This is a genomic window from Paracoccus rhizosphaerae, from assembly GCF_026162645.1.
GTDB lineage: Bacteria > Pseudomonadota > Alphaproteobacteria > Rhodobacterales > Rhodobacteraceae > Paracoccus > Paracoccus rhizosphaerae.
The window spans coordinates 1-55,023 of the sequence record NZ_JAOTBE010000002.1 but is presented as its reverse complement, the minus strand read 5'-3'; the positions used below and the strand labels follow the sequence as shown (position 1 = coordinate 55,023).

Genomic DNA, 55,023 nt, shown 5'->3' with positions numbered 1-55,023 from the left:
TTGAAGAGGCTGGCCGTCGTCGCCAGGGGCGAAAAAGCACTGTCGCGGCCCGCCCAGTATCCCGGCCAGTCGGCGCCGGCCTGGATGGTGCCCGATTCGACGGCGCCGAAGACCTCGCCCGCGGGGACCAGGGCGCCGCCCTCGTAGAATTCGATGGTCAGCTTGTCGTCGTCGACCAGCTTGTTGGCCAGATCGACCCAATGCTTGTCGATCTCGATCAGCTCCAGGCTGGATGGCCAGGTGGTGGTCATCGTCCAGTTTTCGGACAGGGCCGGGGTGGCGGCGGCCATAGCCAGCGTGGCAGCGGTCATCAAATGTTTCATCAAGGTCTCCTCCGTTGGTGAAAGCGGCTTGGGTCAGCCATAGAGCGTGATGGGCAGCCAGGTGACCAGCGCCGGGAACAGGATCATCAGCACGCACATCAGAAGCACCAGCCCGATGAAGGGCAGAACGCCGACGATGATGTCGCTCGTGGTGACGTCGGGGGGTGCGATCGCCCGCATGTAGAAGAGCGCATATCCGAAGGGCGGCGACAGGAAGCTGGTCTGCAGCACCACCGCCATCAGGACGACGAACCACAAGGGGTCGATCCCCATCTCTCCGACCAGTGGCAGGAAGATCGGGAAGGACAGCAGCACGATGCCGGTCCAGTCGAGGAACATCCCCAAGATGAACACGACCAGCAGCATGACGGCGATCAGCGTATAGGGATCGTCGGCCAGCCCCCGGATCAGGTCTTGGCTGGCGCGCAGCCCGCCGGTGATGTTGAAGACGCCGGTAAAGGCGGTGGCGCCGACGACGATGAAGAGGATCATCGCGCTGGTGCGCCCGGTTTCGAGCAGCGCCGAATAGAAGGTCGCCCACTGGAAGCGGCCGCGCGCGATGACGATCAGCAGGGCCAGCACCGCACCGATGGCGCTGGCTTCGGTCGCGGTGGCCACGCCGGCCAGCAGCGTGCCTAGGATGCCCAGGATCAGGATCAGCGGCGGCACGGCCTCGACAATCAGCATCCGCCACAGGGCGCCGCGGCTGATCTTTTCTTCCTCGGCGACCTTGGGCGCCCAGTCCGGCTTCAGCCAGGCGATGGCGGTGACATAGAGCGCATACATGACCCCCAGCAGCAGTCCGGGGATCATCGCTCCTGCAAACAACTGGCCCACCGACAGACCCGGCGCATAGGACGCCATCAGGATCAGCATGATCGAGGGCGGGATCAGGATGCCAAGGCAGCCCGATGCGCCGATCAACCCCGTGGCCAGTCTCTTGTCATAGCCGTATTGCAGCATCGGGCGCAGGGCCATCATGCCCATCACGGTGATCGACGCCCCGATGATGCCCGTCGTCGCCGCCAGCAGGATCGAGATGAAGACGACGGCCAGTCCCAGCCCGCCGGTGACGCGGGCCATCAGGTGGCGCAGCGCCTCGAACATGCGGTCGGTGACGCCGCTGTCCGACAGGAACCGCGCCATCAGCACGAACAGTGGGATGGCGATCAGGACATAATTGTCCAGCACGTCGCCGAAGATCCGGTTGATGACGATGCCCAGCACCATCGGCTTGCCGGCAATGAAGGCGCCCAGCACGGCCGTTCCGCCCAGGACGAATGCCAGCGGGTGACCCATGAACAGGCCCAGCACCAGAAGGCCCGACATGACGAGGGCAATCGTTTCACCCGACATCGCGCGGCTCCAGATGGTCGGCCCGGTTCAGGGCAAGTTTCAGCACCTCGCTGATCCCCTGGATCAGCAGCAGGCAGGCAGCGGCGAACATCGACATCTTCAGCGGATAGACCGGAAGCTGCACGGCGCCGTAGGTCAGCTCTCCCTGGTTCCACGAGGTCATCGCGAAATCCCAGCTGCGCCGCGCGAAGATCCAGGCGAAGGGAAAGAAGAAGATCAGGTATCCCGCGATCTCGACCCAACGGCGCAGGCCCGGCCCCATGCGGGCGGTCAGCAGGTCGACGCGCACATGCGACTGGTGGCGCAGCGCATAGCCGCCCAGCATCACGAAATAGAACCCGTAAAGCTGCTTGGTGACATCAAAGGCCCACCGCGTGGGTTGGCCCAGCACATAGCGCATGAATACGTCATAGATGATGATCGCGGCAAAGATGAGCGCGACGACGGACACAATGCGGCCGACGACCTCATTGATGCCGTCGATCAGACGGACGATCGGCAAGATTTCAGCCCTCCCAAGGCGGCAGGGGGCTGTCGCCGCGCCTGCATTGCCGGCAGTCTTTCCGCTGGCCGCGATGCTGTCAACCGGTCCGGAATTGCATTTCGGTCCAGCCGCGCCCATCTTGTTCAGATATATAGGAGAAGACGCATGGCCGGCGGATGGGCCCGCGACGACGCGGTAAATGAACAGATCGAGATCAGCACGGCCGAGGCCGTCGCCCGGGCACGCGAGGCTGCGGCCCGGCGTGCCGCACAGGGCGACAGCGCCACCCATTGCGCCGAATGCGATGAACCCATTCCCGAGGCGCGCCGGCTGGCGCAGCCGGGGGTCAAGCTGTGCGTGGATTGTCAGTCGGGGCACGACCGGACGCGGCGTCCCGCTGGCGGGATGAACCGCCGCGCCAGCAAGGATGCGCTGCTGAAGTGACGCCTACCAGCGCAGGACGACCGAACCCCAGCTGAGGCCGCCGCCGATCGCCTCGGTCACCAGAAGCTGGCCGGGCTGGAAGCGTCCGGCGGTATCGGCCACCGACAACGCCAGCGGGATCGACGCGGCCGAGGTGTTGCCGTGATCGGCGACGGTCAGAACGACCTTCTCCAGCGGCAGGCCCATCTTCTGGGCGGTCGCGGTGATGATCCGCATGTTGGCCTGGTGCGGCACCAGCCAGTCCACGTCCGCGCCCGTCAGCCCGGCCTTGTCCAGGGCGGTATGCGCGGTTTTGGCCAGCTTTTCCACTGCATGGCGGAAGACGAGGTTGCCCTGCATCCGCAGCTGGCCTGTCGTGCCGGTGGCCGACACGCCGCCATCAACATAGAGCAGTTCGCGATAGGTGCCGTCGCTGTTCAGGTCGCTGGAGAGGATGCCGCGGTCGTCTGACGTGCCGGCGCCGTTCTGCGCCTCGACCACCACGGCGCCGGCGCCGTCGCCGAACAGCACGCAGGTGCCGCGGTCCGTCCAGTCCATGATGCGAGAGAACGTCTCGGCCCCGATGACCAACACGCGATCCGCTTGGCCCGAGCGGATCATGCCGTCAGCATTGGCCAGTGCGAAGACGAAGCCGGCGCAGACCGCCTGCACGTCGAAGGCGAAGCCGCGCCGCATGCCCAGCCCCGCCTGAACCATCGTCGCGACGGCCGGGAAGGTGAAGTCCGGGGTCGAGGTCGCCAGCACGATCCCGTCGATGTCGTCGGCCGTCATGCCGGCGCGGTCGAGCGCCGCGCGGGCGGCGCGGATCGCCAGGTCGCTGGTGGTCTGGCCCTCAGCCGCGAAATGCCTGCGCTCGATCCCGGTGCGGGTCCGGATCCATTCGTCGGTCGTGTCCAGCCGGCCCTCGAACCAACTGTTCTCGACGACGCGTTCCGGCAGATAATGGCCGGTGCCGCGGATGACGGCACGGCGGGTCAAGACGATGCCTCGGTGCCGGTCGGGGCGGCGGCGCTTTGCGCCACGCGGGCGGCAAGGCGATCCTGGAAGCCCGACTTGGCCAAGGTGAAGGCCAGCTTGATCGCGGCCGAGACGCCGGTGGCGTCGGCCGAGCCGTGCGATTTCACCACGGTGCCGTTCAGCCCAAGGAAGATGCCGCCGTTCACGCGGCGCGGGTCGATACGCTTTTGCAGGCGCTTCAGCGAGGTCATGGCCAGGACGGCCGCAAATTTCGACATGATGGAGTTCGAGAAGGCGTCCTTGAGGAAATCTCCGACCAGCTTGGCCGTCCCCTCGCCGGTCTTCAAGGCCACGTTGCCGGTAAATCCGTCGGTGACGATCACATCGACGCGCGACGACGGCAGGTCGCCGCCCTCGACGAAGCCGACATAAGTGAAGCTGTCGGTGGCGGCGGCCTCGATCATATCGTGGGCCTGCCTCAGCTCGGCCCGGCCCTTGTGTTCCTCGGTCCCGACGTTCAGGAGACCGACGCGCGGCATCTTCACGCCCAGCCCGTTGCGGGCATAGGAGGCGCCCATCAACGCATATTGCAGCAGGTCATGCGCATCGGCGCGGATGTCCGCGCCCACGTCCAGCATGATGTTGAACCCTTGGGGGTTGCGCGAGGGCCACAGGCAGGCGATGGCGGGACGATTCACGCCCGGCAGCTTGCGCAGGCGCAGCATCGACAGCGCCATCAGCGCACCGGTGTTGCCGCAGGACACGGCGACCGATGCCTCACCCTGCTTGACCGATTCGATGGCCGACCACATCGAGCTTCCCTCGCCCTTGCGAACGACCTGGCTCGGCTTGTCGTGCATCGTTACGACACCTGCGGCATGGCGGATGTCGCAGCGGCCCTGCAGCACCTTGCGGCGCGCGATCAGCCCCGACAGCTCGGTCTCGTCGCCGTGGACGATGAAGCGGATCTCGGGGTTCTTCTCGGCGCTTTCGGCCATGCCGGCGACCACGACCGCGGGACCGCGATCGCCGCCCATGGCGTCAACCGATATCACCACGCTTCCCCCTGTTGCGGAGGCGCGCGGTGCCGGCATGGTCGCGGTATCGACGGTCATCAGGGGACGCTGCAAGCCTGGATCAGGCCGCGTCGTCGTCCAGGTCGATCTCGTTCGCCTGCGCGATCACTTCGCGGTCGGCATAGTGGCCGCAGGACGGGCAGACGTGGTGCGGACGCTTGAGTTCGCCGCAGTTCGAGCATTCATTCGGATTGCCGGCCACCAGCGAGTCATGCGCGCGACGCATGTTGCGCTTGGAGCGGGTTACGCGATTCTGAGGGACAGCCATGTCACCACCTCGGTTGTCAGGGTGCTGCGCCTTGACGCGAGGGCACCGGAGATTTGAATTCGTAAATGAACCGCGCAGATACGCGATGAACGCCGCGCCCGCAAGCCCCGAAGGCCAGGGGAGGTCGGGAAATTGCGCCGCGTTCCGCCCCCTGTCGCGCGTTTCGATATCAATTTCTCCCCCAGACGCGCGCCTTGGGCGCCATTCGGCGCGGCATGTGGCGGGGCGGCCACAGTCAGGATTCGTCCGACTTTCCCCCCAGCAGCTTGTCCAGACCCGCAAAGGGGCGGCGGGTGTCCCCGGCCTGATCATCGGGCTGGTCTGGGGACGCAAGCTCGGCCCCTGCGGCGCGCGGATATTCCGGCAGCGCCAGGCTGAGCGCCTCGACCATGATCGCGGTCAGGTCGATGAAGCTGCCAAGCGGCTCCAGCGTCTCGTCCGGCATCTCGACCTCGTCGCCCTCGGGCGCGGCGACATGGGGGGTGAATTGGATGCGCACGTCATCGCTGATGTCGCTGCGCACGGGCTTCAGCGTCACCACGCAGGGCTGCGTGACACGCGCGGCCAGCTTGCCGGTCAGCAACCAGCCGTCGTGGCCATGGGCGCGAAGTTCGCCCCGGAAATCCAGGCGCGACAGGGCGTCGATGCCCAGCTCCTCGGCCAGTGCGGCGCGGGTATCGGCGTCCGGCGCCAGATGGAACGGCGTTGGGGTGTTGGGATTCAGGTGCGCGACGCGCAGGCGCTGCGGATGCGATTCGGGTGCGGTCATGGCGGCTTTCGGGATCGTGTAGCGCGGGGCGCGGCCCGCAGATTGACATTCTTGAGCAGGGTGGCCGAGTTTGCTAGGCAGGGCGGGCCGCGTCAACCGCCCCAAGGAGATAACCCACATGGCCGCCATCAGAAGCCTGATGACACTGGCGTTTCTGGCCATCCTCGGGCTTGCCGCCTGCGCGCCGATCTATCGCAACCACGGCTATGTCCCGCCGGACGTCGAACTGGCGCAGGTCGTGCCGGGGCAGACGACGCGCGACGATCTGCCGGCGCTTGTGGGGCGGCCTTCGGCGCAGGGGCTCTTGACCGGGTCGGGGTGGTACTATGTCGGGTCGCGCTGGCGCCGCGTGGGTCCCGCCGCCCCCGAGGAGATCAACCGCGAGGTCGTCGCCATCTCGTTCGCGCCGGACGGCGTCGTCAGCAATGTCGAGCGTTTCGGGCTGGAGCAGGGCCGCGTCGTCACCCTGTCGCGCCGCGTGACCGAAGGCAGCGTGGTCGAGGTTTCGGTCATCGGCCAGCTTCTGGGCAACCTGGGCAACTTCCAGGCCGGAGACTTCATCGACTGACGCTCAGGCGGCGCGCAGGATGCTCTGCGCAAGCCGGTGCAGGTCGTCGCGATAGCCGGTGCGCGCCGACGGCTGGTCGGGGTCCGAGGTGATGGCGACGGCCAGCGCCGGCTGACCGCGCGCGGCCGGAAAGACATATATCATCTGCCCGCCATAGCCCCAGCCATAGCGGACGTCCCGCCCGTCCATCCGGCCCAGAAACCAGCCATAACCATAGCCCTGGCCGCTGAAGATGCTGGAGGTCCGGCGCTCCCAGCTGTCCTCGATCCAGTCCGGCGGCACGACCTGGCGCCCGTCCGCCTGTCCGTTCCGCGCATAGGTGGCGCCGAAAGCCAGAAGCGAACGCGTGCTCATCGCCATCTGGTTGCCGCCCAGATAGATGCCTTGGGGATCGCGGTCCCAACCGGTGATCCGGAAGCCCGGGATCGGCGCCAGCCAGTCGGCGGCGACCTCCCGCAGCGGGCGCCCGGTCACGCGCGTCAGGATCGCCGCGACAAGATGCGTCGAGGCGGTCGAATACTGCATCCGCCCGCCGGGGTCCTGCGTAAAGGGCGCGGCCAGCGCCGCCCTAACCCAGTTCGCGCTGCTGACCCAACGGCCATAGTTCGGGCCCGACTGCCTCTCCAGCCCCGCCTGCATCGACAGCAGGTTGCCGATCGTCACCTGCGCCAGCCGCGGGTCGGGATCGTCGGGCAGATCGTCCTGCAGCAGGGGGGCGATCGGCTGGCCGGTCCCCTCCAGCAGGCCGCGGTCGATGGCAATGCCCGCCAGCGCCGAGATGATCGACTTGGACGCCGACTTGATGTTCGTTGGGCTGTCGGGGGTGAAGCCGTGATACCCCTCGGCCGCGATCTCGGACCCGGTGCCGCCGTCGCCCCGCCAGACGGCGACGGCGCGCAAGGGATCAAGCCGGGCGGCCTGGGTCAGGACGGCCGGCAGGGCAGCGCGGGCCAGGCCGGGGGCGGCCAGCAGCGGTGCCGTGGCGGCGGTCAGGATCAGGGTGCGGCGGTTCATGACCGTAAATATGGCGGCAGGCGCGCCAATGCGGCAATCACGCTTGCGTGCGGGCGGGCGCGCGACTAGGGCAGGGGCGACCAAAGGAAAGGCCTTGCCCGTGACCGCGCTGGACGATCTTGCCCCGGTTCCCTTCCATGACGCCGACGCCTTGCAGCGGTCGCGGATGCTGTCCCGGCTGGCCGATACCGAGTTGGCTGTCGCGCTGGTGCGCGAACCCTCGGACGACCGGATCGAGCTGCGGATGTTCCCGCTGGAGGGGGCGCAGGTCGCGCTGGCCTGCGACACCGAGGATCGGCTGGCGGGCTTCTTCGGGCAGCCAGTGGCGTATGCGGCGATGCCGGGGCGGGTCCTTGCGGGGCTGCTGCGCGCCGAGGGGGCCGGGCTGCTGGTCAACCCGGGCCACCCGTCCGAGATGCTGCTGGACGCCGCGATGCTGGACTGGCTGACAGGCGCCCTGGCCGCCGCCCCCGAGGAGGCTGAGGCCCGGCTGCGCCTGACCGCCCCCGCGCCCGACGTGGCCCAGGCGCTGTCGGGCCCCTTGGGGCAGCGTCTGGCGGACATGCGCGGGCTGATCGCTGGCGCCGCGTTGGTCGGCGTCGCGGGCGGGCAGGGCCATCTGCTGCTGATCGCTGGCGCGCCCGCTGACCGTCACGCCGCCATCGCCAAGGCCCTGGCCGAGACGCTGGCTTTCCTGCCGCCGCAGCCGGGCGGCGTCGACATCAGCTTTTCGGAACCCTCGCCGCCGCCGGGTGCGTTGCTGTTCGACCTGACGCCGCCGCAGCCGGAACCCGAAACACCGAAACCCCCGCGCCCGCCGATCCTGCGCTGATCCGTCTGCCATATTCGGGCCTTGCGAGGTTGCGGACCGGGGGGCAACCTGCGACAAAAACGACATGCAGCTGAAATACAAAGCCCTTGCCGTCCACCTTCTGACCGCCACAGGCGCGGTCCTGTCGATGCTGGCCATGCTGGCCGCCGCCGACGAGGAATGGGCGCTGATGTTCCTGTGGCTGGTCGCGGCCTTCGCCGTTGACGGCATCGACGGCCCACTGGCGCGCCGCTACGACGTCAAGACCAACTGGGCGTCCTATGACGGCGTCCTGATGGACCTGATCATCGACTATCTGACCTATGTGTTCATCCCGGCCTTCGCGCTGTTCCAGTCTGATCTGCTGTCTGGCTGGACCGGCTGGTTCGCGATCATCGTGATCGTCTTCGCCAGCGTGGTCTATTTCGCGGACACCCGCATGAAGACGCGCGACAATTCCTTCGCGGGCTTTCCCGGCTGCTGGAACATGGTGGTGCTGGTCCTGTTCGCGGTCGAGCCGCACTGGACCGTCATCCTGGCGATCGTGGTGATCCTCAGCGTGGCGATGTTCACCAACATCAAGTTCATCCACCCCGTCCGGACCGAGCGCTGGCGCGTCGTGTCGCTGCCGGTGGCGATCCTGTGGGTGCTGTTCGCCTGCTGGGCGGCGGTGGTGGATTTCCACCCGGCCAGTTGGGCGAACTGGGGCCTGGTGCTGACGTCGGTCTGGCTGCTGCTGGCAGGCGCCGCGCAGCAGCTGATCCCCGCGCGGGGCTGAGACTCAGCGGCGCCTGCGCAGGTCGAAGACGCCGAAGGCCGCGACGACCAGGAAGCACAGCCCCGGCACCACGAAGGACAGCTGCGCCCCCTGCGCGTCCAGGATGGCGCCCTGGACCATCGGCATCAGCGCGCCGCCCAGGATCGCCATGACAAGACCCGCCGCGCCGAACTTGGTATCCTCGCCCAGCCCCTCCAGCGCGATGCCGTAGATGGTGGGGAACATCAGCGACAGGCAGGCCGACAGCGCGACCACCGCCCATACGCCGGCCATGCCCGGACCTCCGGCGGCAAACAGGCACAGACCGGTCCCGGCCAGCGCCATCCCCGCCAGCAGAAGGGCCGGGCGGACCACCCCCATCAGGCCGACCATCACGAAGCGCGAAACCAGGAACACGATCAGGCTGGCCTGCAGGTACCAGCCGGCCTGCGCCTCGGTCCCGCCAAGGGTCGCCATCGCGTACTGGATGGTGAAGGTCCAGATGCAGGTCTGAGCGGCGACGTTGAAGAACTGGGCGACGACGCCGAAGACGTAATGGCGGTTGCGCGACAGCCGCCGCAGCGTGGCGCCGAAATGGACGGCGCCGCCTTCGGCGGCCTCGCGGCGGGTCGGCATGCGGATCAGCGCGATCGCCACCCAGATTGCCAGCAGCACGAAGGCGAAGCCGACATAGGGGGTCATGACGGCCTGCAGCTCGGCCTGCTGGACGGCGCGCAACGCGCCGGCGGTCATGGCGGCGCGGTCGGCGGCGCTGGCCTGGTTCAGCTGCGGCAGGATCAGGGTCGCCGCCAGGAAGACGCCGATGTTGGTGCCGACCGGGTTGAACGCCTGCGCGAGGTTCAGGCGGCGGGTGGCGTTGGCCCCGGGGCCCATCGCCATCACGAAGGGATTGGCCGATGTCTCCAGGATCGACAGCCCGCCCGCCAGCAGGAACAGCGCCGCCAGGAAGAAGCCGAAGGTCATCGCCTGCGCGGCCGGATAGAACAGGAACGCCCCCAGGATCGCGCAGCCGAGGCCGGTCAGGATGCCCGTCTTGAACGACCAGCGGCGGTTGATGAAGGCCGCGGGCAGCGCCAGCAGGAAATAGGCGCCGTAATAGGCGAACTGCACCAGCGACGCCTGCAGCGTCGACATCGAGAAGATGCGCGAGAAGACCTGCACCAGCGGGTCGGTCATGTTGGCCGCGATGCCCCAGGCCGCGAAACAGGTCACCAGCAGCACGAAGGGCAGGCGCATGCCGGGGTGGACGAAGGGTGGGGTGGTCATCTGTTCCTCGTGGCGGCGGTCCGGGTGGTGCCCCTTGCCACAGCCTGCCGCCGGTGACCATCGTCAGGCAGCGCAAAAAGAACGGGCGGGTGCGCGCGGCATCCGCCCGTTGCCGTGCCGTCCGCCGTGGCGTCAGGCGAACTTGCGGATCTCGCCCGTCTTCAGGCGGTCCAGATAGCTGCGCGTCTCGGCCTTGACGATCGGCATCAGCAGATAGAGCGCGATGATGTTCGGGATCGCCATCGCGAAGATTGCCGCGTCCGAGAAGTCGATGATGGGCCCCAGGTTGGCCGACGCGCCGATGACCACGAACAGGCAGAAGATGATCTTGAAGATCAGCTCTTTCGTCTGCCCCTCGCCGAAGAGGAAGGTCCAGGCCTTGAGGCCGTAATAGCTCCACGAGATCATGGTCGAGAAGGCGAAGAGCACGACCGCCAGCACCAGGATATAGCGGAACCAGCCGAAGGCGCTGCTGAACGCGTCCGAGGTCAGCGCGACGCCGCTGTTGCCGGTCACCGTCTGGATCTGGTTGCCAGCCTCGTTCTGCAGGAAGAGGCCAGTAGCAGGATCGACGACAAGCTGCCCGGTGATGATGATCACCAGCGCGGTCATGGTGCAGATCACGACCGTGTCGATGAAGGGTTCCAGCAGCGACACGAAGCCCTCGGTCACCGGTTCCTTGGTGCGCACCGCGCTGTGGGCGATGGCGGCCGAGCCGATGCCGGCCTCGTTCGAGAAGGCCGCGCGGCGGAAGCCTTGGATCAGGGCGCCGATGGCCCCGCCCACGACGCCGTCGTTGGTGAAGGCCCCGACGAAGATCTGCCGGAAGGCCGTGCCGATCATGTCGTAGTTCATGGCGATGATGATCAGCGCGGTGATCACATAGAGCGCGGCCATGAAGGGGACGACCTTCTCGGTCACGCTGGCGATGGATTTCAGGCCGCCGACGATCACCAAAAAGACGATGATCGCCATGACAAGCCCGGTGATCCAGCCGGGATAATCTCCGACAACGTTGATGATCTGGGCATGGGCCTGGTTCGACTGGAACATGTTGCCGCCGCCAAAGCTGCCCAGGATGCAGAAGACCGCAAACAGCACCGCCAGAACCTTGCCGCCGGGCAGGCCGCGCGCTGCAAAGCCCTTGGTCATGTAGTACATCGGGCCGCCAGACACGGTGCCGTCGGCGTATTCGTTGCGGTACTTCACCCCCAGGGTGCATTCCGTGAACTTCGACGCCATGCCCAGAAGGCCGGCGAGGATCATCCAGAAGGTCGCGCCGGGCCCGCCGATGCCAACGGCCACCGCGACGCCAGCGATGTTGCCAAGGCCCACGGTACCCGATAGCGCGGTCGTCAGCGCCTGGAAGTGGCTGACCTCACCGGCGTCGTCGGGGTTCGAATAATCGCCGCGCACCAGGGCGATCGCGTGGCCGAAGGCGCGGAACTGGATGACGCCGAAATAGATCGTGAAGATGGTCGCGGCCACGACCAGCCAACCGACGATCCAGGGAAAGCTCGTCCCCGGAAAGTTCGAGAAGATCAGGTTGACGAACCAGCCGGTCGAGTCGGCGAAGATCTGGTTGACCGTCTCGTCGATGCCTTGGGCGCCGGCCGGCGCACCGGACAAGGCCATAAGGGCGGCGGCAATCGACGCTTTCGGAAATGCTGTCATTGTGATTGTCCCTGTTGTTCGCTTGGCCTGACCGGTCATGGCACGATCACCACAGGCACCGGCGCGACCTGCGCCAGTGTCGCCGCGACCGATCCGAAGATGCGCGAGGCAAAGCCCGAATCGCCCATGCGGCCGATGAAGATCATCGCCGCGCCTTCGTCCCGCGCGATGCGGCAGAGCGTTTCGGCGATGTGGCCATAGCGGATCGACGTTGAGACGGGGATGCCCGCTTCCTCGACGCGCTTGAGGACGGGGGTCAGAATCGCGGTCTCGGCCCGCTGCAACTCCTCGGTGCGGCGGCGGTGACGTTCCTCGACCTCGCTGGGGGTCAGAAAGCTGTAGGGCGACCATTCAAGCACATGCGCGATCAGGATACTGTCGCCTTGGGCCTGCGCGCGCGTGATGGCGAAATCGAGCGCGCGCAGCGAAGCGTCGCTGCCGTCGAACCCGACGACGATCTTGCGTGACATCGTTCCCTCATCTGTTGGTTGTCGTTCTTGTTATCGTGCCAAAAGGATAGGCAGCCGGGGTCGATCCGGCCAGCGGAAATGTGTCGCTACAATGACGCCCGATGGAATGGCAAGCACCCTGCCTGCCTATCGGGCGCGATCTGCTGCCGGTTTGGGGTTTTCAAGCGACGACTAAGGCGGCATATTCGCGCGATGACCCGGATGCGCCACATCGCCACCGCCCCGACCGCGCCGCAAGGCGCGCGACTGGCCGTGCAACTTCGCGGTCTGCTGCTTCTTACGCTGCGCTGAGCGGGTCCCCGGGCCACCGCTCAGTCAGGTCGGCGCCCGGTTTCCTACAGCCAGACATCCGTAAGAAGGACCGCATCCCATGACCGATCAGAACCGCGTCGTCATCTTCGACACCACCCTGCGCGACGGCGAACAATCGCCCGGCGCCACCATGTCCCATGCCGAAAAGCTGGAAATCGCCGCCATGCTGGACGAGATGGGCGTCGACGTGATCGAGGCCGGCTTTCCCATCGCGTCCGAGGGCGACTTTGCTGCCGTCAGTGAAATTGCCAGGCTGGCCCGGACCAGCGTGATCTGCGGCCTGGCCCGCGCGCAGATCCCCGACATCGACCGCTGCTGGGAAGCCGTGAAGCACGCCCGCCAGCCGCGCATCCACACCTTCATCGGCACCTCGCCGCTGCACCGCGCCATTCCGAACCTGGACATGGACCAGATGGCCGAACGGATCGAGCAGACCGTGACCCATGCCCGAAACCTCTGCGACAACGTCCAGTGGTCGCCCATGGATGCGACGCGGACCGAACACGACTATCTGTGCCGTGTGGTCGAGATCGCCATCAAGGCCGGTGCCACGACGATCAACATCCCTGATACCGTCGGCTATACCGCGCCGCGCGAATCGGCCGACCTGATCCGCATGCTGCTGGAGCGCGTGCCGGGGTCGGAAAACATCATCTTCGCCACGCATTGCCACAACGACCTGGGGATGGCGACCGCCAACGCCCTGGCCGCGGTCGAGGCTGGTGCGCGCCAGATCGAGTGCACGATCAACGGTCTGGGCGAACGCGCCGGCAACACCGCGCTCGAGGAGGTGGTGATGGCCATGCGGGTCAGGAACGACATCATGCCGTTCCAGACCGGGATCGACACGACAAAGATCATGGGCATCTCGCGCCGCGTGGCCGCGGTGTCGGGGTTTCCGGTGCAGTTCAACAAGGCGATCGTCGGCAAGAACGCGTTCCTGCACGAAAGCGGCATCCACCAGGACGGCGTTCTGAAGAACGTCGAGACGTTCGAGATCATGCGCCCGGCCGATATCGGCCTGACCGAAAACAACATCGCCATGGGCAAGCATTCGGGCCGCGCCGCCCTGCGCGCCAAGCTGGCCGACCTGGGTTTCGAGGTGGGCGACAATCAGCTGAAGGACATCTTCGTGCGGTTCAAGGCGCTCGCCGACCGCAAGAAGGAGGTCTATGACGAGGACATCGTCGCGCTGGTGCTGGACGCGGCCGCCAACACCGACGACGACCACCTGCAGGTCAAGCACCTGCGCGTCGTCTGCGGCAGTGACGGTCAGTCGGCCGAACTGACGATGATCGTCGACGGAGAGGAAAAACGCGCCGAAACCTCTGGCGACGGCCCCGTCGACGCCTGCTTCAACGCTGTCCGCCAGATCTTCCCGCACGAGGCGCGGCTGCAGCTTTACCAGGTTCATGCCGTGACCGAGGGGACCGACGCCCAGGCCACCGTCAGTGTCAGGATGGAGGAGGAGGGCCGCATCGTCACGGGCCAAGCCGCCGACACCGACACGATCCTGGCCTCGGTCAAGGCCTATGTGGGGGCGCTGAACCGGCTGATCGTGCGCCGGGCGATGACCGCCAAGGGCAGCGACGCCAAGCAGATCAGCATGTATTCACACTGATCTGTTGCAAGAAGCCGTCATCGCGCAATCAACACGCGCATGGGGCTTTTCCGGTGCCGCGCGTGGCCTTATACGGGGCCACGCCTGCACGGGCGATTCAGGGCGAATGGCCCTTGCGGGACCTCAGAACAGGGTAGGCCGGAGAAACCGGCGCGAAAGGATACGGGCATGGCATTCGGCGGTTTGTTTTCGACCGACATCGCAATCGACCTCGGGACGGCGAACACGCTGATCTATGTCAAGGGCAAGGGGATCATCCTCAACGAGCCGTCGGTCGTGGCCTACCACGTCAAGGACGGCAAGCGGCAGGTGCTGGCCGTGGGCGAGGATGCGAAGCTGATGCTGGGCCGCACGCCCGGCAGCATCGAGGCGATCCGCCCGATGCGCGAGGGCGTCATCGCCGACTTCGACAGCGCCGAGCAGATGATCAAGCACTTCATCAAGAAGGTGTTCAAGCGCACGACCTTCAGCAAGCCGAAGATCATCGTCTGCGTGCCGCACGGCGCGACACCCGTTGAAAAGCGCGCAATCCGCCAGTCGGTCCTGTCGGCCGGCGCCCGCAAGGCGGGCCTGATCGCCGAACCTATCGCGGCCGCCATCGGCGCCGGCATGCCCATCACCGAACCCACCGGCAGCATGGTCGTCGACATCGGCGGCGGCACGACCGAGGTTGCGGTGCTGTCGCTTGGTGACGTGGTCTATGCCCGGTCCGTCCGCATCGGCGGCGACCGCATGGATGAGGCGATCATCAACTATCTGCGCCGCAACCAGAACATGCTGATCGGCGACAGCACCGCCGAACGCATCAAGACCAGCATCGGCACCGCCCGGATGCCCGACGACGGGCGCGGGGCGACGCTGATGGTGCGCGGACGCGACCTGCTGAACGGCATCCCGAAGGAGATCGAGATCAGCCAGGCGATGGTCGCCGAGGCGCTGGCCGAGCCTGTGCAGGCCATCTGCGAGGCCGTGATGGTCGCGCTGGAAGCGACGCCCCCTGACCTGGCCGCCGACATCGTGGACCGTGGCGTGATGCTGACCGGCGGCGGCGCGATGCTGGGTGAGCTGGACCTGGCGCTGCGCGAGCAGACGGGCCTGTCGATCAGCCTGGCCGACCAGCCGATGAGCTGCGTCGCGCTCGGCACCGGCAAGGCGCTGGAATTCGAAAAGCAGCTGCGCCACGTCATCGACTACGACAGCTGATCCGACCGTCCGGAGGGCCGCCAGAATGGCGCGCAATGGCCCCGATTTCGCAACCCCCGTCCGGCGCGTCCTGATCGCGCTTCTGGCGCTGGCGCTTCTGGCGTTGTTCCTGTTCTGGCGCATCGACAGCCCGCGGGCCGAGATGATGCGCACCGCGCTGATCGACCGGATCGTGCCGCGGTTCGAATGGGCACTGGTGCCGGTGACGCAGGTGTCGCAGATGGTGTCGGGCTTCCAGAGCTACGCGCGGCTTTACGAACAGAACCAGGAACTGCGCCGCGAACTGCAGCGCATGACCGCCTGGAAGGAAGCCGCCGTCCAGCTGGAGCAGGAGAACTCCAAGCTGCTGGCGCTGAACAATGTCCGCATCGACCCGGCGCTGACCAGCGTGACCGGGGTCGTGCTGGTCGACAGCGGTTCGGCTTTCCGCCAGTCGGTCCTGCTGAACGTTGGCGCGCGTGACGGTATCGTCGAGGGCTGGGCCACGATGGACGGGCTGGGCCTTGTCGGCCGGATCGCCGGCGTCGGTCAGCGGATCAGCCGCGTCGTGCTGCTGACCGACCCGTCATCGCGCCTGCCGGTGACCATCCAGCCGACCGGCGAACGCGCGCTGCTGACCGGCGACAACACGCCCCTGCCGCTGCTGGAGTTCATCGAGTCGGGCGACAACGTGCGGCCGGGCGACCGCGTGGTCAGTTCGGGCGATGGCGGGGTGTTTCCGGCGGGGCTTCTGGTGGGGCAGGTGGTGCAGGGCGGCGACGGCCGGATGCGGCTGCGCATGGCGGCCGATTATGAACGGCTGGAGTTCCTGCGTGTCCTGCGTTCCCACCCGGCCGAGGCGGTCGTCGACAGCGATGCCGTCATCCGCCGCGGCAGCGAGGGCTTCATCGGGCCCCGGCTGCCCGAGTCTCCGGTCGCGGCGGCATCCGCCACCGACGCGTTGAACCCCGGCACAGCGCCATGATCCAGCTGCCGACCCGCAGCTTCGTGCTGGGCACGCTGGTTTTCCTGTTCGCGGCCTGGGCGCTGCTGTTCCTGCGGCTTCTGCCGCTGACGCAGGGTTTCATGGGCTGGCCGGGGCCAGACATGGGCTTGGCGCTGATCCTGGCCTGGGTATTGCGCCGGCCCGATCAGCTGTCGGCGCCCGTGATCGTGCTGGCCGTCCTGGTCGAGGATGTCATGCTGATGCGCCCCTTGGGCCTTTGGACGGCGATCGTCCTGATCGGGTCCGAGGCGGCACGATTGCGCGAGCCCCGTTGGCGCGACCAGCCATTCATGGTTGAATGGATCGGGATCGGCGTTCTGATCGGGCTGATGATGCTGGGTTACAGGGTCACCCAGGCGCTGTTCATGCTGCCCGTTGCGGCGCTTGGGCAGGTGATCCTGCAATACCTGGCGACCGTGGCCGCCTATCCCGTCGTGATCTTCCTGGCGCGCTGGCTGATCGGCCTGCGCAGGATCAGGCACGGCGAAACCGGCCGAACGGCATGACGAGGGCGACATGAAGAAGACGCAGCGCGACATCGTCGACAGCAATCGCCGCATCACCCGGCGCGGCTTGATGCTGGCGGGCATCCAGATCGCCACCGTGACGACTCTGGCGCTGAAGCTGCGCTCGATGCAGCTGGATCACGCCGAGGAATATCGCACGCTGGCTGATGGCAACTCGATCAAGATCCGGCTGCTGCCGCCGGCGCGCGGGTTGATCCTGGATCGCAACGGCCTGATCATCGCGGGCAACGAACAGAACTATCGCGTGACCCTGACCCGAGAGGAGGCGGGGGGCGACGTCGAGCCGGTCCTGCGCCGACTGGCGCAGCTGGTTCCGATGCCCGAAAGCCGCATCGACGAACTTCTGGAAGAGTTTTCCAGGCGCTCGGCCATCACGCCGATCGTCCTTGCCGACCGGCTGAGCTGGGAGGAGTTCAGCGCCATCGCGGTCAACGCCCCCTCGCTGCCCGGTGTGACGCCGGAATCGGCGCTGTCGCGCGCCTACCCGCGCGCCGGCGATTTCGCCCATGTCATGGGCTATGTCGGTCCTGTCAGCGACTATGACCTGTCCAAGATCGAGGACCCGGAGCCCGTCCTGCTGCTGCCCGACTTCCAGTTGGGCAAGATCGGCGTCGAGGGTCGGCTGGAGGAGGTGCTGCGCGGCAAGGCCGGTGCCCGCCGGGTCGAGGTGAACAGCACCGGCCGAGAAATGCGCCAGCTGTCCCGGCAAGAGGGCGAACAGGGCGCGGCCGTCCAGCTGACCGCCGACGCTGCGCTGCAGAATTATGCAGCGCAGCGCATGGGCGAGGAAAGCGCCGCGGCCGTCGTCATCGATTGCCAGACCGGAGAGCTGGCCTCGATCTGCTCGTCCCCCAGCTTCGATCCGAACAAGTTCGTGCGCGGGATCTCCAGCGCCGATTACCGGGCGCTGATGGATCATGACCACCGCCCTTTGGCCGACAAGACGGTGCAGGGCGTCTATCCGCCGGGATCGACCTTCAAGATGGTGACGCTTCTGGCGGGGCTGGAGGCCGGTGTCATCGACGCCGGCAGCCGTTACTTCTGCCCCGGCTATACCGAGCTGGGCACCCGGCGCTTCCACTGCTGGCGGCGCGGCGGGCACGGGACGGTCGATGCGGTGAAAAGCCTCGAGGAAAGCTGCGACGTCTATTATTATGAACTGGCGCAGCGCGTCGGCATCGACCGGATCGCCGAGATGGCGCGCAAGCTGGGGCTGGGGACGCGCCACGACCTGCCGATGTCGGCCGTGGCCGAAGGCATCGCGCCGGACCGCGAATGGAAGCAGGCGCGTTACGGGCAGTCCTGGCAGATCGGCGACAGCCTGAACGCGTCGATCGGGCAGGGTTATGTGCTGGCCTCGCCACTGCAGCTGGCGGTGATGACCGCACGCATCGCCTCGGGGCGGCGGGTCGATCCGCAGCTGATCCGGTCCATCGACGGCGTCCGCCAGCCGGTGCCGGACTATCCGCCGCTGGATATTGCCGAAAGCTCTCTGCGCGTCGCGCGGGCGGGGATGGACGCGGTCATGAACAGCGCCCGCGGCACGGCCCGCAATTCCCGCATCGCGCGCGAGGATTGGCGCATGGCAGGCAAGACCGGCACCAGCCAGGTGCGCAACATCACGGCCGCCGAACGGGCGCGGGGCGTCATCTCGAACGACCAGCTGCCGTGGGAGCGTCGCGACCACGCGTTGTTCGTCTGCTATGCACCGATCGAGGCGCCGCGCTATGCGGTGTCGGTGGTGGTGGAACACGGCGGTGGCGGATCGGCCGTGGCTGCGCCCATCGCGCGTGACATCCTGCTGTTCGCGTTGAACGGCGGGCTGCCGCCGCCCGATGCCGTCCCGTCTGACCAGCGCGCCGCGATGGAGGCCCGCCACGAGGCCATGCAGCTCTACACGCCCGAGCCGCCGCGCCCGGGCCGCAGCAGGGCCTGACCAATGTCCTATCTCGATTACCAGGTGGCGCAGGTCCCGACCGGGTTTCGCAAGATCCTCTATATCAACTGGCCGCTGGTCGTGCTGGTCGTGGCGGTCTGCTGCATCGGGTTCCTGATGCTCTACTCCGTCGCGGGCGGCGTGCTAGAAACATGGGCCGAGCCGCAGATGTATCGCTTTGCCGTCGGCATGGTGATCATGCTGGGGCTGGCCTTCGTGCCGATGTGGTTCTGGCGCGGGATCTCGGTCGCGGCCTATGTGGTCTGCTTCCTGATGCTGGTCGCGGTGGACCTGTTCGGCACCATCGGCATGGGCGCGCAGCGCTGGATCGACATCGGGCCGGTGCGTGTCCAGCCGTCCGAGTTGATGAAGATCGCGCTGGTCCTGCTGCTGGCGGCCTATTACGACTGGCTGGACCTGCGCCGTGTGTCGCGACCGATCTGGGTGCTGATCCCGGTCGTGCTGATCCTGGCGCCGACGGCGCTCGTGCTGATGCAGCCGGACCTCGGGACCTCGATCATGCTAATCGCCGGCGGCGGGATCGTGATGTTCGCGGCCGGCGTGTCGCTTTGGTATTTCGGGGCGGTCATCGCCGCCGGCGTGGGCCTGGTGGCCGCGGTCATGAAAAGCCGCGGCACCGACTGGCAGCTCTTGAAGGACTATCAGTTCCGCCGCATCGACACCTTCCTCGACCCAAGCGCCGACCCGCTGGGGGCGGGCTACAACATCATCCAGAGCCAGATCGCCCTTGGCTCCGGCGGATGGTCGGGGCGCGGCTTCATGCAGGGGACGCAGTCGCGGCTGAACTTCTTGCCCGAAAAGCACACCGACTTCATCTTTACCGTCCTGTCCGAGGAATTCGGGTTCATCGGGGCCTTCTCGCTCCTGACGCTCTACATGCTGATCGTGGGGTTCTGCCTCTATTCGGCGCTGTCGAACCGCGACCGCTTTGCCAGCCTGATTACCATCGGGATCAGCGGGACGTTCTTCCTGTACTTCTCGATCAACATGGCGACCGTGATGGGTCTTCTGCCCGCCAAGGGTTCGCCCCTGCCGCTGGTCAGCTATGGGGGGACGTCGCTGATGATCCTGATGCTGGGGTTCGGCCTGGTGCAGGCCGCCCATGTCCACAGGCCGAGGTGACCCCATGCAGATCCGGTTTTCCGCCAGCGATGAGGCCTGGAGCAGATGGGCGCCTGTCCTGCGCGCAACGCTGCCCGAGGCTTGGCTGTCCCGCGACGGCGATCCCGCCAGCTTCGACGCGATCATCTATGCCCCAGGCGGCGACATCACCGACTTTGCCCCCTATCGCAACGTCCGGCTGGTCCAGAGCCTCTGGGCAGGGGTCGAGCGGATCGTGACCAACGACACGCTGACCCAGCCGCTGGCGCGGATGGTCGATCCGGGGCTGGCGCAGGGCATGGCCGAATACTGCACGGGCTGGGCGATGCGGGCGCATCTGGGAATGGACCGCTATGCCCAGGACGGGGTCTGGCGGAACGAGCTGTCGCCGCCCTTGGCGACCGATCGAACGGTAACGATCCTCGGCATGGGGGAATTGGGGCGGGCGACCGCAGCCATGTTGCGCGGCATCGGCTTTCCCGTCACCGGCGTCAGCGCATCGGGGCGCCCAGTCCAGGGCGTCACGGTCCATCCGCTGGCCGATCTGGACCCGGTGCTGGCGCAGGCGTCGATCCTGATCTGCCTGCTGCCCGACACCCCTGGCACGCGCAACCTGCTGGATGCGAAACGGTTGGCGATGCTGCCCCAGGGCGCTTGGGTCATCAACCCAGGCCGCGGGACCCTGATCGACGATCAGGCCCTGCTGGAGGCGCTGGACCGGGGGCGGCCGGGTCATGCCGTGCTGGACGTCCTGCGGACCGAGCCGCTGCCGGCGGGTCATTCGTTCTGGGCGCATCCGGGCGTCACCGTCACGCCGCATATCGCGGCCGAGACGCGCCCCGAGACCGCCGCCCCCGTCGCGGCCGAGAACCTGCGCCGCGCCATGTCGGGCCGCCCGGTCATGAATCTGGTGGACCGCGCAAAGGGTTATTGACCTTTGTCGGGCGGAGGGGCGTCGCGTGCCGCCCGTGCGCGCGCCAGCTCGGCCAGACGGTCCGAGGCGCGGGCGATCCGGGTCGCCATCTGCTTTTCCCGCCGGCGCTGATAGGCCAGGAAGACCGGCACCGTCAGGTAATGGGTCGCGATGGACACGACCAGGCCCAGGATCGTGCCGCCGACCACATAGGGCCAGAAGATCTGCCAGAAAAAGTCCTGAAGCCTGACCCAATGCGCCACCTCGGGGCCGAAGACCGACTGGACGTTGTGCCACAGCTCGCTCGTGGCCTGGGTGAATTCGCGGAAGATGAAGTTCGGCGACAGTTCTCCTTTCAGGCCCAGGATGTGGCGCCCCAGTCCCACCGAGACCAGCGCGATGAAGGGCAGCGTCACCGGATTGCCGACGAAGGTTGCCAGAAGCGCCGCCAGGATGTTGCCGCCGATCAGCCAGGCGACCGCCGCCGCCGACAGGAAGTGAAACCCGAAGAGCGGCGTGAACGAGACGAAGACCCCTGCCGCCACGCCGCGTCCGATCCGGTGCGGCTGGTCGGGGAGGCGGCGCAGCCGGTGAACGACATAGGTTCCGGCGCGTCGCCAGCCCCCGCGCGGATAGATCATCTCGCTGGCCATCTGGCCGTAGCTGCGGGGTTTACGGCGCTTGAACACGAAGGGCACCCGATGCGGTTGTGACTGCGGGCTGTATCGCCCGTCAGGGTTTCAGCGCCGGGTCCCGGACGCGGGACACCTGGGCGACATCGCTTTCCGCCTCGAGCGCGGTCAGCAGGTTGTGCAGATGTTCCTGGTCACGCAGTTCGACCTCGATTTCGATCCGGTAGAAGTCCGGCTTCCTTGCAATGAATTCAAGGTTCGAAATATTCGCCCCTTGCGCGCCGATCAAGGTGCAGATGCGACCCAGCACACCGGCGTCATGGCGGATCGTCAGGTTGAGCACAGTGGAATAGGCCGCCGGGTGGCGCCCGTCTCGCCACTGGATGTCCACCCATCGGTCGGGGCTGTCCTCAAACTCGGCCAGGACGGGGCAGTCGATGGCGTGGATCACGACGCCCGACCCGCGATAGGTGATGCCGACGATGCGTTCGCCCGGCAGCGGGTTGCAGCAGGGGGCACGCTTGAAGTTCGCGTCGGCCTCGAGGCCCGCGAAGGGACGCTTGCCGTCGATCTCGTCCTGGTGGTCGGCCAGTTCGGGATAGAGGACGTTCAGCACCTCTTTGGCGGAATTCTCGGCGCTGCCGATCCGGGCCAGCAATTCCTCGGCAGAGGGCAGGCCCATCTGCTTGGCAGCCGTCCGCAGCGCCTTGTCGGTCACCTTGCGGCCGACATGTTCGAAGCTGACGCGCACCAGTTCGCGGCCCAGCCTGATGAAGCGGTCGCGGTCCTCCTCGCGCAGGGACCGCCGGATGGCGGCCTTGGCGCGGCCGGTCACGACGATGTCCAGCCATGTCGATTGCGGACGCTGACCAGAGGCCGCGATGATGTCCACCGACTGGCCGTTCTTCAGCCGCGTCCACAGCGGCACGCGGATGCCGTCGATCTTGGCGCCGACACAGGAATTCCCCAGCCGCGTGTGGATCGCATAGGCGAAATCGATGGGCGTCGCGCCGCGCGGCAGCTGCATCACGTCACCCTTGGGTGTGAAGCAGAAGACCTGGTCCTGGTACATCTCGAGCTTGACGTGTTCCAGGAACTCGTTGTGATCCTCGGTGTCGAAGCGGTCGGTCAGCTGCGTAATCCATTCCGCGGGATCGACCGCGAAAGGGTTCCTGGTCCGCACGCCGTCGCGATAGGCCCAGTGTGCGGCGACGCCGGCTTCGGCCACCTCGTGCATCTGGCGGGTGCGGATCTGCACCTCGACCCGCTTGCCGTCGCGGCCCGACACGGTGGTGTGGATCGACCGATAGCCGTTCGACTTGGGCTGGCTGATATAGTCCTTGAACCGTCCCGGCACAGCCCGCCAGCGATGATGGATCACGCCGAGCGCGCGATAGCAGTCCATCTCGGTCCGGGTGATGATGCGAAAGCCGTAGATGTCGGAAAGCCGCGAAAACGCCAGCTGCTTTTCCTGCATCTTGCGCCAGACGCTGAAGGGCTTCTTTGCGCGGCCGAAGACGTCGGCGTCGATGCCTTCTTTTTCCAGCTCGGCGCGGATGTCGGCGGTGATTTGGCCGATGATGTCGCCGCTGTCCTTCTGCAGGCTGACGAAGCGGCGGATGATCGAGCTGCGGGCCTCGGGGTTGATGACCTTGAAGGCCAGATCCTCAAGCTCTTCGCGCATCCACTGCATGCCCATGCGACCGGCCAGCGGCGCATAGATGTCCATCGTCTCGCGGGCCTTCTTGACCTGCTTTTCGGGGCGCATCGACCGGATCGTGCGCATGTTGTGCAGCCGGTCGGCCAGCTTGACCAGGATCACCCGCATGTCGCGCGACATCGCCATGAACAGCTTGCGGAAGTTCTCGGCCTGCTTGGACTGCGCGCTGGACAGTTCCAGATTGGTCAGCTTGGTGACGCCATCGACCAGATCGGCGATCTCGGCGCCGAACATGGCCGAGACCTCGTCCTTGGTCGATCGCGTGTCCTCGATCGTGTCGTGCAGAAGGGCCGTCACGATGGTCGCGTCGTCCAGCCGCATTTCGGTCAGGATGGCGGCGACGGCGATGGGGTGGGTGAAGTAGGGCTCTCCGGAGTGGCGGAACTGCCCCTCGTGCATCCGCATGCCGTATTCGTAGGCATCGCGGATCAGGGTCGCGTTGCTGCGCGGGTTATAGTTCCGCACCAGCGCCAGAAGGTCCTCGACGTCGATCATGATGCTGCCGAAGACCTCTGTTCGTTGCCTGCGAAAAGGATCAGCCGCGCTGGTTGGCTTCCAGCATCATGCGCAGCATCCGTTCCTCGGATTCCTCGTCGGCGGGCTTGGGGCGGTCCACCTCGGCGCCCAGAAGCAGCGCCATCGCGTCTTCCTCGGGCTCGTCGACCTCGATTTGGGTCTGGGTGGATTCGATCATCCGCTCGCGCAGCTCGTCCACGGGCTGGGTTTCCTCGGCAATTTCGCGCAGGGCAACCACCGGGTTCTTGTCGTTGTCGCGGTCGACGGTCGGCGCGCTGCCGGCCGTGATCTCGCGGGCGCGATGCGAGGCGAGCATCACCAGATCAAAGCGGTTGGGAACCTTGTCGACGCAGTCTTCAACCGTTACGCGGGCCATGGATCACCTGTGCAGTTGCGAATCGGACATTCGGGGCGAAAACGGACTAGTGTTCGCTTGGGCGCCGAATGTCAAGGTCCGCAGCAGGCAGTGGCGCCATGCCTGCCAGAGCTTTGGGACCCAACTCCGTCAGCATCTGGGCCACGGTACGGCCGGTCAGCGGGTGCCGCCATTGCGGCGCGATCTCGGCCAGCGGGGCGAGGACGAAGCCGCGGTCCTGCAGGCGCGGATGCGGCAGGATCAGGCGGTCCGGGGTCAGCGTCTGCTGCGCGGCGAAGTCCAGGTCGATCCACTGCCGCAGGTGGTCGACATCTGGCAGGACCAGGTCGTCCATCGCGATCAGGTCCAGGTCCAGCACCCGCGCCGACCAGCGCCCGCCAGACCTGTCGCGGCCAAGCCGGGCCTCGATCCGGTGCAGGCAGGCCAGCGTCTCGTCAGCTGTCAGGTCGGTGCGGGTCGTCGCCACGGCGTTGACATAATCGGGGCCGCTGCCCGCAGGAACGGCAGGAGTCCGCCAGAACCGGCTGAGCGCGGATATTGAAATGCCGGGGACACTATGCAGAATATCGAGGGCCGCCTGCAGGGTCCCCCTTGGGTCCTGCTGCGACAGAGGAAGGTTGGCGCCCAATGCAACGATACCAAAAGACAGCTTAACCAACTCTTTCTCCTCTATAATACAGTTGCAAGGCACCGGACAGGTCGCGCGGGCCCCTCACCCTGGCATTCTGCCTCGCCTTGCAAGAAGAACTCCGACAAAGGCAACACAGATGTTTTACAAAGACGACAGATTGGCGATCTTCATTGACGGCGCCAACTTATATGCGGCGTCGAAGGCGCTTGGCTTCGACATCGACTATAAGCTGTTGCGCCAGGAGTTTGACCGCCGTGGCAAACTGATGCGGGCTTACTACTATACCGCTCTGGTCGAGGGCGAGGAATATTCGCCCATCCGCCCGCTGGTGGATTGGTTGCATTACAACGGCTTCTGCGTGATCACCAAGGCGGCCCGCGAATATACGGACACGGCCGGACGTCGCAAGATCAAGGGCAACATGGACATCGAGCTGACGGTGAACGCCATGGAGCTTGCGCCGCATCTTGACCACGCGGTGCTGTTTTCCGGCGACGGCGACTTCCGCCCACTGGTCGAGGCGCTGCAGCGGCAGGGCGTGCGCGTGTCGGTCGTGTCGACCATCCGCAGCCAGCCGCCGATGATCGCGGACGACCTGCGGCGCCAGGCCGACAACTTCATCGAACTGGACGCGCTGCGCGACATCATCGGCCGCCCGCCGCGCGAGCCGCAGCAGGTCGAGACCTGACGGCCCCGGCCGCCGGACGCTGGAGGGCGCTGGCGCTGATCTGCGCCGGCGTCATCGGCGCCATGGCCTGCTGGTTTTCCACCACCGCCATCGGCCCTGATCTGGCGCGCGTCTGGCAGCTGTCACCGGCGCAGGCGGGGTGGCTGACGAATGCGGTGCAGATCGGCTTTGTCCTGGGGGCGCTGGCGTCGTCGGCGGTCAACCTGCCCGACATCCTGCCGATGACGCGGCTGATCACAGCATCCGCCCTGCTGGCTGCCGCAGCCAATGCGGCCGTGCTGCTGCAGCCCGATTTCGGCGGCCTGCTGCTGGCGCGGCTGGTGACCGGCGTGGCGCTGGCAGGGGTCTATCCCCCGGCGCTGAAGCTGATGGCGACGTGGTTCGTGACCGGGCGCGGTCTGGCGATGGGCCTGCTGGTCGGTGCGCTGACGTTGGGGTCGGCGATGCCGCATCTGCTGCGGGCGCTTGGCGGCGAGCTCGACTGGCGCATCGTTGTCGCTGGGACCAGCATCGGCGCGCTCAGTTCGGCGGCGATCTTCGGACGTGCCGTGGCCGAGGGGCCGCATGGGTTCGCGCGGGCCACCTTCGATCCGCGCCAGACGCTGCGGGTGCTGGGCGACCCGCCGCTGCGCCTAGCCACGGTCGGATACTTGGGCCACATGTGGGAACTCTATGCGATGTGGGCGTGGTTCCTGACCTTTGCCCTGGCCGCGGGGCAGGCGGGGTCGTTGCCGGTCAACGCCTCGGTCCTGACCTTCCTGGCCATCGCGTCGGGCGTCTTCGGCTGCGCGCTTGGCGGCTGGTTGTCGGACCGCATCGGGCGGTGCTGGACGACGACCGGCATGATGGCAGTGTCAGGGATCTGCGCGGCGCTGATCGGGCTCTCTTGGGGCGGTCCGGGATGGCTGCTGGCGCTGATCGCGGTGGTCTGGGGCATCAGCATCATCGGCGACAGTGCGCAGTTCTCGGCCGCCGTGACAGAGCTGTCGGATCGCCACCTGGTCGGCACGGCGTTGACGCTGCAACTGGCGCTTGGTTTCGCGCTGACGGTGCTGGCGATCTGGATGATGCCGCATGTCGCGACCATGCTTGGCGGGTGGCGGTGGGCGTTCCTGGCGCTGGTGCCGGGTCCGGCCGTCGGGGCATGGGCCATGCTTCGACTACGCGGACTGCCGCAGGCGGCGGGCCTGGCCGGTGGGCGGCGCTGAGGCCGCCCGTGGGGCATGGTGCGGACGGCGGGACTTGAACCCGCACTTCCATACGGAAAACAGATTTTCGTACCACTTCGGCTTTCGCCGCCGGGCTGGCCCGTTCGTGGTCTGGACTATCCCTTCGCCCTAGCCGCTGGCCTTAGGCGCCGCCCGTCTAGTCTCTACACCTTCCCCGGCGGGCCGGGGCTTGGCTCGGGATCGGCACGGGCGAACCCAGAGCTTTCCCCGAATTTGAGCGGTTCTGCACCGACGGTTTCCCGCACGGGCACTCCAATTGTCAAAGTCTGCTGCGTCTACCGATTTCGCCACGTCCGCGTGACCGGTCCAGCATATCGCAGGTGGCGCGGGTGGCGGCAAGCCCGACCATGCGTAAGCGCTGCAAAACTCCGCCCGCAGAGGACAGGTCAGCCATAGCTGCGGGTCGGGCGGTCGAAGACCTTGCGGCCCATCAGGCTGCCGACCAGATCGACCATCAGCTTGGCCGTGCGGCCCCGTTCGTCGAGGAACGGGTTCAGTTCCACGAGGTCGAGCGAGGTCACCAGATCCGATTCGTGCAGAAGCTCCATCACCAGATGGGCCTCGCGGAAGGTGGCGCCGCCAGGTACGGTGGTGCCGACCGCGGGCGCGATGGACGGGTCGAGGAAATCCACGTCCAGGCTGACATGCAGCAGGCCATCAGCCGCCCTGACGCGGTCCAGGAAGGCGCGCAGTGGCGCGACGATGCCCTGTTCGTCCAGCACCCGCATGTCATTCACGGTGATCTCGGTCGGCTGCATCGCAGCCAGTTCGGCGGGATCGACGCTGCGAATGCCGAACATGCAGATGTTCTCGCCGGGAATGGGGGCCGGGAAGGGCGGGAACGGGTCAAAGCCCGCAAGGCCGCTGGCATAGGCCATGGGCGTGCCGTGCAGGTTCCCCGAGGTGGTGCTGGCGACAGTGTGGAAATCGCTGTGCGCGTCCAGCCAGATCACGAACTGCTGCCGGCCCTGCGTCGCCGCATGGGCCGCGACCCCTGCGACCGTGCCAAGCGCCAGCGAATGATCGCCGCCCATGATGATCGGCATGCCGTGGGGCAGCGCCGCCGCCGTCGCGGCCGACAGGGCGCGGGTCCAGGCGATGGTCTCGGGCAGGTGGTGAACGGCAGCGTTGTCGCAGGTCTCCCCGCCCTTCGCGGCGGGGGTGACGTCGCCGCGGTCCTCGACGCTGTGGCCGAGGGCGGTCAGGGTGCCGGCAAGGCCGGCGGTGCGATAGGCGGCGGGGCCCATCAGGCAGCCGGGGCGGCGCTGCCCCTCGTCGACGGGGGCTCCGATCAGGATGCAGTGGGTCATCGGGATCTCCGGTTGCGGATCAGGCCCGAGTAAACGCGCCCGGCCGGGGGAAGTCCACCGGCCGGGCGCCCGGCGTCAGAATTCGGCGGTCAGGCCCAGCCAGAGCCTGCGGCCTTCCTCGACCGTGTTGAACTCGCTTTCGCGGATCTCCTTGTCGAAGAGGTTGTAGACCGCCACATTGACCGTGGCGGTGTCGGTCAGGGCATAGTTCATGCCCAGATCGACAGTGCCATAGGCGCCGTACTTGCGCCCGGTCTGGCCGTTGATCTCGATTTCGCGCCCGTTGTCGCCGATCCGCAGCCCCGAGGCGATCTCGCTGCCATGATAGGTTGCTGTTGCCCAAGCATCCAGCCCCTGTACCGGCGTCATCCAGTCCAGCTGCAGGCTGGCCATGTGCTCGGGGGTGCGCGCCAGAGGAAAGCCCGCGAAATCGCCGGTCTTCTGTTCCGAATCGGTATAGGTATAGCTGGCCCGCAGCGAAACCGAGGACGTGACATCCCAGTCGCCGGTCAGCTCGAGGCCAGTGATCTCGGCCCTGTCCACGTTGAAGTTGCGGAAGATGTCGTAGTAGTAGAAGGCCCCGTCATCGGCCTCATAGCGCGGGCCATCGGTCCATTTCTCGTCCGTGCGGATCTGCTTCAGCTTGTTCTTGAAGCGTGTGTGGAAGGCCGTGGCGCCCAGGCTGTAGGTGCCGCCGTCATATATGCCGCCGATCTCGACGTTGACGGTCTCCTCGGGGTCAAGATTGCCGTTGCCCAGGATCACGCCACAGCTGGGGGCGCGCGGGGTGCCGTCGTCCTCGACGACCGACCGGCACCTGCCGCCGCCGGTCGTGTAGGCATAGCCCGGCGTGATCGTGCGAATGTCCGGCGCGCGATAGCCTGTCGAGATCCCGCCCTTGATGGTCAGGGCCGTCGTCGCGTCCCAGACGCCATAGATGCGGGGCGTGACCTGGCCGCCATAGTATTCGTGGTCGCTGAAACGCGTCCCCAGTGTCAGCGCGAAGTCGTCGCGCAGGCGCCATTCGTCCTCGGCGAAGACCGCCCATTCGTCCAGCGACAGCTTCTCGTCGAAGCGGTCCTCCGGCTCCAGGTCGGCCTGCGCCCCGGGGTTCTGGTCGTTGATCGTCGTGCGGCGGAACTGCCCGCCGAAGGTCAGCTGGTGGCGGCCCCGCCAGTCGAAGGGCATTGTCGCCTTGGCATCCAAGACCAGGTTGCGCACCTCGGGTGAGCGGATGTCCTCGACGATCTCGCCGGTGTCCTCGCTGGGGCCGAAGGACTTGCGCTCGCCGATCTCTTGCGACAGGGCCAGCTCGGTCTCCATGGCGCCATAGTGGCCGTTGTGCGTCAGCGACCAGTGGTCGCGCAGGTGGTCGCGATAGGCCTCGGTGCCGTATTCCTCGCTGGTGATGCGCGTGCGACCGGCCTCGGCACGGATCTCGTTCCGGTCGTCGATCATCCAGGTCAGGCGCGCGCCCAAATCGTAATCGTCCGACCCCGCCGGTCCGGAGGGGATTGCCGATCCGTCCTGGTCGAACTTGCGGCCCCATATCTGCAGGCCAAGCCTGTCGGCGACCAGCGGACCCGAAGTATAGAACGACGTCTGGCGGCTGTTCTCGAAGCCTTCGCTGTCCTGCAGTGTCGTCTCGACCGACACCGACCCGGTCCATGTATCGCTGACCCGCTTCGTGATGATGTTGATGACCCCGCCCATTGCGTCCGAACCATAGAGCGAGGACATCGGACCGCGCACGATTTCGATCCGGTCGATGGCGCTGGCGGGCGGGATGAAGCTCTGCTCGTAACCGGAGCTGCCGTTGGTGCGGGCGTCGCGCGTGTTCTGGCGCTTGCCGTCCACAAGGATCAGCGTGTACTGGCCGGGCAGGCCCCGGATATAGATGTCCTGTTCGTTGGCGATGCCGGTGGTGACGACGCCCTGGACGCCGCGCAGCGCATCCGTCAGGTCGGTGATGTTGCGGCGCTGAAGTTCCTCGCCCGAGATGACCGAGATGCTGGCGGGGGCGTCGGCGATGTTCTGTTCGAACCCCGAGGCGCTGACGACGATTTCCTCAAGCGCGATCGGCTCGGCCTCTTGCGCAAAGGCAGGCCCGGTCAGGGCGGTCAGTGACAGAAGGGCGGCGCGGCCGGCCAACCGGCGCGGTTTGATCAGGACAGGCATGTCGTGCTCCGGGAAAGAAAGGAATTTCCTGCCTGGGAGCACAGCCAGAGGGATCAGCCGGTTGCCTGGGTAATTCTGTCGGGATTAGGCTGGCAGCCGGCGGGGGGCAAGTGCCCTGGCCCCCGCAACCGGAACTGTTGCCGAATTGCGACGCCTCAGGCGCGGGTGCCGCTGAAGCGTTCTTCCCACTCGGCGCGGTTCTCATCGCTGATCTTGGCGAACAGCACGTCGGGGACGGTGAAGCCATGGCCTGCGGGCAGCGCATCCAGCGCGGCCGCGACATCGTCGGGCCATTCGGCATCGGCATCCATCGCCTGCTGCATCGCGGCCGAGGCGAAGGGGATGAAGGGCTGCGACAGGATCGCATAAAGGCGGATCAGGTTCAGGCCCATCCGCACCTGCATCGCCGCCCGGTCGGGATCGGTCTTGAAGACCGACCAGGGCGCCGCCGACTGCAGGTATTCGTTGCCCAGCACCCAGATCGCGCGCAGCTCGGCCGCGGCCTTGCGGACCTCCATCGCGGCCATATTGCCCTCATAGGCGCGGATGCGGGTCGTCAGCGACTGGATCAGTGCCTGCTCCTCGGGGCCATAGGCGGGGCCTTCGGGAACGGTTTCGCCGAACTTCGACCGGCAGAACTTGGTGATGCGGCTGACGAAGTTGCCCAGCACGTCCGCCAGATCCTTGTTCACCGACTGCTGGAAGTTCTCCCACGTGAATTCGCTGTCGCCGGATTCGGGGGCGTGCGACAGCAGCCACCAGCGCCAGTAATCCGCCGGCAGGATCTCCAGCGCATGATCCATGAAGACGCCGCGCCCCTGGGAGGTGCTGAACTGCCCGCCCTGATAGGTGAGGTAGTTGAACGACTTGATGTAATCGACCATCTTCCACGGCTCGGCCGAGCCGATCAGCGTGGCCGGGAAGGACAGGGTGTGGAAGGGCACATTGTCCTTGCCCATGAACTGCGTATAGGTCACGTCGTCCGCGCCTTCGTCGGTACGCCACCACCGGCGCCAGGCGGCATCGTCGGCGCCCGTGGCGTCGGCCCATTCCGCGGTCGCGCCGATGTATTCGATGGGCGCGTCGAACCAGACATAGAAGACCTTGCCCTCCATCCCCGGCCAGTCCTGGTCGCCGCGCTTCACAGGCACACCCCAGTCCAGGTCGCGCGTGATGCCGCGGTCCTGCAGGCCGTCGCCGTCGTTCAGCCACTTCTTCGCGATCGAGGTGGTCAGGATCGGCCAGTCGGTCTTGCTGTCGATCCAGTCGGCGATCTGACCCTTCAACGCGGACTGCCGCAGGTAGAGGTGCTTGGTTTCCCGCACCTCCAGGTCGGTCGATCCGCTGATGGCGCTGCGCGGGTCGATCAGGTCGGTCGGATCAAGCTGCTTGGTGCAGTTCTCGCACTGGTCGCCGCGCGCCTTGTCATAGCCGCAATTGGGACAGGTGCCTTCGATATAGCGGTCGGGCAGGAAGCGGCCGTCGGCCTTGGAATAGACCTGACGTTCCGACACTTCGCGGATGAACCCCTGGTCGGCCAGACGACCCGCGAAATGCTGGGTCAGCACCCGGTTGCGATCGCTGGAGGACCGGCCGTAATGGTCGAAGGACAGCCCGAACCCCTTCGCCAGCGCCGCCTGTTCGCCATGCATCCGCGCGCAATAGTCGGCAACGGCCTCGCCCGTCTTGGCGGCGGCCAGTTCGGCAGGCGTGCCGTGTTCGTCGGTGGCGCAGATGAACATCACTTCGTGGCCCCGCGCCCGCAGATAGCGCGCATAAAGGTCGGCCGGCAGCTGGGACCCGACAAGGTTTCCCAGATGCTTGATGCCGTTGATATAGGGCAGGGCAGAGGTGATCAGATGGCGGGCCATGGCATGCGTCCTTTCGGGGTCGGCGACTGTCTAGCCGCCTTGGCGAGCGATGGAAAGTGCGCCGGACAACAGCGGTGGGCGGGTTTTGCTGACGCTACGTCAGGGCAATTCGCCAGGCCCGGCCGGTGTCGGTGCTGTCGCAGGACTGTTACATGGTCGAATGACTGGTCGAACCCGAATGCCCGGCAAACGACTCCTGCTGCCTGTCCTGATCGTTCTGCTGCCGATCGCGGTGGCCCTCACGTGGCACGCGCCTTCGGATACCAAGGCGTTCTTTTCCGAAGCCGGACCCATCGAGCGGTTGTCCGCAGGCTTCCTGCTGCTGTCCTTCGCTTGGCTTGCGCTGCGTCGCGACGCGTCGCGCTGGCACCAGGTCGTGCTGATCCTGGCAGCGGCCCTGCGCGAGCTCGACTGGGACAAGGCGTTCACCGAACGGGGGGTGCTGTCCCTGGGCCTCTATACCGGCGATCACCCGATGGGGCAGAAGCTGGCCGGGGCGGCGGTGCTGGTCGTGCTGGTCTGGGCCGTGCAGCGGTTGCTGCGACGTGATCTGCGGCCCTGGCTGGTCGGCCTGCGGCGGGGCGTGGGGACCAGCTGGGCCATGCTGGCGGCGGTGCTGCTTTACGTGATGGCCAAGACGCTGGACGGGCTTGGTCGGAAGCTGGCGCCACTGGGGGTCGAGACATCGCAGCAGTTGAACGAAGTCGCAGGACGCAGCGAAGAGGTGCTGGAGCTGTTCGGCGCAATCCTGATCCTGTGGATCGTCGCGATCAGCCGCCGGTGAAGCGGCCTGCGGTCACGCCCGCAGGCCGTCCCGCGTCAGCGGCGGCGGTCGCGGCGCGAGGACATCGGCTGGAACGCCACGCCGACATGAGCCTCGCAATAGGGTTTGCCGGACTGGCTGGGCAGGCCGCAGAACCAGAACTTGTCGGTTGCCGGGTCGCCGATTGGCCATTTGCAGGTCCGCTCGGTCAATTCCATCAGCGTCAGCTTGCGGGCGCGTTTCTCGACCTCGCGCACCGAGGCCAGTGCCTCGGGGCTGATCTCGTTGGCCGAGGGCTGGGGCGGCAGCGGCTGGCCCGCCGGCACGATCGGGCGGCGCGGGACGGGCGTGAAGGCGGGCTGGGCGGCCACCTCCTCGGGCTCTTCGGCCTCGGGCTCGGGCTGCGGTTCGGGACGCGCGGCAGGTTGCGGCGCGGGGGTCGGGCGCGAGGGCTTCTTTTCGGCCACGGGCTCGGGGGCGGGCTGCGGCTCGGGCGCGGCCTCCGGCTCCTCTGCGCGGTTCGACAGGCCCAGACGGTGGACCTTGCCGATGACGGCGTTGCGGGTGACGCCACCCAATTCCTTGGCGATGGCGCTGGCCGACTGGCCTTCGGACCACATCCGCTTCAGCGTCTCGACACGTTCATCCGTCCAGGACATGGCTGCCTTTCCGGGCGGGTCTTCGTGCCGCCCCATCTTGTCACCTGCGATTGATCCCGTCACAAACGGGATGCCGAGATTTAGCCGCCGACGCGCAGAAATTCAAGGACCGCAAGATGACCCCCCAGATGATTCCCGACCGTCCCGCGATGGGCGTGCGCCGCTTTGGCCGCGTCAACTGGCTTGGCCTGAGGACCCTGGCGACCCGAGAGGTCATGCGCTTCATGGCGGTCTGGCAGCAGACGATCTTTGCGCCCCTGATGACGGCGGGCCTGTTCGTCCTGGTCTTCGCGCTGGCCCTGGGGCAGGGACGGGGAGAGGTCATGGGCCTGCCCTATCTGGTCTTCCTGGGGCCCGGCATCCTGATGATGACGGTGATCCAGAACAGCTTCGCCAACACCTCGAGCAGCATCACCGCAGCCAAGGTGCAGGGCAACATCGTCGACACGCTGATGCCGCCCCTGTCGGCGGGAGAGCTGCTGGCCGGATACCTGACCGGTTCGGTGGTCCGCGCGGGACTGGTGGCGACGGTCATCGGCACCGGGATGGTGATCGTGACCGGGCGCGGCATCGCGCATCCGCTTTGGGCGCTGGTCTTCGTGCTGCTGGCGGCGTTGCTGCTCGGGGGGCTGGGCATCCTGGCCGGGATCATGGCGCAGAAGTTCGACCAGATGGCGGCGATCACGAACTTCGTCATCACGCCGCTGTCGTTCCTGTCGGGCACGTTCTATTCCGTGCAGGCGCTGCCACAGCCCTTCAACACGCTGTCGCACTGGAACCCGATCTTCTATCTGATCGACGGAGCGCGCTTCGGCGTCACCGGCGTCAGTGACGCGCCGGTCGTGCGCGGCCTGCTGGTCTGTGCCGCGGTCGTGGCGGTGGTGCTGTTCGTGGCGTGGCGCTGGCTGAAAACCGGCTATCGCATGAAACCGTGATTGCGCGGTGGGGCGTAAGGCGCTATGGCATCAGACATGATCGCATGGACCGCCCTTTCCGCCCGTCCCCGACGTTGACGCACAGTCACCGTCCGATCCTGCCTGCCTTCACATCCTGTCCTGACATCCGGGGAATCCGCTATGATTTCGCACGTCCTGCCGACCTATAACCGCGCAGCCCTGTCCTTCGAACGGGGCGAGGGATCCTGGGCCATCGCGACGGACGGAACCCGATACCTGGACCTGGGGTCGGGCATCGCCGTGAACGTGCTGGGCCACGCGAACCCCGCGCTGGTCGATGCGCTGACGGCACAGGCCGGGCGGATCTGGCACGTCTCGAACCTCTACCAGATCCCCGAACAGGAGCGGCTGGCGTCCCTGCTGGTCGACCGGACCTTTGCCGACACCGTGTTCTTTACCAATTCGGGCACTGAGGCGGCAGAGCTGGCGATCAAGATGGTCCGCAAGTACTGGGACCATGCCGGCGACCCCGACCGGATCGAGATCCTGACCTTCGAAGGGGCGTTTCACGGCCGCTCGACCGGCGCGATCGCGGCATCGGGGGCGGAGAAGATGGTCAAGGGCTTCGGCCCGCTGATGCCTGGCTTCCGCCATCTGCCCTGGGGCGACATCGACGCGCTGGAGGCTGCCGTCACCGATCGCACCGCCGCCGTCATGATCGAGCCCGTGCAGGGCGAGGGTGGCATCCGTCCGCTGCCCGATCAGGACCTGCGGCGCATCCGCGAGATCTGCGACCGGACCGGTACGTTGCTGGTCCTGGACGAGGTGCAGTGCGGCATGGGCCGCACGGGACGGCTGTTCGCGCATGAATACGCGGGCATCACGCCGGACATCATGATGGTCGCCAAGGGCATCGGCGGCGGCTTCCCCGTGGGCGCCGTCCTGGCGACCGAGGCTGCGGCGGCCGGCATGGTGGCAGGGACGCACGGGTCGACCTATGGCGGCAATCCGCTGGCCTGCGCGGTCGGCGCACGTGTGATGGACATCGTCGCCGACGAGGCCTTCCTGGCCGAGGTGAACCGCAAGGGCGCGCTGTTCCGCCAGAAGCTGGAGGGGTTGATCGCCGCGCATCCGGGCGTCTTCGAGGGCGTGCGCGGTCAGGGGCTGATGCTGGGGCTGAAATGCCGCGTCTCGCCGGCCGACCTGGTCAAGGCCTGCTATGCCCAGCATATCCTGACCGTTCCCGCAGGCGACAACACGCTGCGCCTGCTGCCGCCCCTGAACATCGAGGATGCCGAGATCTCCGAGGCGGTGGAGCGGCTGGACCGCGCTGCCAGCAGCCTTGCCTGAGATCCGCTTCCGGCCCGTCATTGCGGGCGACCTGCCGATGCTGGCCCTTTGGCTGGCACGGCCAGAGGTCGCCCGCTGGTGGCCGGACCCGAAGCATCAGCTGGGCCTGGTGCGCGAGGATCTGGACGAGGCGGCGATGACGCAGGTCATCGCGATGGATGGTGACCTGCCCCTTGGCTATGCGCAGCATTACCCGGCCCATCACTGGCCGGCGCCGCATTTCGCGGACCTGCCCGCCGATGCCGTCGCCATCGACGTCTTCGGCAGCCCCGAGGGCAGGGGCCGGGGCGGGGAATGGCTGCGCGCCTTGGGCGATCTGCTGCTGGAACGGACGCAGGTCCTGGCGATCGATCCCGATCCGCGCAACCTGCGCGCCATCCGCGCCCATGAGACGGCGGGCTTTTCAGGCGATGCGGTCCTGCGGGACGGTGCCGGCACGCCGGTGCGCGTCATGACGCGCCGACGATAACTGCATTCGATTTGCACAGACCCGCAGAGGGAGGCCGCGCCCCCTTGACCCCGCCACGGCAAGCAGGCTTGCTTGGCAGATATCGCCGAAAGACAGACAGATGACCCATTTCCTGGATATCCATACGACCGACCAGGCCGCGCTGCGGTCGATCATCGACAATGCCCGCGCCATGAAGACTGCCCGCAACGGCCGCCCCAAGGGCACCCCCGATGACGAGCAGCCGCTGGCGGGCCGCATGGTGGCGCTGATCTTCGAGAAGCCCTCGACCCGCACCCGCGTCAGCTTCGACGTCGGCGTGCGCCAGATGGGCGGGCAGACGATGGTCCTGTCGGGGTCCGAGATGCAGCTGGGCCATGGCGAGACCATCGCCGACACGGCCCGCGTGCTGTCGCGCTATGTGGACCTGATCATGATCCGCACATTCGAGGAGGCGACGCTGCACGAAATGGCGGAATACGCCACCGTCCCGGTGATCAATGGGCTGACGAACCGCACCCATCCCTGCCAGATCATGGCCGACGTGATGACTTTCGAGGAACATCGCGGCCCCATCGCCGGACGCAAGGTGGTATGGTCGGGCGACGGCAACAACGTCTTTTGCAGCTTTGCCCATGCGGCGGGGCAGTTCGGATTCGACCTGACCTTCACCGGTCCGCCGCCGCTGGACCCGGAACGCGCCTGCCTGGAGTATGCCGAGGGCATGGGCCGCCCGGTTACCATTGAGCGCGACCCGTTCAAGGCGGTCGAGGGGGCCGATCTGGTCGTCACCGACACCTGGGTCAGCATGCACGATCCGCAATCCGCGAAAGAGCGGCGGCACAACCAGCTGCGCAGCTATCAGGTCAACGCAGCCCTGATGGGCCGCGCCAAGTCTGATGCGCTGTTCATGCACTGCCTGCCAGCGCATCGTGACGACGAGGTCACCAGCGAGGTGATGGACGGCCCGGCCTCGGTCATCTTCGACGAGGCGGAAAACCGTTTGCACGCGCAAAAGGCCATCATGCGGCATTGCCTGGGCCTGTGACGAAAGGCGCAGCGGGCGACACGAAAGCTTCACGATCCTGTCGCCCACCCGTCACGATCCGGGCCTAACCGGTCGCCTGACCCGCACCATGCGGATCAGGATCGACCGACAGGAGCCACGCGATGGACGACACCACACGCCGCCATGTTTTCCGCACCACCCAGCTGGAAGAGGCCGACGGCCCCGGCCTGAACCCCACCCAGAACCGCACGATGGGCGAGATCATTGCCGCCCGATTCTCGCGCCGCGGCTTCCTGCGCGGATCGATGGCGACAGTGGCGATCAGCGCGACGGTCAGCCCGATGGCGCTGATGTCGGCGGGCGAGGCGAAGGCCCAGGGCGCCTCGGGCAGCGCCTTCGACTTTGCCGAGGTGATGGCCGGCGTCGACGCCGACCATCACGTCGCCGAGGGCTATGATGCCGACATCCTGCTGCGTTGGGGTGACAAGGTCTTTGCCGATGCGCCGGAATTCGACCCCACCGCACAGACCGAGGCCGCGCAGGAGCGCCAGTTCGGCTATAACAACGACTTCGTGGGCTTCATTCCGCTGGATGGCGCCGACGATCACGGCCTGCTGGTCGTGAACCACGAATACACCAACGAACACCTGATGTTCCCCGGCATCGTCACGATGCAGAACGGCGAAATGGTCGTGGCCGACGCCACCGCCGAGCGCGTGGGCATCGAGATGGCCGCGCATGGCGGCACGGTGATCGAGATCCGCAAGATGGACGGCAAGTGGCAGCCCGTCCTGGACGGCGCGATGAACCGCCGCATCACGGCCAAGACCGAGATGCAGCTGACCGGCCCCGCTGCCGGTCATGACCGCATGAAGACTTCGGCCGATGCGACCGGCACCAAGGTTCTGGGCACGATCAACAACTGTGCGGGCGGCGTGACGCCTTGGGGCACCTACATCATGGCCGAGGAGAACATCCACGGCTATTTCACCGGCGAGCTGCCCGCGGATCACCCCGAGGTCGCGAACTATGAGCGGATGGGCATCCCGGGCGGGACCTATCAGTGGGGTTTCTTCGACAAACGCTTCAATGTCGCCGACGAGCCCAACGAGCCGAACCGCTTCGGCTGGATCGTCGAGGTCGACGTGATGGACCCGAACTCGACCCCCAAGAAGCGCACCGCGCTTGGCCGCTTCAAGCACGAAGGTGCGTCGAGCGCAGTCGCCAAGGATGGCCGCGTGGTCTTCTACCTGGGCGATGATGAACGCTTCGACTATGTTTACAAGTTCGTGACAGCCGGGACATATAACGCGGACGATCGTGCCGCCAACATGGACCTGCTGGACGAGGGCACCCTGTATGTGGCGCGCTTCGACGAGGATGGCAGTGTCGCCTGGCTGCCGATGGTGCATGGCGAAGGCCCGCTGACGGCCGAGAACGGCTTCGAGAGCCAGGCGGACGTGCTGATCGAGACCCGTCGCGCCGCCGACCTTCTGGAAGCGACGCCGATGGACCGCCCCGAGGACATCGACCCGAACCCCGAGACCGGCCGCGCCTATGTGATGCTGACCAACAACACCAAGCGCGAAGAGGCGAACGCCGCCAACCCGCGGGTGGAGAACGCCTTCGGCCACATCATCGAGATCCAGGAAGATGGCGGCGACCTGGCCGCGACGTCCGGCACATGGGAGATCCTGGTGAAATGCGGCGATCCGTCGATTGCCGAGGTCGGGGCGACCTTCTCGACCGAGACGACCGAGAACGGCTGGTTCGGGATGCCGGACAACTGCGCCATTGACGCTGACGGGCGCCTTTGGGTGTCGACGGACGGCAACTCGGCTGGCGAAACGGGGCGAACCGACGGGTTGTGGGCCGTGGATACCGAGGGCGACGCGCGCGGCACCTCGCGGCTGTTCTACCGCGTACCGGTCGGCGGCGAGATGTGCGGACCATGCCCCACGCCGGACCTGACCACCTTCTTCGTGGCCGTGCAGCATCCCGGCGATGGGGGTGAGGACTGGGAAGGCCACGGCCGCGCGTCCTATTATGAGGATCTGTCGACCCGCTGGCCGGACTTCCGCGACGACATGCCGGTACGTCCGGCAGTCGTGGCCATCACCAGGCAGGGCGGCGGCCGCATCGGCTGACCCAAATGACGGGCGGCCGATGGCCGCCCGACACGACGTGAAAAACCCGCGCCTTTGGCGCGGGTTTGTTCGTGTTTGACAGCAGGTTCAGCCGATGGCGGCGGCGCGGACCTCGTCGTCAATGCCGTCGAGATACTGGGCGAAGTTGTCGCAGAACATCTGCACCAGCTTCGCGGCCTGCACATCATAGGCGGCCGGGTCGGCCCAGGTCTGACGCGGGTCCAGAAGCCGGTCGTCGACGCCGGGCACGCTGACCGGGACGTCGAAACCAAAGTTCGGGTCGCGGCGAAACTGGACGTCGTTCAGGCTGCCGTCAAGGGCTGCGGCCAGAAGCGCGCGGGTGGCCGCGATCGGCATGCGCTTGCCGGTGCCGAAGGCGCCGCCGGTCCAGCCGGTGTTGACCAGCCAGCAGCTGGCGCCGTGCTGGGCGATCTTTTCCTGCAGGAGCTTGCCGTAGACCTCGGGGCGGCGGGGCATGAAGGGAGCGCCGAAGCAGGTCGAGAAGGTGGGGATCGGCTCGGTCACGCCGACCTCGGTGCCCGGCGTCTTGGAGGTGAACCCCGACAGGAAGTGATACATGGCCTGCGCCGGGGTCAGCCGCGCGATCGGCGGCAGGACGCCATAGGCGTCGCAGGTCAGCATGATCACGTTCCTGGGATGCCCGCCCAGGCTGGTGGCCGAGGCATTCGAGATCGCCTCCAGCGGGTAGGCGCAGCGCATGTTGTCGGTGATCGAGTTGTCCTCGAAGTCGAGTGCCAGGCTGTCCTGGTCGAAGACCATGTTCTCGATCACGGTGCCGAAGCGTGAAGTGGTGGCGTGGATCTCGGGCTCGGCCTCGGCGGAGAGGTTGATCGTCTTGGCGTAGCAGCCGCCTTCGAAGTTGAAGATGCCGCTGTCCGACCAGCCGTGTTCATCGTCGCCGATCAGAACCCTCGACGGATCGGCCGACAAGGTCGTCTTGCCGGTGCCGGACAGGCCGAAGAAGACGGCGCTGTCGTCGGGATTGCCCGGGGCGTGGTTGGCGCTGCAGTGCATCGGCATGATGCCCTTTTCCGGCAGCAGGTAGTTCAGCAGCGTGAAGACCGACTTCTTGTTCTCGCCGGCATAGGCGGTGTTTGCGATCAGGATCAGCTTCTTGTCGAAGTTCATCGCGATTACGGTTTCGCTGCGGCAGCCGTGGCGGGCGGGATCGGCCTTGAAGCCGGGGCAGTTGATGATCGTGAATTCGGGGGTGAAGGTCGCGAGTTCGGACGCGTCGGGGCGGCGCAGCAGGTGGCGGATGAAGAGGCCGTGCCACGCCAGTTCCGTCACCACGCGAACATCCAGACGGTTTTCCGGATCGGCACCGCCGAAAAGATCCTGCACGAAGTAGTCCCGCCCCTTCATGTGCGCCAGCATGTCGGCGTGCAGCAGATCAAACGCCTCGGGGGCCATGGGCTTGTTGTTGTCCCACCAGATCGCGTCTTCGACCGAGGCCGAGCGGACCACGAACTTGTCCTTGGGCGACCGTCCGGTATGGGCACCGGTCGAGACGAGGAAGCTTCCGCCCAGCCCAAGCCGGCCCTCTCCGCGAGCGACCGCCTGAGTCATCAGCGCGGGCTCGAGAAGGTTGTAGTGCACTTGGCCCAGCCCCTCGATGCCTTGATCCTCAAGCCGGCAATTGGGGTTTACGCGCGTCGTCATGATGGTTGGCTCCGTCGGTGAAAGGGTATGGAGAGGTGGGACAGCTTTTTGGCTATAACATCTAAGAATCACGACGAAATACGGCAGCGCAAACAGTTAGCGATAACCGTTAATGTTATCGCCAACATTATGGGTGTTGCCAAAGTTCCGGATCATGGATGTGTGGAAAGCAGGTTTGGAAACGAACTGAACTAGGGAAGTGATTCGGATGCAGCTTCATGCGACAACGGTAGCCTTGGAACATCGGGCGCTGGTGATCTTGGGTCCGGCAGGTTCCGGCAAGTCGACCTTGGCATTGCAGCTGATGGCGGTGGGGGCGGTGCTTGTCGCGGACGACCGCACCGACCTGAGGCTTTTGTCCGGGTTGCTGATGGCCTCTGCGCCGCCGCAGCTTCAGGGCCGGATCGAGGCGAGAGGCGTCGGCATCCTGGCCGCAGACCCGGCACCTCCTACCTGCGTCACGCTGGCTTGCGATCTTGGCCGCCGGGAAGAGGATCGTTTGCCACACCTCCACGTTCAGGAGTGGCTGGGGGTTCCGGTTCCGCTTGTCCTGGGACCCTATCGGACGCATCTTTATGCCTCGCTGCGACAGATGCTTGTGGGGCAGCGTCTGGCCTGACGCATGGAACCGAAGGACGAAGGAACGCCAGTGGTCCGCAACTTCATGACATCGCCGTCCAGCCGCGCAGGGAACCAGCGGCTCGTCCTGGTCACGGGCCCATCTGGTGCGGGACGCTCAACCGCGATCAACGTGCTCGAGGATCTGGGATTCGAGGCCATCGACAACCTGCCGCTGTCTCTGATCCCGCGCCTGCTGGACGGTCCGGCGCGGCCGATGCCGCTGGCACTGGGGCTGGATGTTCGCAACCGCGATTTCTCGACGTCCAACGTGATCGAACTGATCGACCGCTTGACCAGGTTGCCAGAATACTCGCCCGAGGTGCTGTATCTGGATTGCGCCGCCGACGTACTTGTCCGTCGCTATAACGAGACCCGCCGCCGCCATCCGCTGACCCCGGACGAGGCGCCGATGGCCGGCGTCCTGGCCGAGATCGACCTGCTGGCCCCCATCCGGGCAAGGGCCGATATTCTGGTGGACACGACCGAGCTGTCGCCGCATGACCTGAAGGCGGAACTGACGCGGGCCTTCGACATCCGGCCGGGTCAGCGCCTCAGCGTGTCGCTGCATTCCTTCAGCTACAAGCGCGGAGTGCCACGGGGCCTCGACATGATGTTCGACTGCCGCTTCCTGACCAATCCGCATTGGGAGCCGGACCTGCGCCCGCTGGATGGCCGCGACCCGAAGGTTCAGGCTCATGTCGCGGCCGATCCCCGATTCCCGGAGTTTTTCGCCAAGACCCTCGATCTGGTTGAATTCCTGCTCCCCGCGCATCTCGAAGAGGGTAAATCCCACCTTGCGGTGGGCTTCGGCTGCACCGGAGGAAAACACCGTTCCGTCACTTTGGTGGAAAAAGCGGCTCTGGCGCTTGCAGAGGCTGGCTGGCCGGTGTCAATAAGGCACAGGGAACTAGAGCGTCGCGGCGTCGCGCTGAACACCGGCGCAGATTTGCCGCGCGACGGCGAAACAGTGCCGGTGCGGGGGCAGGCGCTGTGAAGCTGCTGGGACCCGAGCGGTCGTTTTGTCTTGGTGGGGCGCATTGATCGGAATTGTCATTGTGGCGCATGGCGGGCTGGCGCGGGAGTATCTCTCCGCGGTAGAGCATGTCGTGGGCCCGCAGGTGGGCATCGCTGCCGTCGCGATCGAGGACGATCACGACCGTGCCGTGAAGACGGCGGAAATCAAGGCTGCGGCGGATGCGGTCGACCTGGGGGACGGAGTTGTTCTGGTAACCGACCTTTTCGGCGGCTCACCCTCGAACCTGTCGCTGCCGGCTTGCGCGGTGCAGGATCGGACCATCCTCTATGGCGCGAACCTGCCGATGCTGGTCAAGCTGGCCAAGTCACGGCACCTGACCGTGCGTGACGCGGTCACCTGTGCCAAGGATGCTGGCCGCAAGTACATCAACTCATATAACGTGCCGCCGGATGTCGGTTTGGACAGCGGAAGTTGCGCCCGATGACGGAAACCGTCACCCGAGAGCTGTCGATCATCAACGTCAAGGGACTGCATGCGCGGGCCAGCGCCAAGTTCGTCGACGTCGTCGAACGTTTCGATGCGCAGGCGACGGTCGAGAAGGACGGCATGGCCGTCGCCGGCGACTCGATCATGGGGCTGTTGATGTTGACGGCCCCGCGCGGCAGCCAGATCAGGGTCACCGCCAGCGGCCCACAGGCGGTCGAGCTTCTGGACGCGCTGGATGCGCTTGTGGCGGATTACTTCGGCGAAGGCATGTAGTGCCGGGCCGCAAGTCCTATCACCACGGCAACCTGCGGCAAGCGCTTGTCGAGGCAACGGCCGCGTTGATCGAGGCGCAGGGGCCCCAGGCCTTCACCCTGGCCGAGGCAGCCAGAAGTGCCGAGGTGTCGGCGGCGGCCCCTTACCGCCACTTCAAGGGCCGCGACGACCTTCTGGAAGAAGTTGCACGACAAGGCTTCGTCGAATTCACCGGCAGGCTGGAGGCGGCCTTCGACCAGGGGCGCCCCAAACCGCTGACGGCCTTCCTGCGCATGGGGCAGGCCTATCTGGACTTCGCGGCCGAACGACCAGGATACTACATGGCGATGTTTGAATCCGGGATCTCGGTCGTCGGCAATGCCGATCTGGCGGCGGCGTCGGACGGGGCCCGGGGCGTCCTGGTGACTGCAGCCGAGGCGTTGTCATCCCGTCTGCCTGCCGCAGACCGTCCTCCGGCGCGGATGGTGGCGAACCACATTTGGGCCCTTAGCCATGGCGTGGTCGAACTGTTCGGACGCGGCAGACCCGGCAGCCGCAGCCCCGTCGCCGCCAGCGAGATGCTGGAAAGCGGCGCCCTGATCTATCTTCGCGGTCTTGGCCTGATCCCGGAGTGATTTTTCTTCGCGTTTGTCTTGAAGATGCCCGACGACGTTCCATCTATGTAAATGTGAATAACATTAACATAGGGAGACCTTCTGATGGACACTGCCTCACGCGCGCTTCGACCGACCGGCGGTCCGCGCCTCGGCGAAATCCTCGCCCGTGGCCGCGACTGGCTGGACGACTGTGGCCGCGCCGCCTGGATCGTCGCCATGATCCTCGGTTTCATCGCCTTCTGGCCTTTGGGCCTCGGCCTCATGTTCTACATGATCTGGAGCAAACGCATGTTCGGATGCAGCAAACGCACGCGCGCCCCCCGCTATACCGCCTCGTCCACTGGAAACTCGGCCTTCGACGCCTATCGCGAACAGACGCTGAAGCGGCTGGAGGACGAACACCGCGAGTTCGTCGATTTCCTGCAGAAGCTTCGCGAAGCCAAGGACAAGGCCGAATTCGACCAGTTCATGGACAGCCGCCAGCTGAAGGCGGATGCCTGACCGACAAGGGGGCCGGGTGACCGGCCCCTGTCCTCAGCGCGTCGGAACCGGGGTTTCGCCGCGATAGTCGTAGAAGCCGCGGCCTGTCTTACGGCCCAGCCAGCCGGCCTCGACATATTTCGTCAGCAGCGGGCAAGGGCGGTACTTGGTGTCCGCCAGCCCGTCATGCAGGACGTTCATGATTGCAAGGCAGGTGTCCAGGCCAATGAAGTCGGCCAGTTCCAGCGGCCCCATCGGATGGTTCGTGCCCAGCTTCATCGCGCTGTCAATCGATTGGACGGAACCTACGCCCTCATAAAGCGTGTAGACCGCCTCGTTGATCATCGGCATCAGGATGCGGTTGACGATGAAGGCCGGGAAATCCTCGGCGCTGGCTGCCGTCTTGCCCAGCTTGCCGACCACATCTAGCAGGGCCGAATAGGTCGCCTCGTCCGTGGCGATGCCGCGGATCAGCTCGACCAACTGCATGACGGGGACGGGGTTCATGAAGTGGAACCCCATGAACTTCTCGGGCCGGTCGGTCCGGCTGGCCAGCCGCGTGATCGAGATGGACGAGGTGTTCGACGTCAGGATCGTCTCGGGCTTCAGATGCGGGACCAGATCCTCGAAGATCGCCTGCTTGACGGTCTCGCGCTCGGTCGCGGCCTCGATGACCAGATCGGTCCGGCCCAGGTCGGACAGCTTCAGCGTCGTGCTCAGCCGGTCCATGGCCGCCTTCTTGTCACTGGCCGAGATCTTCTCGCGGCTGACCTGCCGCTCCAGGTTGCGGTCGATCAGCGACACCGCCTTGTCCAGCGCGTCCTGGCTGATGTCGGTCAGCAGCACGTCGAAGCCGGCGACGGCAAAGACATGGGCGATACCGTTGCCCATCTGGCCTGCACCGATCACGCCAACCGATTGAATCGCCATATCTGTACCCCTGCTTTTACTTGAAAAACCGCTCCCGGAGGAGCGGCTCCAGAACTCGTTCCGCCAGGTCGCGGTCAGAGCTTCTCGGTCAGTTCCGGGACGATGGTGAAGAGGTCACCGACAAGGCCGTAATCGGCGACCTGGAAGATCGGCGCTTCCTCGTCCTTGTTGATGGCGACGATGACCTTGCTGTCCTTCATGCCGGCCAGGTGCTGGATCGCGCCCGAGATGCCCACCGCGACATAGAGCGCGGGCGCCACGACCTTGCCGGTCTGGCCCACCTGCCAGTCGTTCGGGGCATAGCCTGAGTCAACCGCGGCGCGCGATGCGCCGACCGCGGCGCCAAGCTTGTCGGCCAGCTGCTCGATCAGCACGAACTGCTCTTTCGAGCCGAGCGCGCGGCCGCCGGACACGACGCGGCCGGCCGAGGTCAGCTCGGGGCGGTCGCTTTCCGCCGTCTCGTCGTTCAGCCAGGACGACAGCGCCGGGTCGTCCGCCAGCGCCGCGTCGGACACGGGGGCCTGACCGCCGTCGCCCGCCGCGTCGAAGCTGGTGGTGCGGATCGTCATGACCTTGACCGCATCCGAGGACTTGACCGTCTGGATCGCGTTGCCAGCATAGACCGGGCGCTCGAACGTGTCGGCGTCGATGACCTTCGAGACGTCCGAGATCACCATCACGTCCAGAAGCGCTGCCACGCGGGGCATGACGTTCTTGGCATCGGTGGTCGCAGGCGCCACGACATGGCTGTAATCGCCCGCCAGCGACGCCAGCAGCGCCGCCGTCGGCTCGGCCAGGCGGTGGCCATAGCGCGCGTCCTCGGCCACGAGGACCTTTGCGACGCCTGCGATCCTGGCGGCGGCATCCGCCGCGGCACGGGCCTGCGCGCCGGCGCAGAGGACGGTGACGTCGCCCAGGGGCGCCATGGCGCTGACGGCCTTGCCCGTCGCGTCGGTGTTCAGTTCGCCATTGGTGACTTCGGCCAGCAGAAGAACAGCCATCACACGACCCCCGCTTCTTTCAGTTTCGACACCAGCTCATCGACCGAGCCGACCTTGATCCCGGCCTTGCGGCCCTCGGGCTCGCGCGTGCTGACCACGGTCAGGCGCGGCGTGACGTCAACGCCGTAATCGGCCGCGGTCTTCTCCTCCAGCGGCTTCTTCTTGGCCTTCATGATGTTGGGAAGGCTGGCATAGCGCGGCTCGTTCAGGCGCAGGTCGGCGGTGACGATGGCCGGAAGCTTGACCTCAATGGTCTGCAGGCCGCCGTCGACCTCGCGGGTGACCTTCGCGGCCTCTCCCTCAATCTCCAGCTTGCTGGCGAAGGTTGCCTGGCCCCAGCCCAGAAGCGCCGCCAGCATCTGGCCGGTCGCGTTCATGTCGTTGTCGATTGCCTGCTTGCCGGCGATCACCAGGCCGGGCTGCTCCTGATCGACCACGGCCTTGAGGATCTTGGCCACCGCCAACGGCTCGATGTCCTGGTGGACGTCGTCTGCGGCGACCACCAGGATCGCGCGGTCCGCACCCATCGCCAGCGCCGTGCGCAGCGTCTCCTGCGCCTGCTTGACGCCGATGCTGACGACGACGATCTCGGTCGCCGTGCCCTTCTCCTTCAGTCGGATCGCCTCCTCGACGGCGATCTCGTCGAAGGGGTTCATCGACATCTTCACATTGGCCAGATCGACACCCGACCCGTCCGCCTTGACGCGGGCCTTCACGTTATAATCGATCACCCGCTTAACCGGCACGAGGACTTTCATCAGCCTCTCTCCCTTTCTTGCGTCGTCTTTCGAGGGGAAGTGTTAGACAGGCCGTTCCGGCAATAACAGGGCAAAAACGTCACCGAACGTCGCGTTTGCGGCCGTTTTGACCGGTCCGGCGCTAACGGCTGGCGCCGGGCACCCACAGGATGTCGCTCGCGCCGCCGTCGTTGGCCACGCGGCCGGCCACGAACAGCCAATCCGACAGCCGGTTCAGATAGCGCACCGCGGACCCGTTCACGTCTCCACCCGCCAGCAGTTCAGTCGCGCGACGTTCGGCCCGGCGGGCGACGGTCCGCGCCAGGTGCAGATGCGCCGCCAGCGCCGATCCGCCCGGCAGGATGAAGCTGCGCAGCGGCTGCAGGTCCGCGTTCATCGCGTCGATCTCGGCCTCCAGCCGGTCCACCTGCGCGTCGATGATCCGCAGGACCGGATAACTGGCCTGGTCATCGGCGGCCATGTGCGGCCGCGACAGATCGGCCCCCAGGTCGAAGAGATCGTTCTGGATCACGGCCAGCCGTTCGGCCAGCTGGCCTTCGGCATGCAACCGGCAGAGGCCGAGCGTCGCGTTCAGCTCATCCACGGTGCCATAGGCTTCGACGCGGGCGTCATGCTTGGCGACCCGGCTGCCGTCGGACAAGGCGGTGTCGCCCTTGTCGCCCGTGCGGGTATAAATCTTGTTCAGCACCACCATCAGAGCGCCCTCCACCAGACGAACAGCAGCATGATCGCAATGGCCGCGGCCTGCGCATAGAGCCGCCAGCGCATCATCCGGTTGCCGTGCTTGCGATTGAACTCTCCGCCGCGGGCAAAGCCGCCGATGCCGGTCATCAGAATTGCCACGACCACGCCGATCGACACCAGCATCACGATGAACAGGGATTTGTCTTCCATGGGGCGCACCGCCTTTCGCTCGTGAACCTAGCCGCGCCTGGCAAACCAGTCCAGAGCACGGGAGGACAGAACCCGCCGCGCCACGCCCGAAATGCGCGTCGGCGCCGTGACATAATAGCGCGGCGCCGGATTCCGCGCGTTCAGGGCGGCCACGATCCGGTCGCTGACCGCGCTTGGCGGCAGCTCGAACCGGTCCTTCCCCGATGGCTGATAGAGCCGCTTCAGAAGGCTGTCGCGATACTGGCCCGCCCGCGCACTGGCCTGCCAGTCCACCCAACGTTCGAAATGGGGGATGGCGTTCTCGCGGATGCGGCTGGTGATCGGGCCGGGCTCGATCAGGACGACCTTGACGGGGGTGCCGTGCATCTCCAGCCGCAGGACGTCGGTCAGCCCTTCCATCGCGAACTTGGTTGCCACGTAGGGGCCGCGCCAAGGAATGCCAACCAGCCCCAGGACCGAACTGATGTTCACGATCCGCCCTCCGTGCTGCCGGAAATGCGGGATCAGCCTGACCGTCAAGTCATGCGTGCCGAAGAGGTTCACCTCGAAGATCGCCCGCAGGGCATCGCGGGACATGTCCTCGACCGCGCCGGGCAGGGCGAAGGCGGCGTTGTTCACCACCGCATCCAGCGGCCCGCCCTCCAGCACCGTCTTGACGCAGACGGCGACGCTGTCGGTGTCGCCCAGTTCAAGGTGGACGGCCTCCATCCCCTCGGCGCGCCTGGCCTCGAGGTCGTCGGGGCGGCGGCAGGTGGCCACGACGCGCCAGCCTTCGGCGGTCAGGCGGCGCGCGGCATCCAGGCCGATCCCGGACGAGCAGCCGGTCACAAGGACACGCTTCACGGCGCCTCCGTCGACAGGAAGTCGGTCGAGACGAAGCCGCGGCTACCGCCGGGGGCGCTGACCTCGATCCAGCCGTCCCGCGCGTCACCCACGGGCATCACGCCGGTGCCTTGGTCCAACGCCGACACCACCGGATTGCCCGACCCCGGCCCGGACCGCATGTTCAGCCGCGTCGCCGTCACATAGAGCATGTCGGCATCCGCCGCCGGAGCTGGGGCCACGATGTCGTCGGCCGCATGTTCGGGCGACGGCATCAGTTCGGGGCCGGGAAACTCCACCACCTGTTCGGGCGTCTGACTGGCTGCGGGAATGATTTCGGCCGGTGCTTCGGCTTGCATGGCGGTGGCTGGGGCGGCGCCGGCATCCTGCGCTGCAGTCGCCTCAGGCGGCGGGGGAGGCCGTCGGTCCGCCCGCAGATCGCCCGCACCATAGATGGCCAGCACCGCGTAAAGCCCCAAAAGCGTCGCCAGCATCAGCAGTCCCAGCCTGATCATCGTCCGCGTTCTCCTGCCCGTGCCCAGCTTATCGGTCCGGCGGTTCAACGCCAAGCGCTGCGGCGCGTTCCGCATCCGTACTTTTCGATCTGGACCGTTCGGGCGGCGCGGCATATCCAAGGGCGCATGTCCGACGATCTGCTTCCCGACCCCCAAGACGGCACGCAATCCGAACCGCTCAGCCGCGCCATCGGCGAGCGTTACCTGACCTATGCGCTGTCTACGATCATGCACCGTGCGCTGCCCGATGCTCGCGACGGCCTGAAGCCGGTGCATCGCCGCATCCTCTATGCGATGCGCGAACTGCGGCTGTCGCCGAGCGGCGCCTTCCGCAAGTCGGCCAAGATCACCGGCGACGTGATGGGCAACTATCACCCCCATGGTGACGCTGCGATCTATGACGCGATGGCGCGCTTGGCCCAGGATTTCGCCATGCGCTATCCGCTGGTGGACGGGCAAGGGAACTTCGGCAATATCGACGGCGATAACCCGGCCGCCGCCCGCTACACCGAGGCGCGGCTGGCGGCGACGTCAGAGTCGCTGATGGATGGGCTGGCCGAGGATTCGGTCGATTTTCGCCCGAACTATGACGGCACGCTGTCCGAACCGGTGGTGCTGCCCGCGGCCTTCCCGAACCTGCTGGCGAATGGTGCGTCGGGAATCGCGGTGGGCATGGCCACGAATGTGCCGCCCCATAACCTGCATGAGGTCGTGGACGCCTGCCTGCACCTGATCAAGACACCCGATGCGCGCGACGACACGCTGGCTGGCATCATCCAGGGGCCCGACTTTCCGACCGGCGGCGTCATCGTCGAAAGCCGCGAGACCATCGCCGGCATCTATCGCACCGGTCGCGGCGCCTTCCGTGTCCGTGCACGGTGGGCGCAAGAGGATCTGGGCCGCGGCTTGTGGCAGATCGTCGTCACCGAGATCCCCTACCAGGTCCAGAAGTCCAAGCTGATCGAGCGTCTGGCCGAGCTGATCCAGACCCGCAAGATCCCGATCCTGGCCGACATCCGCGACGAATCGGCCGAGGACATCCGCATCGTGTTGGAGCCGAAAGCCCGCACCGTCGATCCCGAGCAGCTGATGGGCGCGCTGTTCCGGTCCAGCGACCTCGAGATCCGGTTCAACCTGAACATGAACGTGCTGATCGACGGCCGCGTACCCAAGGTCTGTTCGCTGAAAGAGGTCCTGCGCGCCTTCCTGGACCACCGGCGCGAGGTTCTGGTTCGCCGTGCCAATTTCCGGCTGGAGAAGATCGCCGCCCGGCTTGAGGTGCTGGAAGGCTATCTGGTCGCCTACCTGAACCTGGACCGGGTGATCGAGATCATCCGCCATGAGGATGAGCCCAAGGCCGTGATGATGGCCGAGTTCGGCCTCTCCGAGGTCCAGGTCGAGGCGATCCTGAACATGCGCCTGCGTGCGCTTCGCAAGCTGGAGGAGATCGAGCTGCGGGCCGAACGCGACGCCCTGCTGGAAGAGCGCCAAGGGCTGCAGGCCATGCTGGCCAGCGAGGACGCGCAATGGGCACGGATCGCGGACCAGCTGAAGGAGGTTCGAAACCTTTTCGGCAAGTCCAGCCCCGAGGGCCAGCGCCGCACGACCATCGCCGAGGCCGCCGAAACGCCGGTCATCGACCTGGAGGCGATGATCGAGCGGGAGCCGCTGACCGTGATCCTGTCGAAGATGGGCTGGATCCGCAGCATGAAGGGCCACCAGCCGCTGGATGCGGAGCTGAAGTTCAAGGACGGCGACGGTCCGGGCCTCGCGCTTCATGCCGAGACGACCGACAAGCTGATGGTCTTCGCCTCGAATGGCCGGTTCTACACGATCCCGGCCAATACTTTGCCCGGCGGCCGCGGCATGGGCGAACCGCTGCGCCTGATGATCGACCTGCCGAACGAGGCCGAGATCATCGCCATGTTCCCCTGGCGCGAAGGGGTGAAGTATCTGGTCGCCTCGAAGGCCGGCGACGGCTTCGTCGTGGGATCGGGCGATATCCTGGCGCAGACCCGATCGGGCAAGCAGGTCCTGAACGGCGATGCACTTCTCTGCCGTCCCGTCCATGGCGACCACGTGGCGGTGGTGGGCGAGAACCGCAAGCTTCTGGTCTTCCCGCTGGCCGAACTGCCGGAAATGGCGCGCGGCAAGGGGGTGCGGCTGCAGCGCTATGGCAAGGGCGGCGGGCTGATCAAGGACGACTGCATGACCGACGCCATCTGCCTGACGCTGGCGCAGGGCCTGTCCTGGCAGATGGGCGGCGGCAAGACCCGGACCGAACCCGACCTGACCGAGTGGCTGGGCAAGCGTGGCAGCACCGGCCGGATGGCGCCGCGCGGTTTCCCGCGCGACAACCGCTTCACCTAAAGCCCGCTGCCGCCGACCGATCCAAAGTATTCGCCGGTGATATAGCTGGCCTCGTCCGAGGCCAGCAGCACATAGATCGGCGCGATCTCGACCGGCTGGCCGGGGCGGCCGATGGGCTGGCTGGACCCGTGTTCGGCCGCGGCCTCGGGGGGCTGGCCGCCGCTGATCTGCAGCGCGGTCCAGTAGGGTCCCGGGCAGACGGCGTTGACGCGGATGCCACGCGGCGCCAGCTGCTTGGCCAGCGACTGCGCGAAGGCGACATTAGCGGCCTTGCTTTGGGCATAATCGAAAAGGTGCGCCGCCGGCTTGAACGCCTGCACCGAAGAGGTGATGATGATCGACCCGCCTTCGCCCATATGCGCCAGCGCCGCCTTGGTCACCCAGAAGGGGGCGTAGACGTTCGTCTTCATCGTCGCGTCGAAATCCTCGGTCGTCAGGTCCTCGAGCTTATGGCAGAACTGCTGGCGGCCGGCGTTGTTCACCAGCACGTCCAGTCCGCCCAGCTGAGAGGCGGCGCTTTCGACCAGTTCCTTGCAGAAGGCCTCTTCGCGCAGGTCGCCGGGGATGGCGACGGCCGTGCGGCCCTCGGCCTTGATGGCGGCGATGACGCGGTCGGCATCCGGCTGTTCCTCGGGCAGGAAGTTGATCGCCACGTCTGCGCCCTCTCGGGCGAAGGCGATGGCCGCCGCCGCGCCGATGCCGCTGTCGCCGCCGGTGATCAGCGCGCGCTTGCCCTTCAGCCGGCCGCTGCCCTTGTAGCTGGTCTCGCCATGATCGGGCAGGGGGTCCATCTTCTGGGCAAGGCCTGGCGCCTGCTGTTCCTGCCTTGGGAAATCCGGAACGGGAAGGGTCGGGTCGGAAATGGCGCCGCTGCGGAATGGCGGAAGAACTGGATCGCTGGACATCTGAACCTCGTGTCGTTGCGTGTGGGTCGCAACGACCGCGCCACGGGATGGTTCCGGCGCGCGGCTGTCAGCGGCGGCGCACCCATTTCCAGCCGGTGATCATGGGGCGCACCAGATCCTCGCGCTTCCAGATGCGGTAATAGGCGATCACCGCGACATGCAGCAGCACCAGCACCAGGATCAGGTTCGACCCCAGGTCGTGCCACCCGACCGCGGCCCGTGACGTCTCGCGGCTGACCTGATCGGCCAGCGGGCCGACATTGATGAAGTCGTCGGGGTCGAGGACCAACCCGCTGCCCACCTGCCACAGCAGGACGGCCAGCATCGCGATGACCGAAAAGGCTCCCATCGGGTTGTGGCCCGGCCAGTGGCTGGGCTGGCGGAGATGCAGATGCCGGACATAGTCCCAGGTCGCCCGAGGTCCGCGCACGAAGCTGGTGAAGCGGGCGGGTTCGGGACCGACGACACCCCAGACAAGCCGGAAGACCAGCAGCCCCAGGATCGTATAGCCGAACCAGAAGTGCAGCGTCATCACGGCCGGCCCGAACTTGCCCAGCAGCCAGTTGGCGATCACCAGCCCGGCCAGCAGCCAGTGATAGATCCGCAGCAGGGGATCCCACAGGCGCACCCGCTCGGCCGGCGAGGGCATCAGCGGTCCTGGCGATAGGAATCGTGGCAGTCGCGGCAGGCAAGGCCAAGGTTCTGCACCACCGGCCCCAGGCTCTCCTGACCGCCCGTGACCTGCTGGTCGATCCCTTGAGCCGCCTCGGCCAACGCGGCGTACTTCTGTTCGAAATCGTCGCGGTCCTGCCAGATCGCCGGCAGCGCATCCGAATTGTCGATATCTTCCGACGAGGTTCCTTCGACGAACAGCTTTGGCGCGTTGTAATTCGTCAGCGCCATCAGGTTTTGCGCGGCGTCCGTGGCCGCGGCCTCGTCATACGGCAGCTCGCCCTTGGCCATGGCGGACAGGGTACCCATCTCGATGGACAGCATCGTCATGAAGCCGTGCCGGGCCTCCACCGCGTCTTCGGGGGATTGGGCAAGCGCGGTGCCGGCAAGGGTGGAAATGGCGGCGGCAAGGGTGACGTGACGCATGGCTGGCTCCTGATTGGCTGGCGGACGATGCTCTGGCCCCAGAGTGGCAGAGCATCCCTTTCCGATCAATTGCCTCGACGCGCCTTCGCGCCGAAGCTCTCAGGCTCCGTTATAGAGCGGCATCACCCCGGCTTCGCGGTGGATGTCGTTCACGGCGGTCCGGTCCAGGCCCATGGCGACGGCCAGGTCGTTCAGGTAACGGGCCTCGGCCTCGCTGTCGAAGTCGATCGCCAGAAGCGACATCAGATAGACCTGCGACTGCATTCCCTCGGGAACGTCCCGCGCCAGGGCCGCCGCATCGACGGGGGCGGTCATCTGCTCGCGGATGAACTGCCGCTCTTCGTCGTCCAGATCGTTGCCCAGGTGGCCCAGAAGGCGCTGGCGTTCCGCATCGTCGATGTGACCGTCCGACTTGGCCGCCTGGATCATGGCGCGCAGCATCAGCCCCGCCAAGGCGTTCTGCTCGGGGGTGGGGGTGACCTGCGGCTCTCCATCATGGCTGAGGGCGTCGTCGAAGAGCTGCCCGAAGCTTGCCTCGTTCCTAGGCTGCGAATCCTTTCGCGCCAGGCTTCCGGCAGCACCGCCCGCCGCCGCCCCGCCCAGAAGGCCGCCCAGCATGTCGCCAAGGCCACCCTGGCCGCGGGATCCGCGTCCACCCAGCTGGTCCAGCAGCCCGCCAAGGCTGCCGCGCGACGCGCCGCCGCCGCCGCCCAAAGCGCGCCCCAGCATGTCGCTGACGCTGCCGCCCCTGCCGCCGGTATTGTTGGCCAGAAGGTTGTCCAAAAGGCCGCCGCCCTGGACCTTGGCGTGCTTGCGGCCCTGCTGCTGCTGCGACATCATCGTGCCGATGCCCTTGGCCAACATCACGCCCGCCGCCACCTTGGTCAGACTTCTCATCAAGCTCATGCCCGTCTCCCGTGGTTGACCCGCGGTCGCGCGGGTCTGCTGCATCACGAACGATATGGGCGCCCTGGTCGTTCCAGCAATGGCGCGGGCGTCGCAGGCGTGCCGCGGTCGCGGACCTTCGCGCGTGCACGCCCTTGATTTTTCCCAAGCCGGCTTATATGTCGCGGCGCACGTCAAATCCGGGGCCCCTCAGCCATGCCCCGCGGTATCCAGGAGGCCCACATGGCAAAGGCAAAGTTTGAACGGACGAAACCGCACGTGAACATCGGGACCATCGGTCACGTCGATCACGGCAAGACGACGCTGACGGCTGCGATCACGAAGTACTTCGGCGACTTCCGCGCCTATGACCAGATCGACGGCGCGCCCGAGGAGAAGGCCCGCGGGATCACGATCTCGACCGCGCACG

The 55,023-nt window shown here is 66.5% G+C and carries 58 protein-coding genes (1 of these 58 only partly in view); 27 read left to right on the top strand and 31 right to left on the bottom strand.

The window, feature by feature from the left end:
* The 3 genes in view from dctP to OC184_RS01400 are tightly spaced (at most 33 nt apart) and all read right to left on the bottom strand, a layout consistent with a single transcriptional unit that may run on beyond the window.
* Nucleotides 1–323 carry the start of a TRAP transporter substrate-binding protein DctP gene (gene dctP / locus OC184_RS01410; RefSeq protein ID WP_265505394.1) on the bottom strand. It extends 763 nt beyond the left edge of the window, so 323 of the gene's 1,086 nt are visible here — the first part of the coding sequence; it begins with the start codon at nt 321–323; the stop codon falls past the left edge of the window.
* A 33-nt stretch (nt 324–356) separates the two neighbouring features.
* Nucleotides 357–1,679, bottom strand: coding sequence for a TRAP transporter large permease (locus OC184_RS01405; protein ID WP_265505393.1), 1,323 nt, complete (start codon nt 1,677–1,679; stop codon nt 357–359).
* Complete coding sequence (locus OC184_RS01400; RefSeq protein WP_265505392.1) at nt 1,669–2,181, bottom strand: TRAP transporter small permease subunit; 513 nt, start codon at nt 2,179–2,181, stop codon at nt 1,669–1,671. Before OC184_RS01400 ends, OC184_RS01405 begins: the two co-directional genes overlap by 11 nt.
* 147 nt (nt 2,182–2,328) lie before the next feature.
* On the opposite strand from OC184_RS01400, the gene OC184_RS01395 reads away from it, so the two are divergent.
* Nucleotides 2,329–2,607 carry a DksA/TraR family C4-type zinc finger protein gene (locus tag OC184_RS01395; RefSeq protein WP_265505391.1) on the top strand — a complete coding sequence of 93 codons (279 nt, stop codon included), beginning with the start codon at nt 2,329–2,331 and terminating at the stop codon, nt 2,605–2,607.
* A gap of 3 nt (nt 2,608–2,610) precedes the next feature.
* Here OC184_RS01395 and OC184_RS01390 read toward each other — a convergent pair whose 3' ends face one another.
* The 4 genes from OC184_RS01390 to OC184_RS01375 all read right to left on the bottom strand — a co-directional run bounded on the left by OC184_RS01390 (nt 2,611) and on the right by OC184_RS01375 (nt 5,677).
* Nucleotides 2,611–3,585, bottom strand: coding sequence for a beta-ketoacyl-ACP synthase III (locus tag OC184_RS01390; RefSeq protein ID WP_265505390.1), 975 nt, complete (start codon nt 3,583–3,585; stop codon nt 2,611–2,613).
* A complete protein-coding gene (gene plsX, locus OC184_RS01385) occupies nt 3,582–4,658 on the bottom strand; it encodes a phosphate acyltransferase PlsX (RefSeq protein WP_378925770.1) in 1,077 nt (358 codons plus the stop codon). Before plsX ends, OC184_RS01390 begins: the two co-directional genes overlap by 4 nt.
* A 43-nt stretch (nt 4,659–4,701) precedes the next feature.
* Nucleotides 4,702–4,908 (bottom strand): 50S ribosomal protein L32, encoded by a 207-nt coding sequence (gene rpmF, locus OC184_RS01380; RefSeq protein WP_265505389.1) that lies wholly within the window; start codon nt 4,906–4,908, stop codon nt 4,702–4,704.
* Between the two features lie 235 nt (nt 4,909–5,143).
* Nucleotides 5,144–5,677: a YceD family protein gene (locus OC184_RS01375; RefSeq protein ID WP_265505387.1), complete on the bottom strand. Its 534-nt coding sequence runs from the start codon at nt 5,675–5,677 to the stop codon at nt 5,144–5,146.
* Nucleotides 5,678–5,795: 118 nt separating this feature from the next.
* Between OC184_RS01375 and OC184_RS01370 the strand changes: the two genes are divergently transcribed.
* A complete protein-coding gene (locus OC184_RS01370) occupies nt 5,796–6,245 on the top strand; it encodes an outer membrane protein assembly factor BamE (RefSeq protein WP_265505385.1) in 450 nt (149 codons plus the stop codon).
* Nucleotides 6,246–6,248: 3 nt separating this feature from the next.
* Here OC184_RS01370 and OC184_RS01365 read toward each other — a convergent pair whose 3' ends face one another.
* Nucleotides 6,249–7,259 carry a serine hydrolase domain-containing protein gene (locus OC184_RS01365; RefSeq protein WP_265505384.1) on the bottom strand — a complete coding sequence of 337 codons (1,011 nt, stop codon included), beginning with the start codon at nt 7,257–7,259 and terminating at the stop codon, nt 6,249–6,251.
* A gap of 100 nt (nt 7,260–7,359) precedes the next feature.
* Here OC184_RS01365 and OC184_RS01360 point away from each other — a divergent pair, with 100 nt between their 5' ends.
* Nucleotides 7,360–8,091 (top strand): SseB family protein, encoded by a 732-nt coding sequence (locus OC184_RS01360; RefSeq protein ID WP_265505518.1) that lies wholly within the window; start codon nt 7,360–7,362, stop codon nt 8,089–8,091.
* Between the two features lie 64 nt (nt 8,092–8,155).
* Nucleotides 8,156–8,848, top strand: a complete 693-nt coding sequence (locus OC184_RS01355; protein WP_265505382.1) for a CDP-alcohol phosphatidyltransferase family protein — start codon at nt 8,156–8,158, stop codon at nt 8,846–8,848.
* A 3-nt stretch (nt 8,849–8,851) separates the two neighbouring features.
* On the opposite strand, the gene fucP is transcribed toward OC184_RS01355, so the two are convergent.
* The 3 genes from fucP to OC184_RS01340 form a co-directional block, all read right to left on the bottom strand.
* Nucleotides 8,852–10,114 (bottom strand): L-fucose:H+ symporter permease, encoded by a 1,263-nt coding sequence (fucP, locus tag OC184_RS01350; protein WP_265505381.1) that lies wholly within the window; start codon nt 10,112–10,114, stop codon nt 8,852–8,854.
* Nucleotides 10,115–10,246: 132 nt separating this feature from the next.
* A complete protein-coding gene (locus OC184_RS01345) occupies nt 10,247–11,788 on the bottom strand; it encodes an alanine/glycine:cation symporter family protein (RefSeq protein ID WP_265505380.1) in 1,542 nt (513 codons plus the stop codon).
* Between the two features lie 35 nt (nt 11,789–11,823).
* Nucleotides 11,824–12,258 (bottom strand): universal stress protein, encoded by a 435-nt coding sequence (locus tag OC184_RS01340; RefSeq protein WP_265505379.1) that lies wholly within the window; start codon nt 12,256–12,258, stop codon nt 11,824–11,826.
* 370 nt (nt 12,259–12,628) lie between these two features.
* On the opposite strand from OC184_RS01340, the gene OC184_RS01335 reads away from it, so the two are divergent.
* From OC184_RS01335 to OC184_RS01305, 7 genes are all read left to right on the top strand, one after another.
* Nucleotides 12,629–14,191 carry a 2-isopropylmalate synthase gene (locus tag OC184_RS01335; protein WP_265505378.1) on the top strand — a complete coding sequence of 521 codons (1,563 nt, stop codon included), beginning with the start codon at nt 12,629–12,631 and terminating at the stop codon, nt 14,189–14,191.
* A 168-nt stretch (nt 14,192–14,359) separates the two neighbouring features.
* On the top strand, nt 14,360–15,394 hold the full coding sequence (locus OC184_RS01330) for a rod shape-determining protein (RefSeq protein WP_265505377.1): 1,035 nt from the start codon (nt 14,360–14,362) through the stop codon (nt 15,392–15,394).
* A gap of 25 nt (nt 15,395–15,419) precedes the next feature.
* Nucleotides 15,420–16,358: a rod shape-determining protein MreC gene (gene mreC, locus OC184_RS01325; RefSeq protein WP_265505376.1), complete on the top strand. Its 939-nt coding sequence runs from the start codon at nt 15,420–15,422 to the stop codon at nt 16,356–16,358.
* Nucleotides 16,355–16,885, top strand: coding sequence for a rod shape-determining protein MreD (locus OC184_RS01320; RefSeq protein WP_265505375.1), 531 nt, complete (start codon nt 16,355–16,357; stop codon nt 16,883–16,885). Before mreC ends, OC184_RS01320 begins: the two co-directional genes overlap by 4 nt.
* A 10-nt stretch (nt 16,886–16,895) precedes the next feature.
* Nucleotides 16,896–18,842 carry a penicillin-binding protein 2 gene (gene mrdA, locus OC184_RS01315; RefSeq protein WP_265505374.1) on the top strand — a complete coding sequence of 649 codons (1,947 nt, stop codon included), beginning with the start codon at nt 16,896–16,898 and terminating at the stop codon, nt 18,840–18,842.
* 3 nt (nt 18,843–18,845) lie between these two features.
* A complete protein-coding gene (gene rodA, locus OC184_RS01310; protein ID WP_265505373.1) occupies nt 18,846–19,985 on the top strand; it encodes a rod shape-determining protein RodA in 1,140 nt (379 codons plus the stop codon).
* A gap of 4 nt (nt 19,986–19,989) precedes the next feature.
* Nucleotides 19,990–20,898, top strand: a complete 909-nt coding sequence (locus tag OC184_RS01305) for a 2-hydroxyacid dehydrogenase (RefSeq protein ID WP_265505372.1) — start codon at nt 19,990–19,992, stop codon at nt 20,896–20,898.
* Here the strand turns inward: OC184_RS01305 and OC184_RS01300 are convergent.
* The 4 genes from OC184_RS01300 to folK are packed head-to-tail and all read right to left on the bottom strand — an operon-like array spanning nt 20,892 to nt 24,812.
* Complete coding sequence (locus tag OC184_RS01300) at nt 20,892–21,566, bottom strand: DUF2062 domain-containing protein (protein WP_265505371.1); 675 nt, start codon at nt 21,564–21,566, stop codon at nt 20,892–20,894. The genes OC184_RS01305 and OC184_RS01300 overlap by 7 nt on opposite strands.
* 43 nt (nt 21,567–21,609) lie before the next feature.
* The gene (locus OC184_RS01295; RefSeq protein WP_265505370.1) at nt 21,610–23,724 is read right to left on the bottom strand and encodes a RelA/SpoT family protein; all 2,115 of its coding nucleotides are present in this window, start codon (nt 23,722–23,724) and stop codon (nt 21,610–21,612) included.
* 40 nt (nt 23,725–23,764) lie between these two features.
* Nucleotides 23,765–24,121, bottom strand: coding sequence for a DNA-directed RNA polymerase subunit omega (gene rpoZ / locus OC184_RS01290; protein ID WP_265505369.1), 357 nt, complete (start codon nt 24,119–24,121; stop codon nt 23,765–23,767).
* Between the two features lie 46 nt (nt 24,122–24,167).
* Nucleotides 24,168–24,812 (bottom strand): 2-amino-4-hydroxy-6-hydroxymethyldihydropteridine diphosphokinase, encoded by a 645-nt coding sequence (gene folK / locus OC184_RS01285; RefSeq protein ID WP_322630164.1) that lies wholly within the window; start codon nt 24,810–24,812, stop codon nt 24,168–24,170.
* Between the two features lie 76 nt (nt 24,813–24,888).
* Here folK and OC184_RS01280 point away from each other — a divergent pair, with 76 nt between their 5' ends.
* Complete coding sequence (locus OC184_RS01280) at nt 24,889–25,440, top strand: LabA-like NYN domain-containing protein (protein WP_265505367.1); 552 nt, start codon at nt 24,889–24,891, stop codon at nt 25,438–25,440.
* Nucleotides 25,437–26,648 carry an MFS transporter gene (locus tag OC184_RS01275; RefSeq protein WP_265505517.1) on the top strand — a complete coding sequence of 404 codons (1,212 nt, stop codon included), beginning with the start codon at nt 25,437–25,439 and terminating at the stop codon, nt 26,646–26,648. The genes OC184_RS01280 and OC184_RS01275 overlap by 4 nt, the downstream gene beginning before the upstream one ends.
* 407 nt (nt 26,649–27,055) lie before the next feature.
* Here OC184_RS01275 and rocF read toward each other — a convergent pair whose 3' ends face one another.
* The 3 genes from rocF to metG form a co-directional block, all read right to left on the bottom strand.
* A complete protein-coding gene (gene rocF, locus OC184_RS01270; protein WP_265505366.1) occupies nt 27,056–27,979 on the bottom strand; it encodes an arginase in 924 nt (307 codons plus the stop codon).
* Between the two features lie 75 nt (nt 27,980–28,054).
* Nucleotides 28,055–30,157, bottom strand: a complete 2,103-nt coding sequence (locus tag OC184_RS01265) for a TonB-dependent receptor domain-containing protein (protein ID WP_265505365.1) — start codon at nt 30,155–30,157, stop codon at nt 28,055–28,057.
* Nucleotides 30,158–30,312: 155 nt separating this feature from the next.
* A complete protein-coding gene (gene metG, locus OC184_RS01260; RefSeq protein WP_265505364.1) occupies nt 30,313–32,028 on the bottom strand; it encodes a methionine--tRNA ligase in 1,716 nt (571 codons plus the stop codon).
* Between the two features lie 178 nt (nt 32,029–32,206).
* Between metG and OC184_RS01255 the strand changes: the two genes are divergently transcribed.
* Nucleotides 32,207–32,812 carry a hypothetical protein gene (locus OC184_RS01255; RefSeq protein ID WP_265505363.1) on the top strand — a complete coding sequence of 202 codons (606 nt, stop codon included), beginning with the start codon at nt 32,207–32,209 and terminating at the stop codon, nt 32,810–32,812.
* Between the two features lie 35 nt (nt 32,813–32,847).
* Here OC184_RS01255 and OC184_RS01250 read toward each other — a convergent pair whose 3' ends face one another.
* Nucleotides 32,848–33,450 carry a GcrA family cell cycle regulator gene (locus tag OC184_RS01250; RefSeq protein ID WP_265505516.1) on the bottom strand — a complete coding sequence of 201 codons (603 nt, stop codon included), beginning with the start codon at nt 33,448–33,450 and terminating at the stop codon, nt 32,848–32,850.
* Between the two features lie 116 nt (nt 33,451–33,566).
* Here OC184_RS01250 and OC184_RS01245 point away from each other — a divergent pair, with 116 nt between their 5' ends.
* The 5 genes from OC184_RS01245 to OC184_RS01225 all read left to right on the top strand — a co-directional run bounded on the left by OC184_RS01245 (nt 33,567) and on the right by OC184_RS01225 (nt 39,300).
* Complete coding sequence (locus tag OC184_RS01245) at nt 33,567–34,385, top strand: ABC transporter permease (RefSeq protein WP_265505362.1); 819 nt, start codon at nt 33,567–33,569, stop codon at nt 34,383–34,385.
* A gap of 141 nt (nt 34,386–34,526) precedes the next feature.
* A complete protein-coding gene (locus OC184_RS01240) occupies nt 34,527–35,696 on the top strand; it encodes an aspartate aminotransferase family protein (protein ID WP_265505361.1) in 1,170 nt (389 codons plus the stop codon).
* Nucleotides 35,689–36,165: a GNAT family N-acetyltransferase gene (locus OC184_RS01235; protein WP_265505360.1), complete on the top strand. Its 477-nt coding sequence runs from the start codon at nt 35,689–35,691 to the stop codon at nt 36,163–36,165. Before OC184_RS01240 ends, OC184_RS01235 begins: the two co-directional genes overlap by 8 nt.
* A gap of 100 nt (nt 36,166–36,265) precedes the next feature.
* Nucleotides 36,266–37,192: an ornithine carbamoyltransferase gene (gene argF, locus OC184_RS01230; RefSeq protein ID WP_265505359.1), complete on the top strand. Its 927-nt coding sequence runs from the start codon at nt 36,266–36,268 to the stop codon at nt 37,190–37,192.
* A gap of 122 nt (nt 37,193–37,314) precedes the next feature.
* Nucleotides 37,315–39,300, top strand: coding sequence for a PhoX family protein (locus OC184_RS01225; protein ID WP_265505358.1), 1,986 nt, complete (start codon nt 37,315–37,317; stop codon nt 39,298–39,300).
* 87 nt (nt 39,301–39,387) lie between these two features.
* On the opposite strand, the gene OC184_RS01220 is transcribed toward OC184_RS01225, so the two are convergent.
* Nucleotides 39,388–40,983 (bottom strand): phosphoenolpyruvate carboxykinase, encoded by a 1,596-nt coding sequence (locus OC184_RS01220; RefSeq protein WP_265505357.1) that lies wholly within the window; start codon nt 40,981–40,983, stop codon nt 39,388–39,390.
* A 208-nt stretch (nt 40,984–41,191) separates the two neighbouring features.
* Here OC184_RS01220 and OC184_RS01215 point away from each other — a divergent pair, with 208 nt between their 5' ends.
* The 6 genes from OC184_RS01215 to OC184_RS01190 all read left to right on the top strand — a co-directional run bounded on the left by OC184_RS01215 (nt 41,192) and on the right by OC184_RS01190 (nt 44,436).
* Nucleotides 41,192–41,602 (top strand): HPr kinase/phosphorylase, encoded by a 411-nt coding sequence (locus OC184_RS01215; protein ID WP_265505356.1) that lies wholly within the window; start codon nt 41,192–41,194, stop codon nt 41,600–41,602.
* Between the two features lie 45 nt (nt 41,603–41,647).
* A complete protein-coding gene (rapZ, locus tag OC184_RS01210; protein ID WP_265505515.1) occupies nt 41,648–42,598 on the top strand; it encodes an RNase adapter RapZ in 951 nt (316 codons plus the stop codon).
* A gap of 43 nt (nt 42,599–42,641) precedes the next feature.
* The gene (locus tag OC184_RS01205) at nt 42,642–43,064 is read left to right on the top strand and encodes a PTS sugar transporter subunit IIA (protein ID WP_265505355.1); all 423 of its coding nucleotides are present in this window, start codon (nt 42,642–42,644) and stop codon (nt 43,062–43,064) included.
* Nucleotides 43,061–43,339: an HPr family phosphocarrier protein gene (locus OC184_RS01200; RefSeq protein WP_265505354.1), complete on the top strand. Its 279-nt coding sequence runs from the start codon at nt 43,061–43,063 to the stop codon at nt 43,337–43,339. Before OC184_RS01205 ends, OC184_RS01200 begins: the two co-directional genes overlap by 4 nt.
* A complete protein-coding gene (locus OC184_RS01195) occupies nt 43,339–43,953 on the top strand; it encodes a TetR/AcrR family transcriptional regulator (protein ID WP_265505353.1) in 615 nt (204 codons plus the stop codon). Before OC184_RS01200 ends, OC184_RS01195 begins: the two co-directional genes overlap by 1 nt.
* Before the next feature lie 84 nt (nt 43,954–44,037).
* Nucleotides 44,038–44,436 (top strand): DUF2852 domain-containing protein, encoded by a 399-nt coding sequence (locus OC184_RS01190; protein WP_265505352.1) that lies wholly within the window; start codon nt 44,038–44,040, stop codon nt 44,434–44,436.
* 33 nt (nt 44,437–44,469) lie between these two features.
* On the opposite strand, the gene OC184_RS01185 is transcribed toward OC184_RS01190, so the two are convergent.
* The 7 genes from OC184_RS01185 to OC184_RS01155 form a co-directional block, all read right to left on the bottom strand.
* Entirely contained in the window at nt 44,470–45,345 is an 876-nt protein-coding gene (locus tag OC184_RS01185; protein WP_265505351.1) for a 3-hydroxybutyryl-CoA dehydrogenase, read from the bottom strand.
* 74 nt (nt 45,346–45,419) lie between these two features.
* Complete coding sequence (locus OC184_RS01180) at nt 45,420–46,346, bottom strand: electron transfer flavoprotein subunit alpha/FixB family protein (RefSeq protein ID WP_265505350.1); 927 nt, start codon at nt 46,344–46,346, stop codon at nt 45,420–45,422.
* A complete protein-coding gene (locus OC184_RS01175) occupies nt 46,346–47,104 on the bottom strand; it encodes an electron transfer flavoprotein subunit beta/FixA family protein (RefSeq protein ID WP_265505349.1) in 759 nt (252 codons plus the stop codon). The genes OC184_RS01180 and OC184_RS01175 overlap by 1 nt, the downstream gene beginning before the upstream one ends.
* A 121-nt stretch (nt 47,105–47,225) precedes the next feature.
* The gene (locus OC184_RS01170) at nt 47,226–47,798 is read right to left on the bottom strand and encodes a cob(I)yrinic acid a,c-diamide adenosyltransferase (RefSeq protein ID WP_265505348.1); all 573 of its coding nucleotides are present in this window, start codon (nt 47,796–47,798) and stop codon (nt 47,226–47,228) included.
* Complete coding sequence (locus tag OC184_RS01165) at nt 47,798–47,998, bottom strand: twin transmembrane helix small protein (RefSeq protein WP_265505347.1); 201 nt, start codon at nt 47,996–47,998, stop codon at nt 47,798–47,800. The genes OC184_RS01170 and OC184_RS01165 overlap by 1 nt, the downstream gene beginning before the upstream one ends.
* 27 nt (nt 47,999–48,025) lie before the next feature.
* Nucleotides 48,026–48,841, bottom strand: a complete 816-nt coding sequence (locus OC184_RS01160) for an SDR family NAD(P)-dependent oxidoreductase (protein WP_265505346.1) — start codon at nt 48,839–48,841, stop codon at nt 48,026–48,028.
* On the bottom strand, nt 48,838–49,335 hold the full coding sequence (locus OC184_RS01155) for an SH3 domain-containing protein (RefSeq protein ID WP_265505345.1): 498 nt from the start codon (nt 49,333–49,335) through the stop codon (nt 48,838–48,840). The genes OC184_RS01160 and OC184_RS01155 overlap by 4 nt, the downstream gene beginning before the upstream one ends.
* Before the next feature lie 126 nt (nt 49,336–49,461).
* Here OC184_RS01155 and parC point away from each other — a divergent pair, with 126 nt between their 5' ends.
* Entirely contained in the window at nt 49,462–51,705 is a 2,244-nt protein-coding gene (parC, locus tag OC184_RS01150; RefSeq protein ID WP_265505344.1) for a DNA topoisomerase IV subunit A, read from the top strand.
* Here the strand turns inward: parC and OC184_RS01145 are convergent.
* The 4 genes from OC184_RS01145 to OC184_RS01130 all read right to left on the bottom strand — a co-directional run bounded on the left by OC184_RS01145 (nt 51,702) and on the right by OC184_RS01130 (nt 54,605).
* Nucleotides 51,702–52,610 carry an SDR family oxidoreductase gene (locus OC184_RS01145; RefSeq protein WP_265505343.1) on the bottom strand — a complete coding sequence of 303 codons (909 nt, stop codon included), beginning with the start codon at nt 52,608–52,610 and terminating at the stop codon, nt 51,702–51,704. The genes parC and OC184_RS01145 overlap by 4 nt on opposite strands.
* 67 nt (nt 52,611–52,677) lie before the next feature.
* The gene (locus OC184_RS01140; protein ID WP_265505342.1) at nt 52,678–53,259 is read right to left on the bottom strand and encodes a cytochrome b/b6 domain-containing protein; all 582 of its coding nucleotides are present in this window, start codon (nt 53,257–53,259) and stop codon (nt 52,678–52,680) included.
* On the bottom strand, nt 53,259–53,708 hold the full coding sequence (locus OC184_RS01135; protein ID WP_265505341.1) for a c-type cytochrome: 450 nt from the start codon (nt 53,706–53,708) through the stop codon (nt 53,259–53,261). Before OC184_RS01135 ends, OC184_RS01140 begins: the two co-directional genes overlap by 1 nt.
* Before the next feature lie 99 nt (nt 53,709–53,807).
* Nucleotides 53,808–54,605, bottom strand: a complete 798-nt coding sequence (locus OC184_RS01130; protein WP_265505340.1) for a tellurite resistance TerB family protein — start codon at nt 54,603–54,605, stop codon at nt 53,808–53,810.
* 231 nt (nt 54,606–54,836) lie between these two features.
* Between OC184_RS01130 and OC184_RS01125 the strand changes: the two genes are divergently transcribed.
* Nucleotides 54,837–55,023: GTP-binding protein (locus OC184_RS01125; protein WP_265505339.1), on the top strand; the 187-nt coding region annotated here is incomplete at its 3' end.

Excerpts from the sequence above, each read along its gene's own strand:
- OC184_RS01405 (WP_265505393.1), bottom strand. The coding sequence starts at position 1,679 with ATGTCGGGTGAAACGATTGCCCTCGTCATGTCGGGCCTTCTGGTGCTG.
- OC184_RS01395 (WP_265505391.1), top strand. The coding sequence starts at position 2,329 with ATGGCCGGCGGATGGGCCCGCGACGACGCGGTAAATGAACAGATCGAG.
- plsX (WP_378925770.1), bottom strand. The coding sequence starts at position 4,658 with ATGCCGGCACCGCGCGCCTCCGCAACAGGGGGAAGCGTGGTGATATCG.
- rpmF (WP_265505389.1), bottom strand. The coding sequence starts at position 4,908 with ATGGCTGTCCCTCAGAATCGCGTAACCCGCTCCAAGCGCAACATGCGT.
- OC184_RS01375 (WP_265505387.1), bottom strand. The coding sequence starts at position 5,677 with ATGACCGCACCCGAATCGCATCCGCAGCGCCTGCGCGTCGCGCACCTG.
- OC184_RS01370 (WP_265505385.1), top strand. The coding sequence starts at position 5,796 with ATGGCCGCCATCAGAAGCCTGATGACACTGGCGTTTCTGGCCATCCTC.
- OC184_RS01365 (WP_265505384.1), bottom strand. The coding sequence starts at position 7,259 with ATGAACCGCCGCACCCTGATCCTGACCGCCGCCACGGCACCGCTGCTG.
- OC184_RS01355 (WP_265505382.1), top strand. The coding sequence starts at position 8,156 with ATGCAGCTGAAATACAAAGCCCTTGCCGTCCACCTTCTGACCGCCACA.
- fucP (WP_265505381.1), bottom strand. The coding sequence starts at position 10,114 with ATGACCACCCCACCCTTCGTCCACCCCGGCATGCGCCTGCCCTTCGTG.
- OC184_RS01345 (WP_265505380.1), bottom strand. The coding sequence starts at position 11,788 with ATGACAGCATTTCCGAAAGCGTCGATTGCCGCCGCCCTTATGGCCTTG.
- OC184_RS01340 (WP_265505379.1), bottom strand. The coding sequence starts at position 12,258 with ATGTCACGCAAGATCGTCGTCGGGTTCGACGGCAGCGACGCTTCGCTG.
- OC184_RS01335 (WP_265505378.1), top strand. The coding sequence starts at position 12,629 with ATGACCGATCAGAACCGCGTCGTCATCTTCGACACCACCCTGCGCGAC.
- OC184_RS01330 (WP_265505377.1), top strand. The coding sequence starts at position 14,360 with ATGGCATTCGGCGGTTTGTTTTCGACCGACATCGCAATCGACCTCGGG.
- mreC (WP_265505376.1), top strand. The coding sequence starts at position 15,420 with ATGGCGCGCAATGGCCCCGATTTCGCAACCCCCGTCCGGCGCGTCCTG.
- OC184_RS01320 (WP_265505375.1), top strand. The coding sequence starts at position 16,355 with ATGATCCAGCTGCCGACCCGCAGCTTCGTGCTGGGCACGCTGGTTTTC.
- mrdA (WP_265505374.1), top strand. The coding sequence starts at position 16,896 with ATGAAGAAGACGCAGCGCGACATCGTCGACAGCAATCGCCGCATCACC.
- rodA (WP_265505373.1), top strand. The coding sequence starts at position 18,846 with ATGTCCTATCTCGATTACCAGGTGGCGCAGGTCCCGACCGGGTTTCGC.
- OC184_RS01305 (WP_265505372.1), top strand. The coding sequence starts at position 19,990 with ATGCAGATCCGGTTTTCCGCCAGCGATGAGGCCTGGAGCAGATGGGCG.
- OC184_RS01295 (WP_265505370.1), bottom strand. The coding sequence starts at position 23,724 with ATGATCGACGTCGAGGACCTTCTGGCGCTGGTGCGGAACTATAACCCG.
- rpoZ (WP_265505369.1), bottom strand. The coding sequence starts at position 24,121 with ATGGCCCGCGTAACGGTTGAAGACTGCGTCGACAAGGTTCCCAACCGC.
- OC184_RS01280 (WP_265505367.1), top strand. The coding sequence starts at position 24,889 with ATGTTTTACAAAGACGACAGATTGGCGATCTTCATTGACGGCGCCAAC.
- rocF (WP_265505366.1), bottom strand. The coding sequence starts at position 27,979 with ATGACCCACTGCATCCTGATCGGAGCCCCCGTCGACGAGGGGCAGCGC.
- OC184_RS01265 (WP_265505365.1), bottom strand. The coding sequence starts at position 30,157 with ATGCCTGTCCTGATCAAACCGCGCCGGTTGGCCGGCCGCGCCGCCCTT.
- metG (WP_265505364.1), bottom strand. The coding sequence starts at position 32,028 with ATGGCCCGCCATCTGATCACCTCTGCCCTGCCCTATATCAACGGCATC.
- OC184_RS01255 (WP_265505363.1), top strand. The coding sequence starts at position 32,207 with ATGCCCGGCAAACGACTCCTGCTGCCTGTCCTGATCGTTCTGCTGCCG.
- OC184_RS01250 (WP_265505516.1), bottom strand. The coding sequence starts at position 33,450 with ATGTCCTGGACGGATGAACGTGTCGAGACGCTGAAGCGGATGTGGTCC.
- OC184_RS01245 (WP_265505362.1), top strand. The coding sequence starts at position 33,567 with ATGACCCCCCAGATGATTCCCGACCGTCCCGCGATGGGCGTGCGCCGC.
- OC184_RS01240 (WP_265505361.1), top strand. The coding sequence starts at position 34,527 with ATGATTTCGCACGTCCTGCCGACCTATAACCGCGCAGCCCTGTCCTTC.
- argF (WP_265505359.1), top strand. The coding sequence starts at position 36,266 with ATGACCCATTTCCTGGATATCCATACGACCGACCAGGCCGCGCTGCGG.
- OC184_RS01225 (WP_265505358.1), top strand. The coding sequence starts at position 37,315 with ATGGACGACACCACACGCCGCCATGTTTTCCGCACCACCCAGCTGGAA.
- OC184_RS01220 (WP_265505357.1), bottom strand. The coding sequence starts at position 40,983 with ATGACGACGCGCGTAAACCCCAATTGCCGGCTTGAGGATCAAGGCATC.
- OC184_RS01215 (WP_265505356.1), top strand. The coding sequence starts at position 41,192 with ATGCAGCTTCATGCGACAACGGTAGCCTTGGAACATCGGGCGCTGGTG.
- rapZ (WP_265505515.1), top strand. The coding sequence starts at position 41,648 with ATGACATCGCCGTCCAGCCGCGCAGGGAACCAGCGGCTCGTCCTGGTC.
- OC184_RS01200 (WP_265505354.1), top strand. The coding sequence starts at position 43,061 with ATGACGGAAACCGTCACCCGAGAGCTGTCGATCATCAACGTCAAGGGA.
- OC184_RS01190 (WP_265505352.1), top strand. The coding sequence starts at position 44,038 with ATGGACACTGCCTCACGCGCGCTTCGACCGACCGGCGGTCCGCGCCTC.
- OC184_RS01185 (WP_265505351.1), bottom strand. The coding sequence starts at position 45,345 with ATGGCGATTCAATCGGTTGGCGTGATCGGTGCAGGCCAGATGGGCAAC.
- OC184_RS01180 (WP_265505350.1), bottom strand. The coding sequence starts at position 46,346 with ATGGCTGTTCTTCTGCTGGCCGAAGTCACCAATGGCGAACTGAACACC.
- OC184_RS01175 (WP_265505349.1), bottom strand. The coding sequence starts at position 47,104 with ATGAAAGTCCTCGTGCCGGTTAAGCGGGTGATCGATTATAACGTGAAG.
- OC184_RS01170 (WP_265505348.1), bottom strand. The coding sequence starts at position 47,798 with ATGGTGGTGCTGAACAAGATTTATACCCGCACGGGCGACAAGGGCGAC.
- OC184_RS01165 (WP_265505347.1), bottom strand. The coding sequence starts at position 47,998 with ATGGAAGACAAATCCCTGTTCATCGTGATGCTGGTGTCGATCGGCGTG.
- OC184_RS01155 (WP_265505345.1), bottom strand. The coding sequence starts at position 49,335 with ATGATCAGGCTGGGACTGCTGATGCTGGCGACGCTTTTGGGGCTTTAC.
- parC (WP_265505344.1), top strand. The coding sequence starts at position 49,462 with ATGTCCGACGATCTGCTTCCCGACCCCCAAGACGGCACGCAATCCGAA.
- OC184_RS01145 (WP_265505343.1), bottom strand. The coding sequence starts at position 52,610 with ATGTCCAGCGATCCAGTTCTTCCGCCATTCCGCAGCGGCGCCATTTCC.
- OC184_RS01140 (WP_265505342.1), bottom strand. The coding sequence starts at position 53,259 with ATGCCCTCGCCGGCCGAGCGGGTGCGCCTGTGGGATCCCCTGCTGCGG.
- OC184_RS01135 (WP_265505341.1), bottom strand. The coding sequence starts at position 53,708 with ATGCGTCACGTCACCCTTGCCGCCGCCATTTCCACCCTTGCCGGCACC.
- OC184_RS01130 (WP_265505340.1), bottom strand. The coding sequence starts at position 54,605 with ATGAGAAGTCTGACCAAGGTGGCGGCGGGCGTGATGTTGGCCAAGGGC.